At 72.0% G+C, this 56536-nt stretch carries 55 protein-coding genes and 1 pseudogene (1 of these 56 cut by a window edge); 31 read left to right on the top strand and 25 right to left on the bottom strand.

What is annotated here, in order from left to right:
- The 3 genes from ABWI04_RS02290 to ABWI04_RS02300 all read left to right on the top strand — a co-directional run.
- The coding region (locus ABWI04_RS02290; RefSeq protein WP_353831222.1) for a 2-oxo acid dehydrogenase subunit E2 at window positions 1-1055 on the top strand (1055 nt) is incomplete at its 5' end.
- A complete protein-coding gene (locus tag ABWI04_RS02295; RefSeq protein WP_345172126.1) occupies window positions 1052-1294 on the top strand; it encodes an acyl carrier protein in 243 nt (80 codons plus the stop codon). The genes ABWI04_RS02290 and ABWI04_RS02295, both read left to right, overlap by 4 nt.
- Window positions 1295-1409: 115 nt before the next feature.
- Window positions 1410-2051, top strand: a complete 642-nt coding sequence (locus tag ABWI04_RS02300) for a phosphoribosyltransferase (protein ID WP_353831223.1) — start codon at window positions 1410-1412, stop codon at window positions 2049-2051.
- A 63-nt stretch (window positions 2052-2114) separates the two neighbouring features.
- Here the strand turns inward: ABWI04_RS02300 and ABWI04_RS02305 are convergent, their stop codons facing one another.
- Window positions 2115-2489 (bottom strand): CBS domain-containing protein, encoded by a 375-nt coding sequence (locus ABWI04_RS02305; protein ID WP_345172130.1) that lies wholly within the window; start codon window positions 2487-2489, stop codon window positions 2115-2117.
- A gap of 57 nt (window positions 2490-2546) precedes the next feature.
- Window positions 2547-3485, bottom strand: coding sequence for a universal stress protein (locus ABWI04_RS02310; RefSeq protein ID WP_353831224.1), 939 nt, complete (start codon window positions 3483-3485; stop codon window positions 2547-2549).
- 227 nt (window positions 3486-3712) lie between these two features.
- Between ABWI04_RS02310 and ABWI04_RS02315 the strand changes: the two genes are divergently transcribed.
- Together ABWI04_RS02315 and ABWI04_RS02320 are read left to right on the top strand one after the other, a co-directional pair.
- Complete coding sequence (locus ABWI04_RS02315; RefSeq protein WP_345172134.1) at window positions 3713-3979, top strand: histidine kinase; 267 nt, start codon at window positions 3713-3715, stop codon at window positions 3977-3979.
- Window positions 3980-4016: 37 nt separating this feature from the next.
- On the top strand, window positions 4017-4487 hold the full coding sequence (locus tag ABWI04_RS02320) for a CBS domain-containing protein (protein ID WP_345172136.1): 471 nt from the start codon (window positions 4017-4019) through the stop codon (window positions 4485-4487).
- Between the two features lie 30 nt (window positions 4488-4517).
- Here ABWI04_RS02320 and ABWI04_RS02325 read toward each other — a convergent pair whose 3' ends face one another.
- Entirely contained in the window at window positions 4518-5411 is an 894-nt protein-coding gene (locus ABWI04_RS02325) for an RNA polymerase sigma-70 factor (protein ID WP_353831225.1), read from the bottom strand.
- Between the two features lie 95 nt (window positions 5412-5506).
- Entirely contained in the window at window positions 5507-6160 is a 654-nt protein-coding gene (locus tag ABWI04_RS02330; protein ID WP_345172140.1) for a TetR/AcrR family transcriptional regulator, read from the bottom strand.
- Window positions 6161-6281: 121 nt separating this feature from the next.
- On the opposite strand from ABWI04_RS02330, the gene ABWI04_RS02335 reads away from it, so the two are divergent.
- Complete coding sequence (locus tag ABWI04_RS02335) at window positions 6282-7604, top strand: cytochrome P450 (RefSeq protein WP_353831226.1); 1323 nt, start codon at window positions 6282-6284, stop codon at window positions 7602-7604.
- Between the two features lie 16 nt (window positions 7605-7620).
- On the opposite strand, the gene ABWI04_RS02340 is transcribed toward ABWI04_RS02335, so the two are convergent.
- From ABWI04_RS02340 to ABWI04_RS02355, 4 genes are all read right to left on the bottom strand, one after another.
- Window positions 7621-8910: a cation:proton antiporter gene (locus ABWI04_RS02340; RefSeq protein WP_353831227.1), complete on the bottom strand. Its 1290-nt coding sequence runs from the start codon at window positions 8908-8910 to the stop codon at window positions 7621-7623.
- 7 nt (window positions 8911-8917) lie between these two features.
- A complete protein-coding gene (locus tag ABWI04_RS02345) occupies window positions 8918-9400 on the bottom strand; it encodes a cation:proton antiporter regulatory subunit (protein ID WP_345172146.1) in 483 nt (160 codons plus the stop codon).
- Between the two features lie 189 nt (window positions 9401-9589).
- The gene (locus tag ABWI04_RS02350) at window positions 9590-10888 is read right to left on the bottom strand and encodes an MFS transporter (protein ID WP_353831228.1); all 1299 of its coding nucleotides are present in this window, start codon (window positions 10886-10888) and stop codon (window positions 9590-9592) included.
- 2 nt (window positions 10889-10890) lie between these two features.
- Window positions 10891-11406, bottom strand: coding sequence for a MarR family winged helix-turn-helix transcriptional regulator (locus ABWI04_RS02355; RefSeq protein ID WP_353831229.1), 516 nt, complete (start codon window positions 11404-11406; stop codon window positions 10891-10893).
- 112 nt (window positions 11407-11518) lie between these two features.
- Between ABWI04_RS02355 and ABWI04_RS02360 the strand changes: the two genes are divergently transcribed.
- Complete coding sequence (locus tag ABWI04_RS02360; RefSeq protein ID WP_353831230.1) at window positions 11519-12307, top strand: SAM-dependent methyltransferase; 789 nt, start codon at window positions 11519-11521, stop codon at window positions 12305-12307.
- A 305-nt stretch (window positions 12308-12612) separates the two neighbouring features.
- Window positions 12613-13686 (top strand): L-type lectin family protein, encoded by a 1074-nt coding sequence (locus tag ABWI04_RS02365; protein WP_345172155.1) that lies wholly within the window; start codon window positions 12613-12615, stop codon window positions 13684-13686.
- A 78-nt stretch (window positions 13687-13764) separates the two neighbouring features.
- Here ABWI04_RS02365 and ABWI04_RS02370 read toward each other — a convergent pair whose 3' ends face one another.
- The 5 genes and pseudogenes from ABWI04_RS02370 to ABWI04_RS42785 all read right to left on the bottom strand — a co-directional run.
- Window positions 13765-14391 (bottom strand): dihydrofolate reductase family protein, encoded by a 627-nt coding sequence (locus tag ABWI04_RS02370; protein ID WP_353831231.1) that lies wholly within the window; start codon window positions 14389-14391, stop codon window positions 13765-13767.
- The gene (locus ABWI04_RS02375) at window positions 14388-14864 is read right to left on the bottom strand and encodes an SRPBCC domain-containing protein (protein ID WP_345172159.1); all 477 of its coding nucleotides are present in this window, start codon (window positions 14862-14864) and stop codon (window positions 14388-14390) included. The genes ABWI04_RS02370 and ABWI04_RS02375 overlap by 4 nt, the downstream gene beginning before the upstream one ends.
- Window positions 14861-15199, bottom strand: coding sequence for an ArsR/SmtB family transcription factor (locus ABWI04_RS02380; RefSeq protein ID WP_179842476.1), 339 nt, complete (start codon window positions 15197-15199; stop codon window positions 14861-14863). Before ABWI04_RS02380 ends, ABWI04_RS02375 begins: the two co-directional genes overlap by 4 nt.
- A 40-nt stretch (window positions 15200-15239) precedes the next feature.
- Window positions 15240-15590 (bottom strand): helix-turn-helix domain-containing protein, encoded by a 351-nt coding sequence (locus ABWI04_RS02385; RefSeq protein ID WP_353831232.1) that lies wholly within the window; start codon window positions 15588-15590, stop codon window positions 15240-15242.
- A gap of 412 nt (window positions 15591-16002) precedes the next feature.
- Window positions 16003-16440, bottom strand: a pseudogene (locus tag ABWI04_RS42785) (RsbRD N-terminal domain-containing protein); the annotation flags it as partial.
- Here ABWI04_RS42785 and ABWI04_RS02390 point away from each other — a divergent pair.
- Both ABWI04_RS02390 and ABWI04_RS02395 read left to right on the top strand, forming a co-directional pair.
- Window positions 16364-16558 (top strand): hypothetical protein, encoded by a 195-nt coding sequence (locus ABWI04_RS02390; RefSeq protein ID WP_353831233.1) that lies wholly within the window; start codon window positions 16364-16366, stop codon window positions 16556-16558. The pseudogene ABWI04_RS42785 and the gene ABWI04_RS02390 sit on opposite strands and share 77 nt — an antisense overlap.
- Before the next feature lie 199 nt (window positions 16559-16757).
- On the top strand, window positions 16758-17126 hold the full coding sequence (locus ABWI04_RS02395; protein ID WP_353831234.1) for a nuclear transport factor 2 family protein: 369 nt from the start codon (window positions 16758-16760) through the stop codon (window positions 17124-17126).
- Here the strand turns inward: ABWI04_RS02395 and ABWI04_RS02400 are convergent.
- From ABWI04_RS02400 to ABWI04_RS02425, 6 genes are all read right to left on the bottom strand, one after another.
- On the bottom strand, window positions 17104-18138 hold the full coding sequence (locus ABWI04_RS02400; RefSeq protein WP_353831235.1) for a DMT family transporter: 1035 nt from the start codon (window positions 18136-18138) through the stop codon (window positions 17104-17106). The two genes, ABWI04_RS02395 and ABWI04_RS02400, sit on opposite strands and share 23 nt — an antisense overlap.
- 96 nt (window positions 18139-18234) lie before the next feature.
- Entirely contained in the window at window positions 18235-18846 is a 612-nt protein-coding gene (locus tag ABWI04_RS02405; RefSeq protein WP_345172167.1) for a glycerol-3-phosphate responsive antiterminator, read from the bottom strand.
- A gap of 13 nt (window positions 18847-18859) precedes the next feature.
- The gene (locus tag ABWI04_RS02410) at window positions 18860-20413 is read right to left on the bottom strand and encodes an FAD-binding oxidoreductase (protein WP_353831236.1); all 1554 of its coding nucleotides are present in this window, start codon (window positions 20411-20413) and stop codon (window positions 18860-18862) included.
- Window positions 20410-22083, bottom strand: a complete 1674-nt coding sequence (locus ABWI04_RS02415; RefSeq protein WP_353831237.1) for a glycerol-3-phosphate dehydrogenase/oxidase — start codon at window positions 22081-22083, stop codon at window positions 20410-20412. Before ABWI04_RS02415 ends, ABWI04_RS02410 begins: the two co-directional genes overlap by 4 nt.
- Window positions 22080-23609: an FGGY family carbohydrate kinase gene (locus tag ABWI04_RS02420; RefSeq protein WP_353831238.1), complete on the bottom strand. Its 1530-nt coding sequence runs from the start codon at window positions 23607-23609 to the stop codon at window positions 22080-22082. Before ABWI04_RS02420 ends, ABWI04_RS02415 begins: the two co-directional genes overlap by 4 nt.
- A gap of 30 nt (window positions 23610-23639) precedes the next feature.
- On the bottom strand, window positions 23640-25076 hold the full coding sequence (locus ABWI04_RS02425) for an MFS transporter (protein WP_345172174.1): 1437 nt from the start codon (window positions 25074-25076) through the stop codon (window positions 23640-23642).
- A 274-nt stretch (window positions 25077-25350) separates the two neighbouring features.
- On the opposite strand from ABWI04_RS02425, the gene ABWI04_RS02430 reads away from it, so the two are divergent.
- A complete protein-coding gene (locus ABWI04_RS02430; RefSeq protein ID WP_353831239.1) occupies window positions 25351-25974 on the top strand; it encodes a maleylpyruvate isomerase family mycothiol-dependent enzyme in 624 nt (207 codons plus the stop codon).
- Window positions 25975-26057: 83 nt separating this feature from the next.
- Window positions 26058-27134: a DUF4190 domain-containing protein gene (locus ABWI04_RS02435; RefSeq protein ID WP_353831240.1), complete on the top strand. Its 1077-nt coding sequence runs from the start codon at window positions 26058-26060 to the stop codon at window positions 27132-27134.
- Between the two features lie 35 nt (window positions 27135-27169).
- Here the strand turns inward: ABWI04_RS02435 and ABWI04_RS02440 are convergent, their stop codons facing one another.
- Window positions 27170-27640: a ribosomal protein L7/L12 gene (locus ABWI04_RS02440; RefSeq protein ID WP_353831241.1), complete on the bottom strand. Its 471-nt coding sequence runs from the start codon at window positions 27638-27640 to the stop codon at window positions 27170-27172.
- 39 nt (window positions 27641-27679) lie between these two features.
- A complete protein-coding gene (locus ABWI04_RS02445) occupies window positions 27680-28483 on the bottom strand; it encodes an SAM-dependent methyltransferase (RefSeq protein WP_353831242.1) in 804 nt (267 codons plus the stop codon).
- A 1009-nt stretch (window positions 28484-29492) separates the two neighbouring features.
- Here ABWI04_RS02445 and ABWI04_RS02450 point away from each other — a divergent pair.
- Genes ABWI04_RS02450 through ABWI04_RS02480 form a run of 7 tightly spaced genes read left to right on the top strand, consistent with a single transcriptional unit; the run spans window position 29493 to window position 36246 of the window.
- The gene (locus tag ABWI04_RS02450) at window positions 29493-29948 is read left to right on the top strand and encodes a cupin domain-containing protein (RefSeq protein WP_345172183.1); all 456 of its coding nucleotides are present in this window, start codon (window positions 29493-29495) and stop codon (window positions 29946-29948) included.
- Window positions 29945-31228 carry a beta-ketoacyl-[acyl-carrier-protein] synthase family protein gene (locus tag ABWI04_RS02455; protein WP_353831243.1) on the top strand — a complete coding sequence of 428 codons (1284 nt, stop codon included), beginning with the start codon at window positions 29945-29947 and terminating at the stop codon, window positions 31226-31228. The genes ABWI04_RS02450 and ABWI04_RS02455 overlap by 4 nt, the downstream gene beginning before the upstream one ends.
- Entirely contained in the window at window positions 31225-32559 is a 1335-nt protein-coding gene (locus ABWI04_RS02460) for a ketosynthase chain-length factor (protein ID WP_353831244.1), read from the top strand. Before ABWI04_RS02455 ends, ABWI04_RS02460 begins: the two co-directional genes overlap by 4 nt.
- A gap of 1 nt (window position 32560) precedes the next feature.
- Window positions 32561-32839 carry an acyl carrier protein gene (locus tag ABWI04_RS02465; protein ID WP_353831245.1) on the top strand — a complete coding sequence of 93 codons (279 nt, stop codon included), beginning with the start codon at window positions 32561-32563 and terminating at the stop codon, window positions 32837-32839.
- On the top strand, window positions 32836-34326 hold the full coding sequence (locus tag ABWI04_RS02470) for a methyltransferase (protein WP_345172191.1): 1491 nt from the start codon (window positions 32836-32838) through the stop codon (window positions 34324-34326). The genes ABWI04_RS02465 and ABWI04_RS02470 overlap by 4 nt, the downstream gene beginning before the upstream one ends.
- Window positions 34327-34369: 43 nt before the next feature.
- The gene (locus ABWI04_RS02475; RefSeq protein ID WP_353831246.1) at window positions 34370-35074 is read left to right on the top strand and encodes a TcmI family type II polyketide cyclase; all 705 of its coding nucleotides are present in this window, start codon (window positions 34370-34372) and stop codon (window positions 35072-35074) included.
- The gene (locus ABWI04_RS02480) at window positions 35071-36246 is read left to right on the top strand and encodes a cytochrome P450 (protein ID WP_353831247.1); all 1176 of its coding nucleotides are present in this window, start codon (window positions 35071-35073) and stop codon (window positions 36244-36246) included. Before ABWI04_RS02475 ends, ABWI04_RS02480 begins: the two co-directional genes overlap by 4 nt.
- Before the next feature lie 43 nt (window positions 36247-36289).
- Here the strand turns inward: ABWI04_RS02480 and ABWI04_RS02485 are convergent, their stop codons facing one another.
- A complete protein-coding gene (locus ABWI04_RS02485) occupies window positions 36290-37204 on the bottom strand; it encodes an effector-associated domain 2-containing protein (RefSeq protein WP_353831248.1) in 915 nt (304 codons plus the stop codon).
- A 308-nt stretch (window positions 37205-37512) separates the two neighbouring features.
- Between ABWI04_RS02485 and ABWI04_RS02490 the strand changes: the two genes are divergently transcribed.
- The 11 genes from ABWI04_RS02490 to ABWI04_RS02540 all read left to right on the top strand — a co-directional run bounded on the left by ABWI04_RS02490 (window position 37513) and on the right by ABWI04_RS02540 (window position 52857).
- Window positions 37513-39135, top strand: a complete 1623-nt coding sequence (locus tag ABWI04_RS02490; RefSeq protein WP_353831249.1) for a VMAP-C domain-containing protein — start codon at window positions 37513-37515, stop codon at window positions 39133-39135.
- Complete coding sequence (locus ABWI04_RS02495) at window positions 39125-40246, top strand: AAA family ATPase (protein ID WP_353831250.1); 1122 nt, start codon at window positions 39125-39127, stop codon at window positions 40244-40246. The genes ABWI04_RS02490 and ABWI04_RS02495 overlap by 11 nt, the downstream gene beginning before the upstream one ends.
- Window positions 40247-40266: 20 nt before the next feature.
- On the top strand, window positions 40267-44709 hold the full coding sequence (gene fxsT / locus ABWI04_RS02500; protein WP_353831316.1) for an FxSxx-COOH system tetratricopeptide repeat protein: 4443 nt from the start codon (window positions 40267-40269) through the stop codon (window positions 44707-44709).
- Between the two features lie 326 nt (window positions 44710-45035).
- A complete protein-coding gene (locus ABWI04_RS02505) occupies window positions 45036-45248 on the top strand; it encodes a DUF397 domain-containing protein (RefSeq protein ID WP_353831317.1) in 213 nt (70 codons plus the stop codon).
- 1127 nt (window positions 45249-46375) lie between these two features.
- The gene (locus ABWI04_RS02510) at window positions 46376-47227 is read left to right on the top strand and encodes an ABC transporter permease (protein ID WP_353831251.1); all 852 of its coding nucleotides are present in this window, start codon (window positions 46376-46378) and stop codon (window positions 47225-47227) included.
- Entirely contained in the window at window positions 47224-48042 is an 819-nt protein-coding gene (locus ABWI04_RS02515; RefSeq protein WP_353831252.1) for an ABC transporter ATP-binding protein, read from the top strand. Before ABWI04_RS02510 ends, ABWI04_RS02515 begins: the two co-directional genes overlap by 4 nt.
- A 16-nt stretch (window positions 48043-48058) precedes the next feature.
- The gene (locus ABWI04_RS02520) at window positions 48059-49627 is read left to right on the top strand and encodes an FAD-binding protein (RefSeq protein WP_353831253.1); all 1569 of its coding nucleotides are present in this window, start codon (window positions 48059-48061) and stop codon (window positions 49625-49627) included.
- Window positions 49624-49968 carry a 4Fe-4S binding protein gene (locus ABWI04_RS02525; RefSeq protein ID WP_353831254.1) on the top strand — a complete coding sequence of 115 codons (345 nt, stop codon included), beginning with the start codon at window positions 49624-49626 and terminating at the stop codon, window positions 49966-49968. The genes ABWI04_RS02520 and ABWI04_RS02525 overlap by 4 nt, the downstream gene beginning before the upstream one ends.
- Window positions 49969-50003: 35 nt before the next feature.
- Window positions 50004-50975, top strand: coding sequence for an ABC transporter substrate-binding protein (locus ABWI04_RS02530; protein WP_345172205.1), 972 nt, complete (start codon window positions 50004-50006; stop codon window positions 50973-50975).
- Window positions 50972-52522, top strand: coding sequence for an FAD-dependent oxidoreductase (locus ABWI04_RS02535; RefSeq protein ID WP_345172207.1), 1551 nt, complete (start codon window positions 50972-50974; stop codon window positions 52520-52522). The genes ABWI04_RS02530 and ABWI04_RS02535 overlap by 4 nt, the downstream gene beginning before the upstream one ends.
- Window positions 52519-52857, top strand: coding sequence for a 4Fe-4S binding protein (locus ABWI04_RS02540; protein WP_345172210.1), 339 nt, complete (start codon window positions 52519-52521; stop codon window positions 52855-52857). Before ABWI04_RS02535 ends, ABWI04_RS02540 begins: the two co-directional genes overlap by 4 nt.
- 82 nt (window positions 52858-52939) lie before the next feature.
- Here ABWI04_RS02540 and ABWI04_RS02545 read toward each other — a convergent pair whose 3' ends face one another.
- Window positions 52940-54046, bottom strand: a complete 1107-nt coding sequence (locus tag ABWI04_RS02545) for an epoxide hydrolase family protein (protein WP_353831255.1) — start codon at window positions 54044-54046, stop codon at window positions 52940-52942.
- Between the two features lie 160 nt (window positions 54047-54206).
- The gene (locus ABWI04_RS02550; RefSeq protein WP_353831256.1) at window positions 54207-54974 is read right to left on the bottom strand and encodes a phosphotransferase; all 768 of its coding nucleotides are present in this window, start codon (window positions 54972-54974) and stop codon (window positions 54207-54209) included.
- 162 nt (window positions 54975-55136) lie between these two features.
- Here ABWI04_RS02550 and ABWI04_RS02555 point away from each other — a divergent pair, with 162 nt between their 5' ends.
- Window positions 55137-55604, top strand: coding sequence for a hypothetical protein (locus ABWI04_RS02555; RefSeq protein WP_353831257.1), 468 nt, complete (start codon window positions 55137-55139; stop codon window positions 55602-55604).
- Between the two features lie 33 nt (window positions 55605-55637).
- Here the strand turns inward: ABWI04_RS02555 and ABWI04_RS02560 are convergent, their stop codons facing one another.
- A protein-coding gene (locus ABWI04_RS02560) for a HEAT repeat domain-containing protein (RefSeq protein WP_353831258.1) crosses the window boundary here: on the bottom strand, window positions 55638-56536 show its 3' portion. It continues 3862 nt past the right edge of the window; 899 of the gene's 4761 nt are visible here — the last part of the coding sequence; its start codon lies off the right edge, out of view — the gene reads right to left on this strand; the stop codon is at window positions 55638-55640.

Here is a 56536-nt window from a genome sequence, read left to right on the forward strand (position 1 = left end):
CCACGTCCGGCGCGGGCGGCCTGCCCGTGGACGTGTCCGAGACCGACGTCTACTACTTCGCGCCGCGTAGCACTTCTGCGGCGACACCGCTCGTCCGGCGGCTGGCCGAGGAGCGGGGCGTCGACCTGGACTCGGTGCACGGCACGGGCCACGACGGCAGGATCGTCCGCGCGGACGTGGAGAGGGCCACCCGCCCGGCGTCCCGTCCGAGGGTCTCGCCCCTGGCCCGCCGGCTCGCCGGCGAACTCGGGGTCGACCTGGGCCGGGTGCGCGGCTCCGGGGCCCGCGGCGCCGTCCGGGCCGACGACGTCCGCGCCGCCGCCCGGAAACCGCGGGCGCCCGCCGAGCCGCGCCGGAGGGCGGCGGCCCCCCGGCGCGCGGCGGCGGACAAGCAGGCCGCGATGCGGCGGGCGATCGGCGAGCTGATGGCCCGCAGCAAGCGCGAGATCCCGCACTACTACCTCGGCACCACCATCGACATGGACGCCGCGACGGCCTGGCTCCGGGCGCGCAACCGCGAGCTCCCGGTGGCGGGGCGCCTCCTCCCGGCCGCGCTGCTGCTCAGGGCGAGCGCGCTCGCGGCCCGCGAGGTGCCCGAGCTCAACGGGCACTGGCTCGACGGGGCGTTCGTCCAGGGAGACGGCGTCCACGTCGGGATCGTCACGGCGCTGCGCGGCGGCGGACTGGTGACCCCCACCCTGCGCGACGCCGACGAGCTGTCCCTGGACGACCTGATGGCCGCCCTGAAGGAGATGCTCGTCCGCGCCCGGACGGGCCGGCTGCGCGGCTCCGAGCTGGGCGACGCCACGATCACCGTCACCGATCTGGGCGACCGGGGCGTGGAGTCGGTGACCGGCGTCGTCTTCCCGCCGCAGGTGGCCCTGCTCGGCTTCGGCGGGATCGTCCGGCGGCCGTGGGCGGTGGACGGGCTGCTGGGCGTCCGCCCGGTGGTCACCGCGACCCTGGCCGCCGACCACCGGGCCACCGACGGCCACACCGGCGCGCGCCTGCTGGAGGCCGTGGACCGGCTGCTGCAGAGCCCGGAGGAGCTATGACACCCCGAGAGGCACGCGATCTGGCCGCCCGCTCGCTGGAGAAGGCGGCGCCCGACGTCGACGCCGCGACGGTCGGCGGGGACGCCGACCTGCGCGAGGACCTCGGCCTCGACTCGCTCGACTTCCTCGGCTTCGTCGAGGGGCTGAGCGACGGCTCGGGCTTGCGCATCGACGAGGACGACTACGCGGAGCTGGCCACCCTGGACGGCTGCGTCGCCTATCTCGCCCGCCGAACCTGATCACGCGGGGGAGGCGGGGACGAAGGTCGGTCCGCGGGAGGGCCGATGCGCACTGGAACGCCGTACGCCCTCTCCGGATCCTGGTGGAGGGAAGGCCAGTGAGCGAGGTGGGGCGATGTACTCCGATCGGCAGGACGCGGGACGGCAACTCGTCGCCAACCTGAGGCGGTACACGGGTGGGGACGTCCGGATCCTCGGCCTGCACGGGGGCGGCGTCCCGGTGGCGGCCGAGACCGCCGCGCGGCTCGGGTGCGCGCTCGACGTGCTCGTCGTGCGCGAGCTCGTCGTCCCGGGGCCGCCCCGCGTCCTGGTGGGCGCGGTCGCGGAGGGGCCGGCGCGCGTCCTGGACGAGGAGGCCGCCCGGCGGGCGGGGGCCGGGGAGGCGCATCTGGGGGAACTGGAGCGGGACGCCCGCGTCGAGGCGCGGGCCCTCGGGCTCCGGCTGCGCGGGCGGCGCCCGAGCCTCCCGCTGGCCGGGCGGGACGCCATCGTGGTCGACGACGGCGCGGCCTGCCGCCTCGTCGCCGAGGCCGCGTGCCGCGACGCCCGGGCGCGGGGGGCCGGGCGGGTCGTCTTCGCCGTGCCCACGGCGTCGCCCGCCACCGTCGACCATCTGTGGACCGTCGCCGAGGAGGTGGTGTGCCCGCTCTCGCCGACGTTCTTCGTCACCGCGAGCGACTTCTACCTGGACTTCCCGCCGGTCTCCGAGATCGAGGTCGGCCGGCTGCTCGAACGGGCGTCCGAGCGCACCGCGTGAGCCCGCCCCGGTCTCATCGCGCGGCCCGCCCGACGGTCGCCCGCCCGGCGGGCCCCACGGGTCTCAGGCCGCCCAGGTCTCCAGCGCGAGCAGGTCGCGCATCGAGACCATCCCCACCAGCCGACCGTGATCGTCCACCGGCAGGTGGCGGATGCCCGCCTCCAGCATCCGGCGCGCGACGTCCCGCGCGTCCTCGTCCAGGGCGGCGGTCTCGACGTGCGCCGAGGCGTACCCCGCCGCCTCCTCGGACGCCGGGTCGGCCGACGAGGCGAGGGCCCCGGCCAGGTCGCGCTCGGTGATGATCCCGGCGACCCGCTCCCCGTCGAGCACCGCCAGCGCGCCGACCTTCCTCTCGATCATCCGCCGCGCGACGTCGGCGAGCGGCTCGTCGGCCCGGCAGGCGAAGACCGTCGGCCGGTAAACGTTGCTGACCAGCATGTTCCCTCCCCGTTGGATCGGTGGCTCCAGGCGTCCGGGCGGACGCCCGCGCGCTCCTCAGCCTGTCCCGCCGCGCGCCGAGGCCCCCGCGGCCGCCTCGGTTCCGCGCCGCCCGGTTCCCCGGGCGGGCACCACCGCCACCGGGCAGAGCGCCTCCTGCAGCGCGGCCTGGGTCACCGGACCCAGGAGCGTCTGGGGCCCCGAGCCGATCCCGCGCGCGCCCAGGACCAGCAGCGCCGCGCCGCGGGCGGCGCCGATCAGGGCCTGCCGCGGAGTGTCGACCACGAACTCGCTCTCCAGCGGCACCTGCGGGAACCGGCTCCGCCAGAGCGCGAGGTCCTCCTCGAACCGCGCCATCGCCTCGCGCCTGATCAGTTGGGGGTCGCTGAAGGGGACGCGGTCCGGCCCGCGGAACGCGGCCGGGTCCCACCAGCTGCACACCGCCGTCACCGAGGCGTCGCGCAGCGCGGCCTCCTCGAAGGCGAAGCCGATGGCCGACTCGCCGCCCGTCGAGCCGTCCACGCCCACCACCAGCCGCTCACGGCCCCGGGGGGCGGACGGAAGGTCCGGCCCGACGACGACGACCGGGCGGTCGGCATGGGACGCCACCTGGACCGCGGTGGAGCCGACCGACAGGCCCTCGAACCCGCCGTGCCCCCGCGAGCCGAGCACGACGAGGGAGGCGTCGCGCGACGCCTCCAGCAGGACGGCGGAGGCCCATCCCCGCTCCAGGCGCCAGCGGACGTCCAGGCCCTCGGCGAGGGCGTGGGCCTTGCGCACGCCGTCGTCCGCCACGATCGCGCCCGCGCCGCGCAGGACCTCCAGCGTGTCGTTGTCCGGCTGGCGCAGCGGATAGGGCCAGTGCCAGGCATGGCAGACCGTGAGGGGCAGGCGGCGGAACCGCGCCTCCCGCACCCCCCACCGCAGCGCCTGGTCGGCGGCGGGCGACCCGTCGTACCCGACCAGGACGGCGCCCGTCCTCTCGTGATCGTTCATGGCCGATCCCTCCCCCTGTCGGTGTGTCCAGCCTTCCCCCGGGCGGAAAGGCGCAGGCAGGGGCCGCTGTCCCCGGTTCGAGGGACCTTCGGCCCTGGGACCGGGGCAGGAATGCGGACAGAATCGACAAAGCGCCCGCAAATCCCTACCTCGCGGGCGTGGCTCGGCGTGCGCTCCGGGGAATGACCTTGTTTGTACCGTTTGTTCCCCGTGCAGAGGGCGGAGGGATGACCCATCCATCGCCCGCGCTCAGGCGCGACCACGAATCGAGTGACGCGCAGCGCCTCGCCCGCGACCTGGCCGACGAGATCACCCGTCGCCTGTTCGGCATCGGCCTGGAACTGCACGCCGCCCTGGCCCGCATCCAGGACCCCCACGCCACCCGGCGCGTCCGGGCGGCCCTGACCGGACTGGACGACACCATCGACGACCTGCGCCGCGTCGTCTTCGACCTCCACGCCGCCGCCCGGGACCGGGACGCCGCCGACCGCTGAACCCGCGCCCCGCCCGGCGGTCGGTTACGTTGGAGCGGTGCGCGCACGAGACCTCGCCGTCGAATACCCGATCGTCACGCCGGACAGCGGTGCGCTGGACGCGGCGCGGCTGGTGGCCGAGCACCGGCTCGCCGGGCTGATCGTGGTCGACCCCGGCCGCCGGCCCGTCGCGGTGATCCCCGCCTCCCAGCTGCTGCGGTCCATCATCCCCCCGCACGTCCGCGACGACCCCGCCCTGGCCCGGGTCTACGACGAGCGGCACGCCGACATGCTGTGCGCCCGGCTCGGCGAGAAGAGCGTCGCCGATCTGCTCGGCGAGGAGCGCAAGGCGCTGCCCGTCGTCGACGCCGACGCCACCGTCATGGAGATCGCCAGCGTCATGGCGGCCGACCGCAGCCCCGTCGTCGCGGTGAGCGGCGAGGCCGACCGCACCGACGCGCCGATGATCGGCGTCATCACCGTCGCCCACCTCCTCGACCGGCTCCTGCCCGAGCGGCCGCCGAGCTGAGCCGGAGGCCCCGCCGGCGCCTCCCCGGGGTCATCGCGTGAGCGGGGTCTCGGCCTCCACGCGGGTCAGCTTCTCGGGATTGCGGACGTAGTAGAGACCGGTGATGCGGGCACCCTCGACGCGGACCGCCAGGACGCCGTCGAGCTCGCCGTCCAGCCGCATGACGAGCGCGGGGTTGCCGTTGACCACGGTCTGCTCGACGGTGACCGTGCTCTTCACCCTGCCGGTGCCGCCGACGATGTAGCGGGCCACCTTCTCGGCGCCGGTGACCGGCCGGAGCGCCGCCTGCTTGAGCCCGCCGCCGTCGCCCACCATCACGACGTCGGGGGCGAGCACGTCGAGCAGCCCCTGGAGGTCGCCGGTGTCGAGAGCGCGCCGGAACGAGTCCAGCACGGCCCGGGTCTCGGCCTGCGAGACCGCCTCGCGGGGGCGGCGGGCGTCGACGTGCCGGCGGGCGCGGTGGGCGATCTGGCGGACGGCGGCGGTGCTCTTGCCGACCGCGGCCGCGATCTCCTCGTAGCCGACGTCGAAGACCTCCCGCAGAACGAAGACGGCGCGTTCGGTGGGCGCCAGCGTCTCCAGGACGAGCATCAGCGCCATCGACATGCTCTCGGCGAGCTCGACGTCCTCCGCCACGTCCGGCGAGGTGAGCAGCGGCTCGGGCAGCCAGGGCCCGACGTAGGCCTCCCTGCGCCGCGTCAGCGTCCGCAACCGGTTGAGCGCCTGCCGGGTGGTGATCCGGACCAGGTAGGCGCGCCGGTCGCGCACCTGCGCCAGGTCGACCTTGACCCACCGCAGCCAGGTCTCCTGGAGGACGTCCTCGGCGTCGGCGGCGGAACCGAGCATCTCGTAGGCGACGGTGAAGAGGAGGTTGCGGTGGGTGACGAAGTCCTCGGTCGCCGGGTCGGCGGCGCGGTCGCTCACGGAATCATCCTTCCTGCACGGGTCGCCCACAGGACACCGCGGGCGGCCCGTCCGTAACACCGGCGCGCGTGTGCTCCGTCACATCCGCGCGTCGGTCAGTGGAGGCGGTGGTGGAGGGGTGTGGCCAGTTCGGCGGTGCTCAGCGTCAGCGCGACGGTGTAGTCGATCAGGTGGTCGCGGTCGACGTCCAGGTCTCCGCGGAACCAGGTGGTGAACAGCTCCCAGAGCCCCGCGGTGAGGGTCAGGCCGGTCAGTTCCACGTCGACGTCCGGAAGCGGGACCTGGTCGAGGGTCTCGTGGGTCTGCGCGGCGAAGATCACGGCCATGGTCCGGATGATCTCGATGCGCCGGCGCTGGAGCAGGGGGGAGGAGGGGAAGGCGTGGGTGAGGATGTGGGCCCGGCGCGGGTCGGTGGTCAGGAAGTCGAACACGGCGGTGACCACGGCACGGGTGCGGGCCTGCGGATGCCGGGGCGCCCGGCGGGCGGCGGACAGGATCACGTCGGTGCCCCGGGCGACCTGGTCGTCGACGATCGCCAGGAGGAGGGCGTCGCGGTCCGGGAAGCTCTCGTAGAAGTAGCGGTCGTTGAGCCCGGCCTCGGCGCACACCTTCCGCACGGTCGTGGCGGCCCACCCCTGGGTGCCCAGCAGCTCCAGCCCGGCCGCCAGCAGCGCGGCCCGGCGGCGGGCCCGGCGCTCGTCGGCGGGCACGCCGCCGTAGGGGCGCGCGCGGGGCGGCTGGGACGTCACAGCCCGATTGTGCCGCATCCCTTGACTTCCTCCGCAAATCTGGAGACGGTACTCACCAGATATTTCTGGTGTGTCGCATCACCAGAAACTCGGTCGCGACGAGACGGGAGCGTGAGGCCCGGTGGCCACGGAGATCCCCCCGCAGCTGACCCTGGCGGACATCGACCTGAGCGACCTGCGGTTCTGGGCCCGTCCGCTGGAGGAGCGGGCGCGGGCGTTCGCGCTGCTGCGCGCCCAGCCGGGCCCGGTGTTCTTCACCCTGCCCAAGCTCCCCTTCCTCCGGCAGAGCCCGGGATCCTGGGCGCTGGTCCACCACGCCGACGTGACGGAGGCCAGCCGCCACCCGGAGATCTTCAGCAGCGAGCCCAGCGCCACCAGTCCGGCCGACATGCCGCGCTGGATGGACGGCTACTTCAACTCGATGATCGACATGGACGACCCGCGGCACGCCAAGATCCGCCGGATCGTCTCCCGGGCGTTCAGCCCCAGGATGCTGGCCAGGGCCGAGGACGACATCGCCCGGCGCGCCGCCCGGATCGTGGACGAGCTGGTCGAGGCCGGCGGCGGCGACTTCGTGTCCGGGGCGGCGGCGCGGCTGCCGGTCGAGGTCATCTGCGACATGCTCGGCATCCCCGCCCGCCACCACCGGCGGGTGGTGGAACTGACCAACATCATCGTCGGCTACAGCGACCCCGAGTACGTGGGCGCCACCCTCGAGTACCGGGACGGCGCCCCGAAACCGGGCCGGCTCGGCACGCTGCGCATGCTGGGCACGGTGGCGTCCGCGGGGTGGCGGCTGCACCGGCTGGCGGCCCGGCTCGGACGCGAGCGCAGAGCGTCCCCCACCGGCGACCTGACCTCGGCGCTGGTGAACGCCAACGTCGACGGCGAACGGCTGACCCCGCGCGAGTTCGCCACGTTCTTCCTGCTGCTGGTGGTGGCCGGGAACGAGACCACCCGCAACGCGATCGCGCACGGCCTGAAGCTGTTCACCGAGCACCCCGACCAGCGCGAGCTGCTGCTGGCCGACTTCGACGGACGCATCGCCGGGGCCGTCGAGGAGATCGTGCGCTTCAGCAGCCCGGTCATCTTCATGCGGCGCAACCTCACCCGCGACCACGAGATGAACGGCCACACCTTCCGCAAGGGCGACCGCGTGACGCTGTTCTACTGGTCCGCCAACCGCGACGAGGCGGTCTTCGCCGACCCCGACCGGTTCGACATCACGCGCTCGCCGAACCCGCACGTCGGGTTCGGCGGCCCCGGGCCGCACTTCTGCCTGGGCGCCAACCTGGCACGGCGAGAGATCACCGTGATGTTCCGCGAGCTGTTCACCCGCCTGCCCGACATCGCCGCGGGGGAGCCCGACCGGCTCAAGTCCGGCTTCATCAACGGCTACAAGCGCCTTCCCTGCACCTTCACACCTCCGCCGGCCCGGCGCTGAGCGGCAGGGGCGCGGTTCACTGCTGGCCGGACAGCGGCGGCCGGCCCGAAGGCTCCGCCTCGTCCCGCCCCGCCTCCCGGTCGGCGGCGGCCCCGTCGGCGGGCTGGGGGACGTCCTGCCTCCGGCGTGCCCCGTCCGGCCGGGTGCGGGACGGCCGGATGTTGCGCCAGCGGATGAAGGGTTCGACGCCGCGGGCGATCAGCGGCCCGGCGATGGCCAGCATCAGCACGTAGGCGGCGGCCAGCGGCCCCAGCCGGGGGTTGATGCCGGCGGACACCGCCAGCCCGGCGATGACGATGTTGAACTCCCCGCGCGGGACCAGTGCCGCTCCGGCCCGCAGCCGCCCGCGGGCGGCCACCCCCGCGCGGCGGGCGGTCAGCCAGCCCGAGGCGAGCTTGGTGGCGATCCCGGCGACGGCGAGCAGCGCGGCCACGCCCAGCACGGGCGGCAGCTGGCCGGGATCGGTGTGCAGGCCGAAGAACACGAAGAACACCGCGGCGAACAGGTCCCGCAGCGGCGCCAGCAGCTCGCGCGCGGTGTGGGCCAGCGGGCCCGACAGGGCGATGCCGACCAGGAACGCGCCGACCGCCGCCGACACCTGCAACTGCTGGGCCACGCCGGCGACCAGCAGGGTCAGGCCCAGCACCTTCAGCAGCAGCACCTCGTCGGTGGGGCTGGCCACGAACCGCTCCACCAGCCGGCCGTGCCGCAGCGCGACGAACAGGATCAGGGTGATGGTGGCGGCGGCGATGCCGAGCGTGGTCGCCCCGGCGACCAGGGAGGCCCCGGCCAGCAGCGCGGTGAGGATCGGCAGGTAGGCGGCCATCGCCAGGTCCTCGAACACCAGGATCGACAGCACCGCCGGGGTCTCCCGGTTGCCCAGCCAGCCGAGGTCGCCCATGACCTTCGCGGTGATCCCGGACGAGGTGACGTAGGTGATGCCGCCGAGCGCCACCGCGGCCACCGGCCCCCAGCCGAGGATCAGCGCCACCGCCACCCCGGGAGCGGCGTTGAGCACGAGGTCGGCCAGTCCTGCCGGAGCCGAGGTGCGCAGGGTGCCGACGAGCTCGCCCGCGGTGTACTCCAGCCCGAGGGTGAACAGGAGCAGGATGACCCCCACCTCGGCGCCGAGCGAGACGAACTCCTCGCTGGCGCCGAGGGGCAGGATGCCGCCCGAGCCGAAGGCCAGCCCGGCCACCAGGTACAGCGGGATCGGTGAGATGGAGAAGCGGACCGCCATCGCGCCCAGCAGCCCCAGCGCCAGGACGATCGCTCCGAGTTCGATCAGTTGTGTCGCGGCATGCACGGTCCTCTCACCCGCCGTGCAGGATGGCCGCGACGGCGGCCGTCCCCTCGTCGGTGCCGACCACCACCACGACGTCCTCGGCGCGGAACTCGAAGTCCGGGCGCGGGCTGGCGATGACCTCGCCGTCGCGCACCACCGCGACGATCGAGGCGCCGGAGCGGGTGCGGGCCCGGGTGTCGCCCAGCCGGCGCCCCGCGAACGGCGAGGCGGCCGTCAGCAGGATCTGCTCGGTCACCAGCCCCTCGACCTGCCGGTTGAGCTCGGCCAGCCGTTCCACCACCCGGCCGGTGCCCAGCAGCTCGGCGAGGGCGTTGGCCTCCTCGGCCGCCAGCGCCACCGACACGACGCAGGTATCGGGATCGTCCTTGTCGTAGATCACCAGATCGCGGCGGCCCGTGCGGTGCGACACCACCCCGATCTGGCGCCCCCGCCCGGTGGTGAAGACGTGCCGCAACCCGATGCCCGGCAGCGATGTCCGCTCGACGTCCATGACCCTCTCCCGCCTTCTCCGTGATCTCCGTGGCCGCACGGAGGATGCCCCGGCGCGCCCGTGCGCCGGCCCCGGCCGTCCCTGAACGCCGCCCGTGGGGTTTCGGACATGGTTCCAGAACCGACCGGAACACGACCCTAGGCGAAACCCGTCCATGGAAGCGCAGCCCACGGTGCCCGGCGGGCAGGGTCATCCGCTGGTCGCGGGAGACTCCTGCCGCGGAGCACGGTCCGGGTCGGGGTGCCCGGGCGCTGCCCGGTGCCGTCGCAGAGCCGGATTGAGGAGGCCGAGGGAGACGACCGCGGCCGCCGCCGCCAGGCCGCCGACCAGGAGGGCCAGGGGCGCGGAGGTGGCGGACGCGAGCAGCCCACCGCGGAAGTTGCCGAGCTCGGGGCCGGCGACGCCGATGACGTGCTCGACCGAGGAGACCCGGCCCCGGAAGTGGTCGGGGGTCTCGACCTGGACCAGGGCGCCGCGGGTGATCACGGCCACGGTGTCGGCCGCGCCGGCCGCCGCCAGGCAGGACAGCGCGAGCCAGAGAGGCCCCGCCAGACCGAAACCGGCGAGGGCCAGCCCCCAGACCGAGGCCGCGACGAGCTGGGCGAGGGCGCCGCGGCGGAGGCGGGTGACCGTCCCCGAGAACAGGCCGGCGCCGAGCCCGCCGACCGCGATCGCGGACAGGAACAGCCCCAGCGTCCGGGGATCGCCGCCGAACCGGAGCTCGTTGACCATGGGGAAGAGCGCGACGGGCATGGCCAGGACGGTGGCGGCGAGGTCGACGCCGAAGGACCCCCACAGGATCGGGTGCCGCAGGACGAGCCGCCAGCCTCCCGGGAGCGGCCCGCGGCGTTCCCCTCCTGGCGGCCGCTCATCCTCGGCGCGCCGGACGGGCATCGCGGGCAGCCGGATCACGGCGACCAGCGACGCGGCGGTGGCCAGGGCCTGGACCGCGTACGCGGCGGGGTAGCGCCACTGCGCGAGCACGAGCCCGGCGACGGCCGGCCCGACCAGCATGGACGCCTGGAACGCGACGCTCTGCAGGGCGAGCCCGGCGGCGACCTGGTCGGAGGGCAGCAGCCGGACGGGGAACGTACGCCGGGCCGGCGCCCCGAGCGCCGCGCAGCCGGTCTCGACGGCGACCAGGGCCAGCAGCAGCGTCACCGACCGGTTCCCGGCGGCGGCCTGCGCCAGCAGGCCGAGGGACGCCAGCGCCTGGCCGCCGGTGGCCGCGCGGACAAGGCTCCTGCGGTCGACGGCGTCGGCCAGCGATCCGCCGACCAGGCCGAGCACGAGCATGGGCACACCCGTGGCCAGGCCGATGGCCCCGGTCCACAGGGGGCTGCGGGTCAGTTCCCAGACCTGCTGCAGGACGGCGACGACGGCGATCTGACGGCCTATCGAGGCGAGCGACGACCCGACCCACAGGTCGCGGAACGCCCGGCTCCCGCGCAGCGGACGGACGTCGATGAGCCGTTCGCTCAGGGCCATGGCTACGGCTCGGCCGGGGCGGGCGCCGGATCGGGAGGCACGGCGCCGAGGTGGGAGAGGATCCTGTCCTTCATCGGCCGCCGTGCCAGAGCGCGCTCCAGCTCGGTGACGACGGCGCTGAGCCGATGCGGCACCTCGTCGTCGAGTTCGGCGACCGCCGCCTCGGTCGCGCGCCACTCGGCCTCCAGGAACGGGACGAGGGCGCGGCCCCGGTCGGTCAGGGAGACGCGGCGCGTGCGGGCGTCGGCGCCCGGCTCGGAGTCGACCAGCCCCTCGCGGCGCATGGCCGCGATCGTCTGGCTCATCGCCGAGTGGGAGCGGTCGAGCGAGGCGGCCAGTTCGCGGATCGTCAGCGGGCCGGTATGCGCGAGACGGATGAGGGGGTAGGCGAAGCGGGGGCGGACTCCCCGGATGCCTCGGTCGGTGTACAGGGATTCGATCTGGGCGTCCAGGCCGGCCAGCAGGGTGTGCAGCGCATGCCACCGCCCCGGCGTCGCGGTCGGGTCCGAGGATGTCACAGCGCTAATATAACAGCGCTGTTGCATGCCTGTCCCCTCCGGACCACGCTCAGCGGGGCCGTGGTGGGTAGAAGAGCCTGCAAGGGATCCGAAAACGGGGAGGCCGTCAGCGGTGAGCTCACGACCCGAGATCGACACGACCGTGCCGCATTCGGCCCGGATCTGGAACTTCCTGCTGGGCGGTACCGACAACTACCCCGTCGATCGGCAGGCCGGAGAAGGGATCTTCGCGGTCTTCCCCGGGATGGTCGCCATGGCGCGGCAGTCCCGGCGGATGCTGCAGCGGGTGGTGCGCCACCTGGCGGGGGAGGCGGGCGTCCGCCAGTTCCTGGACATCGGGACCGGGCTGCCCACCATGGACAACACCCACGAGATCGCCCAGCGGCTCGCCCCGGCCTCCCGGATCGTCTACGTCGACAACGACCCGCTGGTGCTGACGCACGCCCGGAAGCTGCTGACCAGCACGCCCGAAGGCGCCACCGACTACGTCGAGGCCGACGTCCGCGAGCCCGAGGCGATCCTCGCCGAAGCCGCCCGCACCCTCGACTACGACGAGCCCGTTGCGCTCATGCTCATGGGCATCCTCGGGCTGGTTGGCGACTACGACCAGGCCCGTTCGATCGTCGACCGGCTCATGGCGGCGCTGCCGTCCGGCAGCTACCTGGCCGTCTACGACGGCACCGACAGCGACCCCGCCTACGCCGCGGCCATCCGCACCTACAACTCCGCGAGCGGCGCCGTCCCCTACATTCCACGCACGCAGGAGCAGATCGCCGGCTACTTCGACGGCCTGGAGCTGCTGGAACCCGGTGTCGTGCCGGTGACGCGATGGCGGCCCGACCCCGGCCAGGAAGATGTCCCCGAGGTGTCCTGCTCAGGCGGATTGGCCCGCAAGCCCTGACACCCGTCTCGCCCCTTCAACGCACCCCGGACGGACCCGTCTCCCTCGTACCGGTGGCGGGCACGCCCTCGCTGTGCCGCTCCGCGATGAGGGACGCGGAATGGCCGACTTCCGGTTTCCGTAAAACGTTTGTTTTCTGCTTTTCATGGCGAAGTCTCGGCCGTCTCGTGGGATGCCATGCATTGCGGTAAAGAATGACTTCGTGTCTTGCCGCGAAACCGGCAATGCGGGGGTCTCGACGTGATCGTGTGTTCAGATGAACGCGGAAGAGAGATCGTTTCGGACCTGCGTGAGGAGTCAACGGCATGAGGCATCGGGGAGCTTGCATCACGGCGGCGGTCGGTGTCGTCGCGGCCGTCGCGTCATTCGGGCACGCGTCGGCGGCGGACCACCGTCCGGGATCCGTGCTGGTCCGCGAATCGTTCACCGGAGCCACCGCGGACTCGCGCTTCGTCGGGTACGGGTCGGCCTGCCTGACGGGCGCGCCGCGGGGGAACCCGGCGGCCGAGGCCACGAACCACCCGCTGAGCGGCTGCCGCCGGGACCCGGTCGGTCCGGTGCCGCCGGGCGACGCGGCGACGCGCGGATATCTGCAACTCACCGACGCCCATTTCGAGCAGACCGGCGCCGCGCTGTTCGACTCGCCCGTTCCCACGCGCGGCGGCCTGGAGGTCACCTTCGAACAATGGCAGTACGGCAACACCACACGGGCTCCGGCCGACGGGATCTCGTTCTTCATGACCGACGGCGCCCGGGGCCTCAACACGCCCGGGGCGTTCGGAGGGAGCCTCGGTTACGCCCAGAAACTCCCGGGCGGCAGGGCCGGCGAGCAGTTCGTCCCCGGAGTCGACGGCGGGTACCTCGGCATCGGGCTCGACGTGCTCGGGGACTACTTCGGCGACGGTGAAGGGCGCGGGAACGGCTGCGAGCGGCGTTCCCCGGCCGGGACGGTGTTCCGTCCGCCCGCTCCCGGTCCCAACGTCGTGACCGCGCGGGGCCCCGGGAACGGCTCCACCGGATACTGCCTGCTCGCCGCGACCACCAAGAACAAGACGACCAGGGGCCCGTGGCGATCGTCGCTTCCGGGGCGGCTCCACGGCGACCTGAAGACGATGCCCGCCGGCGTCACGCCGAGCCGAGCCGAAAAGCTGCTCGAACCGGTGAAGCGAGTCGTCCGCGTGTCGGTGTCGCCCGGACCGAATCCGGTGGCGACGGTCGACGTCGACTTCCGGGACGGCGCCGGTTTCAAGCGGGTGCTGAGGTTCGCCGCCCCCAGGCCCGTCCCGAACACCGTCAAGTTCGGCTTCGCCGCGTCCACGGGCCCGCTCACCGACGTGCAGCTCATCCGCCGGGTCACGGTGCGCTCCCAGCGCGACTGAGCCGAACGGCGGACCGCGGCTCGACGGACTCACTCGGAGCCCGTCGAGCCGCGGCCCGCGGATCGTCCTTCTCCCGTACTAGGTGAACGCTGCGACTCCCTCGTACTGGCCTTGAGGTGCTCGGCCGGTCGTCTCGTATTCGAGGAGCAGCACACCCGCCGGGGTGGCCTCGTGGCGGACGAGGCGCAGCCCGTTCGGGGCGCCCTGCGCGTCCAGAAGGCGCCGGCCGCTTCGCAGCACGACGGGCGCGACCACGAGGCGGAGCGCGTCGACCAGGCCCGCCGACAGCAGCGAGTCCCCCAGGTGGGAACTGCCGTGGATCTGGAGTTCCCGCCCGGGCCGCGCCTTGAGGCCGGCGACCGTCTGGACCGGATCGCCCGCGAGCACGGTGGTGGGGTGCCAGGTCCCCTCGGTGAGGGTGTCGGACACCACGTATTTCGGCAGCGCGTTCATCCGTGCGGTGAAGGGGTCGGCCGGATCGGTGATCTTCGGCCAGTCGCGCGCGAACGCCTCGTAGGTGCGCCGGCCGAGGAGCAGGCCGTCGGCGAGGTCGAGCCACTCGGAGGCGCGCCGGACGAACGTGGCGTCCATGTGGGGCACGAGCCAGCCGCCGCGGGTGAAACCGTCCGTGGTGTCCTCGTCCGGCGAGCCGGGGCCCTGGCTGACTCCGTCGAGCGTGACGAACTCGGTGAGGGTGATCTTCATCGTGCGGTGAGCCTCTCCGCGAAGGCGGCCAGCTGGCCGGCGACCGTCGTCCAGCCGTCGGCGAAGCCGAGTTCGCTGTGGCGGGCGCGGGCCTCGGTGTCGCGGTGCTGGACGACCAGCCGGTAGGCCGTGCCGTCCGGATGGTCGTCCATCGTGATCGTGGCGGTCATCGCGACCGGTGCGGGGTGCGCGGGACGCCACGTGCTGTCGATCGCGTTGGTGAACACGATCCGGTGGGGCTCCTCGACGGCGAGAAAGCACGCGTCCATGTGCGGGCCGAAGTGGGTCCCGTCGTCGCTCAGCCGCGTGACGAACGCTCCGCCGGGCCGCGTGTCCAGATGGTCCACCCGGCAGTGGGACGGGGCCGGGACCCACCACTGTTCGAGCTGGGATGGATCGGTCCAGGCGCGCCACACGGTCGCGCGGGGAGCGCGGATGATCCGCTCCAGGCCGAGGTCGAGATCGGGGTTCATCGGCCTTCTTCCTTCGGGTCGGTGACGAACTGTTCGAGGCGGTCGGTGCGCCCCTCCCAGATCCGGCGTTGCTCGGCGAGCCAGTCGTCGACGAGATCGAGCCTTTCGCGGTTGAGCACGCAGGTGCGCACCCGACCGGACTTGAGGGTGCGGATGAGCCCGTTCGACTCCAGGGTCCGCACGTGCTTCATGAACGAGGGGAGGGTCATGGGGAACTCGCGGGCGAGGTCGCCGACGCTCGTCGGCCCGAGCCCGAGGCGCCGGACGACGGCGCGCCGGGTCGGGTCGGCGAGGGCGACGAACACGCCGTCCAGCTCCGGCGAATACTGTGCCATAAAGCTAAGTATTACCCGAGCGTCATGGTTAGCGCAACGGCTAAGTATGCGGCGGTCTCTTCCCGGCGCCGGTTTCCGGCCGGTCGGTGAGGAGTTGCCAGGCGTGCAGGGCCATGAGGTAGCCGAGGGCGCTGGCGGGGGCGTAGAGCTCGGGGCCGAAGAGACGTTCGAGCAGGCGAAGGCGGTTGCGGACCGTCTGGGGATGGGTGTGCAGGCGGGCGGCGGTGGTGCTGGCGTTGAAGCCGCATTCGAAGTAGGCGAGCAGCGTCTTCGCCAGCCGGTCGTGCTGGGCCGGGCGCAGCCGGCGTAACGGCGCCAGCTTGCGGTCGACGAGGCGTTGGGCCAGATCGTGGTTCTGGACGAGCAGGAGCGCGGGGATCTGCTCGCTCACGTGCACGGGAGTGCCGCGGGCGAGCATGGCGGGCGGGAGCAGGTCGAGACCGCGCCGGGCCAGACGCAGGGAGAGGGCGGCGCGGGGTGACGGCGACCGCGGGGCCGACGACGGCCGGATGGTCGCCCAGCATCGCCTCCAGGGCGACACGGCAGCCGGGTCCCTCGGGGTCGGGGAACACGAGGCAGGGCACCTTCAGATGGAGCCCGTTCAGGACGTCCTCCGGCAGGAAGCGCGGCGGTGCGGCGTCCCGGCGGCGACCGTCGACGGCGATGACGGCGACGGTCCGCGGAAGGGGCCGGCTCGCACGGGCGGCGGCCTCGCGCAGGGCCCGGATCTCGCAGTGCGGACTCAGGATCAGGTCGATCAGGCGCCGTTGCTCCGGCCCGCCCTGGGCGGCGCCGCGCGCCGTGGCCGACAGATGGCCGGCCGCCGCGGCCCGCCGGAGCCGGTCGGTGTAGGCCAGGCCCCTCTGTACGGCCGTCCCGCCGTACCGCGGAGTGAGCGCCAGCCCGCGCCGCAGGGCCTGCCGGGTGAGGTGCTCGGCGGCGACGCCGGTCGCGACGGTGAGGGCCGCCTGCAGGTCGTCGGGGGCGCGGCCCTCGGCGGCCTCGGCCTCGCCCAGGTCCCGGAAGGCCTCCAGGACCGCCGGCCGGGGCTCGCCGGACCAGTCCGCGGAGGGGTCGAGGAAACCGCTGAGCGCGAGGGCGATCGCCCCGCGCAGAAGATCGCGGTCGGCCGTCCGGCGGGCCCACCCGTAGCCCGGAATCCGGGTGCGCGCGGCGTCCGCGGCGGTGGCGGCGATGTGCGGGACGCTCTCGCGCAGGCACCTGACCGCGTGCTCGTCCAGGGGCCGTCCGGGTAAGGGCGGCGACTCGGGCGCGGTCATCGGCCACGCCACCTCCCCAGGCCGCCTGCGGCTCCGGCCGGTCGGCGCGCTCGGCCGGGCCGCGGGCGGCGGCTCATAGCGGGACTTCGCGGATCACGGCTTGGCCGGGTCGTAGAGGTCGAAGAAGTTGGCCGCAGTTCCTTCGTCGGATGGTGGACGACCACGATCGTCCCCACCGCGATGTCGAGAATGCGCGAACCGCTCCGACCGGCTCATGAGGGGGCGCGGGCCGGCACGGCCGCGTCCCACGAACGGCGACCGGAACGAAGGAGAAGGCGATGTCGCGCAACATCAAGACGGTCACCACCTACCTGGACGGATTCCGTAAGAACGACCACGAGCAGATCCTGTCGTGCCTGACCGACGACATCGAGTGGACGGTCTTCGGCGCCTTCCACCTGACGGGCAAGGAGGCCTACGACAAGGCCATCGACGGGCCGCCCGAGCTTCTGGACCCGCCGCGTCTGGAGGTCGTGCGCATGGTCGAGCAGGGCGACGTGGTGATGGCGGAGCTCACCGGCACGGTGGAGCGGGCCGCGGGCGGGGAGATGCGCATGTCCATGGCGGAGGTGTTCGTCATGCGCGACGGCAAGATCGCCGAGCGGCGCGCCTGGGTCGTGGAGCTCAAGGAGAACGACTACCGCTGACCCGCGGCCCCGACACGCGGGCGGCCCCGCCGGCGCCGCGGGCCGCCCGGCGCCTCCCGCGCCGGGGCGGTCCCGTCGCGGCGGGGCGTCCGGCGCCGAGCAGGACTCCGGCGCCGCCGAGCACGAGACCGGCGATCACCAGGGGGTGCAGCGCCTGGCCGGCGACCAGCCAGGCCAGCACCGCCGTGACCGACGGGGTCAGGAAGAACACCGTGCTCACCCGGGTCGCCGACGAGCGCGCCAGCATCCGGTTGAGCAGCAGGAACGCCGCGATGGAGTTGACGAGCACCATCCACGCGACCGACCCTCCGAACGCCGTCCAGTCGGACACGCGCGGGGTCTCCACGGCCAGGCTGAGCGGGCCCACGGCCGCCGCGCCGACGAGGACCTGCGTGGCCGTCCCGGTTCTGACGTCCATGTCGCGGACGAAGCGCTTCTGGTAGAGGGTGCCGAGGCTGAGTCCGCCGAGGCCCGCCAGGCACAGCGGGATCCCCCAGGCCGACACGCTGACCCGGTCGGCGACCGCGAGCACCACGCCCGCCGCGCCGAGCGCGAAGCCCAGGGCCTGCCGCCGGTCGACGGTCTCGCCCAGCAGCCGGGCGGCCAGCGCGATCACCACCGGATTGAGGCCCTGGACGAGCGAGATCACCGCCGCCGGATAGTGCAGGGAGAGGGCGGTGTAGAAGCAGCCGAACTGCACGGCCTGAATGAGCAGCCCCGTGACGGCGACGTGCGCCAGCGCCCGCCCGCGCGGCCATCGGGCGCGCGTGACGAGGGCGTACGCCGCGAGGAGCACCCCGGCGACGGCGAACCGCGCGAACATCAGCAGCAGCGGCGGGGCCGCCCTGACGCCGGGGACGCCCGCCACGAACGCGCTGCTCCACAGAACGGTGAACAGGGCGGGCGCCAGCGCCGCGCCCGCCCGCGTCCCGCGGCGGCCGCCCCTCCTTCGGGCGGGGGCGGGCGCGCGAGCGCCGGCTGGCAGGGGAGGAGCGGGCGTCCCCGGCTTCATGAGGGTCCTTCCGTTGCGGGGGCGTGCAGGGGCGACCGGCCCGCCCGGCCGCAGGGGGCACGGGCGGGCCGGCGCGTCAGCCGGATGGTGCGGGGATCAGGACGCGCGCAGGGCGGACCGGCGCAGATCCCACAGGGTGTCGTCGGAGGTGCAGACGCCCGCGGCGCCGTGGCGCAGCGCCTCGGAGACGTCCGCCTCCTCCTGGACGAAGCCGGCGGCCAGGTACGGGACGCCGAGCTCCCGGGCCTCGCGCTCGACGTAGCGCAGCATGACCGCGGGCATGAGCTGGACGAGGTCCGGGTGGGACCGGCCGATGGACTGCACGCTGCGGTGCAGGTTCGACCGGTCCGTGACGAAGACCTTCTGCATGGTCAGCAGGCCCAGCCCGCCGGCCCGCTCGATGATCGCCGCGCGGGTGGAGCAGATCCCGATCGCCCCGATCCCCTTGAGGTAGGTCAGGGCCCCCGGGTCGTGCCCCAGGCCCGGCGTCGAGTCCGTGTTCACGAAGACGATCTTGCGTGCGGCGAGCGTCGCCGCCACCGTGGCCTCCAGCTCGCCGAGCGGGACGGACGCGAGGATGCCGAGCGGCGCCGACCGGGAGGCGAACCGGCCGGCCGCGGCGGCCCCGACGATCGAGGCCATCACCGGGTGCTCGGCCAGCGCGGTCAGCAACCGGGGATCTACGGGACGTTTCGGACGAAGGCCCATCAATACACCCTATTTATCCTCGGAGGTCCTCGGAGAACCCGGGCAGGCCCAGCTTCCCCGGGTTCATGATCCCGTTCGGGTCGAGGGCCCGCTTGACCGCCGCCAGGGTGCCGAAGCCGCTGCCCAGAGAGGGCCGCACGTAGGGGGACCGGAGCAGGCCCACGCCGTGGTGGTGGCTGATCGCGGCGCCGTGCCGGACGAGCACGTCGTTGGCGGCGTCCCAGGCCGCCCGGTACCACTCCCGCCGGCGGGAGCGTTCCACGTCGCCGCGCAGGGAGAAGTACAGGCAGGCGCCGTCGGTGTAGGCGTGGGACTGGTGCGCGGAGGCGCGCAGCGTCCCCGGGACGGCTTCGACGGCCGCGATCACCTCGTCGTAGAGGGCCGTGAGCGACGACCACGGCGCCGCGATCTCGCAGGTGTCGGCCACGAAGCCGGGCCCCTTGGCGAACCCGTCGCCCGACTTGCCCACGATCATCCGCTCGTCGAGCCAGCGCGCCAGGACCGCGTCGCCGTCCAGCGTCACCGGGGCGCGAGCCGCGCAGACCTCCTCGGCGACGGCCATCGTCGCGTCCACCAGCGCCGGGTCGCCCTCATCGGCGATCAGCAGCAGGTTGGTGTCCGGCTCGCCGAAGTGGGTGCCGCTCTCGTGCGCGTCGTACAGGCGCAGCACCGCCGGGGTCGCGCCGCGCTGGAGGATCTCGCGGCAGGCGTCCAGCCCGTCGGAGAACGTGGCGAACCCGTACGCCAGGCCCGACGCGTACTCCGGCAGCCGGTGGGTCCGCAGCCGCAGCCGGGTGATCACGCCGAGCGTGCCCTCGGAGCCGATGAACAGCTGCCGCAGGTCGGGGCCGACGGCCGCCCGGGGGTAGGTGCCGAAGCTCGCGGTCGATCCGTCGGGCAGGACCACGTCCAGCCCCACGACCATGTCCTCGATCTTGCCGTACCGGGTGGAGAGCTGGCCCGCCCCCCGGCAGGCCGCCCAGCCGCCGACCGTGGAGATCGCGAAGGCCGACGGCCAGTGCCCCGCGGTGGCGCCGTGGACCTCCTGGAGCTCCTTCTCGAACAGGTCGCCGAACATCCCCGCCTGCACCTCGACGATCATCGATTCGGCGTCGAAGGACAGGATCCGGTCGAGCCGGCAGACGTCCAGCACGACCCCGCCGAACACCGGCAGCGCCGCGCCGAGCACGTTGCTGCGTCCCGCCGACACCGTCAGCGGGACGCGGTGCGCGGCGCAGATCCGGACCACGGCGGCCACCTGCTCCTCGTCGGCCGCCTCGACGACCACCGCGTCGGGGGTGGCCGGGCGCCCGTCGGTCTCGCCGATGGACGTGCCCGCCCACCAGTCGCGGGTCCGCCGGACCACCTCGTCCCGGCCGGTGTGCACGGCGGCCGCGGCCGCCCGCAGCTCGGCGAGGACCGCCTCCGGCACCGCGACCGCGCCCTGCTGCAGGCTCGCCTCGCCGTCGCCGGGCGGGCAGTCGGCGGCCCAGCGCGGCGGCGTGGGCGCCCCGACGACGTAGTCCCCGCGGTTGAAGGGGTGGGTGATGGTCTGCCTGCTGATCAACGGTTCTCCTCCATCAGTACGGTCCGCTCCCGCTCCACGCCGGAGACGTAGTCCTCGATCTGCCGCCCGGCCTCCTCGTCGGACAGCCCCAGCTCCCGCTGCAGCAGCCGCGCGACCTCCGGGGCCGCCTTGACCGACAGGTCGCGGGCGAACAGCCGCATCCGGGTGCGGCGCGACAGCACGTCGTCGACGGTCCGCGCCAGCTCGCAGCGGGCCGCGTACACCACCTCGGCCCGCAGGTGGCCGCCGCCCTCGACGACCGGCTCGGCCAGGGAGGCGTCCTCGGCGATGAGATCGGCGACGAAGCGGGCCTCGGTGCCGTACCGCTCGCCCAGGTGCGCGCCGAGACCCCCCGTCGCCGAGGTGGCCTCCGCGTCGTAGCCCGCCCCGCCCAGCAGCGGGAGGCGGACGGTGCGGCAGCGCGCCTTGCGGCCGAGCTCCTTCAGCGCCTCGTCCACGACCAGCTCGCCCATGTGGCGGCTGGTGGTGAGCTTGCCTCCGGTGACGGTGACCAGCCCGTGCGCGTCGGTGGCGATCCGGTGGTCGCGGCTCATGTCGAGGGTGGCGCCCTCCTTGCCCCCGACGAGCGGGCGCAGCCCGGCGATCGACCCGACGACGTCCTCCGCGCCCAGTTCGGCGTCGAACGCGGTGTTGGCCCCGTCGAGGAGGTACTGCATCTCCTCCCGCGTGCACAGCACCTCGTCCAGCGGCCCGTCGTAGTCGGTGTCGGTGGTGCCGACCACGACCACGTCGCCCCAGCGGGTGCACGTGGCGCGGCGGGCGCGGCCGGGGACGGGCACGGTCACGGTCCCGTCGATCGGCAGCCGGGTCCACGGCACCACGATGTGCACGCCCTTGGCGGGACGGACGCGCGGCCGGTGGCCGGGATCCGACAGCGCGTCGAGCGTGTCGGACCAGACCCCCGTCGCGTTGACGACCACCCCTGCGCGCACCTCGACGTCGCGGCCGTCGACATGGACGGTGGCGCCGCGCACGCGGCCGTTCTCGCGGATCAGGCCGCGGCAGGCGGCGCCGTTGAGGACGGTCGCGCCGAAGTGCGCGGCGGTCCGCGCGATGGTCAGGGTGAGGCGGGCGTCGTCGGTGCGGCTGTCGTAGTAGAGCAGGCCGCCCCTGAGGCGGTCGGCGCGCAGCCGGGGGGCGCGGACCAGGACCTCCGGCACCGTCAGCCGCTGGTGGAGCCGCCCGATGCGCCAGCCGCCCGCGAGGTCGTAGGTCCACAGCAGGCCCTCGAAGGCCTTGGCGATGCGCGGGTCGAACACGCCGTCCTGGGTGAGCACGGGGAACACGAAGGGGAGCCGCTGCACCAGATGGGGGGCGTTGCGGCGCAGCCTCTGCCGCTCCAGCAGCGAGCGCCGCACCAGCGGCAGGTTGCCCTGCTCGATGTAGCGCAGGCCGCCGTGCACCATCTTCGAGGACTTGGAGGACGTGCCCGAGGCGAAGTCGTCCCGTTCTACGAGCGCGACCTTCAGCCCCCGGCTGACGGCGTCCAGCGCCGTGTAGCAGCCGGTGACGCCGCCGCCGACGACGAGCACGTCGAACCGCTGGGTCGCGAGCCGCTCGATCTGCGTGCCGCGGTCCAGCGTCAGCGGGGTGCGGCGGATCGCGTTCCTCGTCTCTGACCTCGCCTTGCGTTCGGTAAGCCGGATCACGACGTCGATTCCTTCGTTGAGTGGTTGGGGACATGGCGGGCCAGCAGGTCGCGCCATGCGGCGCGGGCCTCCCGGCGGTCGCTGTCGGGGAGCGCGGGCTCGAACACCGGGGCGGTGCCGAGCCCGGCCACCGCCGACGCGAGGTCGGGCCACAGTCCCGCGCGCACGCCGCCGAGGTAGGCGGCGCCGCGCAGGCTGGCGGTCTCGTGGGCGAGGGCGCGGCGCACCGGCCGCCCGATCAGGTCGGCCTGGGCGGACATCAGGACGTCGCTGCCGGCCAGGCCGCCGCCGCAGACGAGGTCGGTGACGGGCCGCCCCATGGCCGCCTCCACGCCTTCCAGCAGGTCGCACACCGAGTGCGCGAATCCGTCGATGACGCCCCGGGCGAGCTCGGCCCGGGTGGTGGACAGGCTCAGCCCGGAGAGGAGCCCGGTGGCCTCCGGCGCCCAGACCGGCGTGCGCAGCCCCGCGAGCGCGGGCACGAACCGCACGCGGGACGGCCCGGAGTGCTCCCCGGCCAGTTCGGTCAGCCGCCGGGGCGACTCGAACAGCCTGATCTCCTCGCAGAGCCAGCGCACCGCCGAGCCGGTCGTCGCGGCGAACCCCTCCAGGCTGAACAGCGGCACGCCGCGCGAGCGCCAGGCGACCAGGGTCAGCACGCCGGGCACCCGGTCGCGGTGGGCGGGCGGCCGGTCGCCCGCGACGGCGTCCAGGAACGTGCCCGTCCCGTGCACGCACATCGCCTGGCCGGGCCGGTGCGCGCCGAGCGCGACCATCGCCGCGTGCTGGTCGCCCATGACCGCCAGGATCGGCAGCCGCACCCCGAGGACGGACGGGTCGGTGGAGCCGAAGTCCCCGTCCTCGTCCACGACGGACGGCAGGATGTCGGGCGGGCAGCCGAGGAAGTCCGCCCAGGGCCCGTACCAGCCGCCGGTCCGCAGGTCGTAGGCGCCGGCCGCGACGGCGTTCGTCGCGGACATGACGTGCCGGGCGCCGCCGGTGAGCTTCCAGACCAGCCAGGTGTCGATCGACCCGAACAGCAGCCGGCCCCGCTCGTGCGCCCGCCGCGCCTCCTCGTTCCGGGCGGCCTCCTCCGCCGCCCACAGCAGCGGGGCGCGGGACCCGACCGGCCGCCCGGTGAACGCGGCGAGCCGCTCGTCCCAGTCCGGCTCCCACTCCCGCAGCCGCTCGGCGTAGCGGCGGTCCTGCCACACCACGGCGGGGCTGAGCGGCTCCCCGGTCACCGCGTCCCACAGCAGGACGGTCGCGCGCTGGGTGGAGATCGACACCCCCGTGATCTCCACCCGGTCCGCGGCCGCCCGCTCCAGGGCCGTCCGGCAGACCCGGACGGTGTTCTCCCAGATCTCCGCCGCGTCCTGCTCCACGCGCAGGTGGTCGGGGGAGCGCACCGAGATCGGCAGGTACGCGGCCGGTGCCGCGCCGCCGTCGTCGAGGACGACGGCGGCGCGGGTCCCGGTGGTGCCCTCGTCGATGCTCAGCACGCCGCGCCGGCGCTCTCTGATCATCTGCGAAACATTCCTCTCGTCAGCGCGCGCTCAGGCCGGCACCGTCTCGCGCCGCTCCAGCCGGATCGGCTCCTCCTCCAGGTTCACCGCGACGCGCGTCGGGTCCCACTTGACGATCACGCAGGTGACCAGGCCGAGCAGCGGGACGGCCGACAGCACCATCAGGCTGGCGCCTACCCCGAAAGCGGCCTGGAGCTGCGGGAACACGTACAGGCCCGCGACGGAGCCGAAGCTGCCGAGCATCCCGGTCACGCCGGTGCCGAGGGTGCGGATGTCGCTGCGGTACGACAGCGCCGCGATCGACTTGCCGTTCGGGCCGGGGCCGGCGGAGTGGAAGAAGATGAACAGCACCGGCAGCGCCGCGGCCAGCGCGATCGGGAGCTGCTTGAACGTCGCGCCCATGACCAGCAGTGCCACGAACACCACCGCGTACCCGGCCGCCGAGCTCACCCGCAGGCCGAGCCGGCGCCCGAAGTAGGCCGACAGGCATCCGCCGACGATGCCGACGGCGTTGAACGCCATGGAGCCCGCGGTCGCCTTCTCGAACTCCTTGCCGAACAGCTCCAGGCTGATCACCGGGAGGTACCAGCCGACGGCGAAGTACTGCATGGACTGGGTCAGGGAGATCACCGTCGACAGCACGGTCCGGGGCAGGTACGCGCCGCGGAACAGCACTCCCGCGTCCCGGATGCCGACCTGGTGGCGCGCCTCCAGGGCCTGCGGGGTCTCCGGCGGGCCCTCCTCCGCCCGCACCCCGTACATGCGGCGCAGGTTCGCCGCGCACTCCCGCAGCCGGCCCTTGGACGCCAGCCAGGTCGGGCTCTCGACCAGGAAGGCCATCTGGAGGACGAGCAGCGCGGTCGCGAAGACGACCGCCGAGCCCACCGACCATCGCCAGATGTCGGAGCCGACGTCGAGCTTGTAGAACAGGAGCGTGAGCGCGAGGTTGGTGGTCGTCGCCACGTACCAGGCGCCCTGCCAGAAGTTGAGCCTGCCCTTGAGCGAGGACGGGGTGTACTCGGCGAGCAGCGCCATCGCCACGGCGAAGTCGATGCCGTAGGCGACGCCCACCAGCGCCCGCCCGGCGAAGACGGTCTGGAAGTCCGAGCCGACCGCGGTCAGGACCGCGCCGACCCCGAAGACGACCTTCGTCATCAGCAGGGGCTTGATCCGGCCGATCCGGGCGGCGAGCCAGCCGCCGAAGGGATTGGAGACGATCGCGATGGCCGGGGCCATCGCGGTGAGCACGCTGACCTGCGTGGGCGAAAGATCGAGCTGCTCGACCATGGGGGACAGCCCCGCGCCGAGCGCCGCGTTGGAGTAGGCGTCCAGGAACAGGCCCGACAGGGCCAGGAACCAGATCCAGTTCGCTCGGCCGCGCAGACTGGTGAGGGTGTCGATGAGCCCGGCCGCGTCCGCCGCGTTGCGGATGACCGCCGTTCTCGTGCTCGCAGGGCCGTCGTTCATGCCCGCCGCCTTTCGGGGGTTGAAACCCTTGCCAGCGGTCCGGGAATGACAAAGGCACAGACGAAGACCACTGACAGGGGTGTCTTCGTCTGTGCCTGTCGGTTGACGGGAGGTTAAGCGGGGCCGATCCGGTGTGTCAAGCGCCACAACGCCGCCGATCCCGCCGCGAACCGGCCGCGAACCCGCAGGCCAGGGGCATCCGCAGGCGCCGCGATGAGTTCTCGCCGGGCCGCGGGTCTTCATTCCCGACCCGTTGGCGACAGGAGGAGAAGGCGTGGGAAACGATGTGTGGCCGATGGTGCACGCGGAGCGGGCGGCACTGATCGACGACCTCTCGCATCTCGAAGGCGAGCAGTGGGAGCGGCCTTCGCTCTGCGACGGCTGGACGGTGCATGACGTGGTGGCCCACCTGATCGACACGGCCCGCACGACCCGCCTCGGGTTCGTCGCCAGGCTCGCTCGGGCCCGGTTCGACTTCGACCGCCAGAACACGCAGGGGGTGGCGCGCGAGCGCGGCGTCTCACCTCAGGAGACCCTGGAGCGGCTCCGCCAGGTGGCCTCCCGGACGTCGACCCCTCCGGCGCCGCTCGACAGCCGGCTCGTCGAAGAGGTCGTCCACGGTGAGGACATCCGCCGGCCTCTGGGAATCGTCCACGCCTACCCGCTGGAGGCCGTCGTCAGATCGCTCCGTTACCAGGCCCGCACACCGGCGTCGTTCGGCGGAGCCAAGGAGCTGACGACCCGCCTCCGCCTGACCGCGACGGACGCCGGCCTCTCGATCGGAGACGGCCCGGAGGCGAGCGGAACCGCGCTCTCCCTGCTCCTGGCGATCTCCGGCCGCCGTGCGGCGTTGGACGATCTCTCCGGACCGGGCCTCCCCGCGCTGGCCGCCACCTGAGGGATGCCCGCTCATGATCACGACTCGGCGACGGCTGTCGGAAATGCCGCTTTCATTGGCATTTCTCGTTCTACCGTGCCGCCGTGACCACGCCACCTCCCTCGGACGACGCCCCGAACGACCCCGTGCCGTTCCCTGCCTGGGTTCCGCCCGACGGCTCCACGCCTCAGGCTCTCCCGCCCGCCCCGCCACCGGCGCCGCTCCCGCCCGTCCCCGCTCGCCGCCGGACGAACCGGTTCGCGGTCACCGCGCTGGTCACGGGGCTGCTCGGCCTGATCCCGGTCGCGGTCGGCTTCGTCATCGCCGCGCTCGTGCAGGCCGGCCGCCGCGGCGAGAAAGGCAAGGGACTCGCCATCGGTGGACTCGTCGCCTCCGTCGCCTGGGCCGCCGCCGTCGCCCTGACGCTGACCCTGCTGTCCGCGGACGTGAACGGACAGTCCGTGCGCAAGGACGGAAAGGTGGCGGTCACCACCATTCGACCGGGGGAGTGCTTCAGCGAGTTCGAGGAGACTCCCGCCGGTATGTACGTGCGGCGATCGTCCTGCACCGCGCCTCATCAGGGAGAGGTCGGTGCCGAGGGGGAGCTCCCGGACATTCCGTATCCAGGAGAAAGGGAGACGGCCGACCGGGCGTGGACCGTTTGCCGTGAGCGGACCGAGTTCCTGGAGAGGAGCCGGTACGGCTCCGATCTGAAGCTCCGCGTCGCGCCACCGGATGAGGACGCGTGGAAGGGCGGAAGGCGGGCCGCGACCTGCGTCATGGTCTACGGGGGATCAGGCCTGCTCCCGGCCCCTCTCGGGCAGACCATGGAAACGAAATCCCGGGACGAATCCGAACTGGCGCCGGGTGACTGCGTCCAAAAATGGAACGACGACGGCGTGCAGCCCATCATCGCCTGTACCGAAGAACATGAATTCGAAGTGCTCGCCGTCTACACGATGCAAGGCGGCAAGTACCCGGGAGACAAGGGGATGGAGAAGAAGGTAACAAAAGGCTGTCTCAAGTTCGCCCGCAAGGCTTGGGGGGAGAACCCGCCCGCCGACATCGACTTCGCCTACGTGGTCCCCAACGAGGACGGCTGGGAAGCCGAGAGGCGCTTGGGCTTCTGCCTGGTCGAGGGCCGTCATGGACCTCTGAAGCGGTCCGTGGTCCCGCACTAGGACGGCGGGCGAAACGAGCGGCCCGGCGCATCCGGTCAGTGGAGGGCTTCGATGAAGCGGAGCGCCTCGTCGCGCCGCATACCTGTTTCGGCGCAGACGAGCGCGATGGCCGATCCGAGGTCGCCGGCGGTCTTGAAGGCCCTGACCCGGTCCGAGAGCATGGGCCGGTCCACGGGCGGCTCCACGGGTATCAATCCCGCCCGCACGGCGTCGACGTAGTCTTTCGCGGCTCTCAGCCCCAGAGAGGTCTCCTGCCGGACGAACTTCGCCGCGTCCTTCCACCTGCCTTCAGCGATCATCGCGCGCGCTTTGGCCTGGACGTCGGCCGGGACGGTCCGGGCGTACGCCTCTCCCTTGAGGCCGTCCACGTAATCCTTGGCCTCCTTGAGGCCCAGCCCGGTGGCCTGGCGGATCAGCCTGACAGCGGGAATCATGTCGCCTTCCGCGACCAGGGCGACGGCCCGCGCCCTGGCCTCGGGCATGACATACGGGACGAACGGCTTCACTGAATCGCTCCTCCTCGCAGCGGGAGCCGAAGACTCCGCCTAGCGTTTGCGGCCTATGCCGCCGTACATGTGGACGTGGGCGTCCGGGACTTCGGACGCCGCCTGGTCGGGGTGCCAGTGGTTGACGAGCACGATGCCCGGGTCGAGGATCTCCAGGCCGTGGAAGAAGCGCTCCACTTCGGGCTTCGTGCGCGCCACCAGCGGGATGCCGTTGGCGTTGTAGGCGGCCACGCCCGCGGCCACCTCGTCTGGAGCGCTGTCGGCCGTGCAGGTCGACAGCGCCAGCATGCTTCCGGGAGCCAGCGGCTCCATGAGGCGGTCGATGATCCGCTGCACCTCGGCGTCGTCCGGGATGAAGTGCACGATCGCGATCAGGCTCAGCGCCACGGGCAGGCCCAGGTCGAGGGTGTCGCCCAGGTGGTCCGAACCCAGGATCGCGTCGGGGTCGAGGAAGTCGGCGTCCAGATAGGTGGTCCTGCCTTCGGCCGTGCTCGTGAGCAGTGCGCGCGCGTGCACCAGGACGATCGGGTCGTTGTCGACGTAGACGATCCGTGACTCCGGCGCCACGGACTGGGCCACCTCGTGCAGGTTGGGCGAGGTGGGGAGCCCCGTGCCGATGTCGAGGAACTGCCGGACGCCGAACTCGGCGGCGAGGTGACGGGCCGTCCGCGCCATGAAATTCCGGTTGGCCCGCATGGACTTCGGCAGGTGGGGCCAGTCGGCGACGATGTTCGCCGCGGCCTCGCGGTCCGCCGGATAGTTGTCCTTGCCGCCGAGAATGTAGTCGTAGACCCGGGCGGAATGGGGGATCTCGATATTCAGGTCCACCTGGTCCTCGGTCATTTCCAGCCCCCCGATCGTCATGACTGCCGCCCAAGATCACTCTAGGTGCCGCGCCGGCGTCCGTCCCGCGGATCTTCCGCATCGATGAACCGCCGCCGCGCCAGGGGCGGGCGACCGCGTCCGGATGCCGACCCGTGAGCCGCCCCAGCCGGACATGGTCGCCGAGATCCGCCCGGGACGGATCCGGCATGGGCCGCGGCGCCCGGTCCCTGTGACCCGGCGGAGGCTGCCACCAGGACGGCGCCTTCACGGCTCGCCGAGGGAGTGGGCTCACGAGGCCCCGCGCACTTCGTCATTGTGCTCGCGGGCGCTTTGAATTATGACACGGAGGCCCTCTCTCCAGAAGTTTCGCGTCCAAGAAATTCGTTCCTTCGAATTTGTCGGGTTAGGGAAAAGTGTTTGAGGGGCTCTTGGCCCGCGCGGCGTCCGGCGCGCCGCCGGGTGACTCTCTCACCAGGTCAGAGGTGGTGATCATTGTCGTGGTGATCGACGACATCGTCATTCGCATAGCGGACAAACCTTGCCGATCTGGTGAGGCCTCGCAGCTGAGGCATGCAGAACAAACGACGCAAAATAAACGTCGCTCCGTGGGGCGGGCGCCGTGATGGCGCACTCGGTCCGGATTTCAGAAGAACTGCGCCCGAGGATCTCGAAAGAATCTACCTGTGGCCTGTCATTGATCGTTTTCTATTGGCTATAAACAAGAGAGTCCGCGCGGTTCGCGGAAAGGAGCGAAGCCGGATCGAGCGCCCGTGGTCTCCCGGACCGGAAGGCGCCGAAGCGACGCTCAACACCGATCTCCAGAGGCGTGACGGCCACTCTCGGCAGCCGAGCGAGGCGAGGGGCGCCGCCGCCGGCCAGGAAGGACAAAACCCCCTATGACCCGTACCCCCATGCTCCCTGGAACGCGTCGCGCCGGGCAGTGCGCCGCCCCGGCCCGCGACCGGCCGCGTTCCGCCCCGCCCGCTCCGGACGGTCCCGCAGGGGCCGGAAAGCGGGGCCAGGGAACGTGACCGCTCTCGAAGCCGTCAAGGTCCGCGCCCGCGAGGTCGAACCGAACCACCGGCTCGGCGGCAGCGTCCGGATGCTCCTGTCGCCGGGCACGGCCCGGACGACGGCCGGCCTCATGGCCCTGCTCGAACTCCGGCCGGGGGAGCGTGTCAGCGAGCACTACCATCCGTACACGGACGAGCACGTCTACGTCTCCGACGGGCGCCTCGTCCTCACCGTCAACGGCACCGAGCACGTCGTGGACGCCCGGGAGGCGGTGCTGATCCGCCGCGGTGCCCGGCACCGCTACGAGAACCGGACCGACCGGCCGGTGACCGCCGTGCTCTTCCTCGGACCGCTGGCCCCGAGCCCCGACATGGGGCATGTGGAGACCGCGGAGCCGGCCGGCGACGGGCCCCCGCCCTCGGTGGACGCGCGGCCGCCCGCCGCCGCGGGCGAGCGGGAGCCGGCATGAGCGGGCGGCGGGCCCGCCCCGTGGCGATCACCGGGATCGGGGTCCTGACGCCGGGCGCCCCGGGAACGAGCGGTTTCTGGGAGACCGTGACCGGCGGCAAGCCCACCTTCCGCACGATCACCGTGTTCGATCCGGGGCCGTACCGGTCCCAGATGGCCGCGGAGATCGACTTCGACGCGGGAAGGCACGGGCTGACGCCCCGGCAGCGGCGCCGGATGGACCGCGCCGCCCAGTTCGCCCTCGTCACCGCGCGGGAGGCCCTGGCCGCCTGCGGGCTGCGGTCCGGCGACCTCGACCCCGCCCGCACCGGCGTGGTCGTCGGCAGCGCGGTCGGCTGCACCGTCTCGCTCGAACGCGAGTACAGCGTGGTCAGCGACAGCGGCCGCCTGGCGGTGGTGGATCCGGCCTACGGCTCCCCGCACCTGCCCGACTACCTCGTCCCGGCGTCCCTGGTCCGCGAGGTCGCCTGGGACGTCGGCGCTGAGGGGCCCGCCTGCGTGGTGTCGACGGGATGCACCTCCGGGCTGGACGCCGTCGCGCACGGTGTGGAGATCATCCGCGACGGCGCCGCGGACGTGGTGCTGGCGGGGGCGTGCGAGGCCCCCATCTCCCCGATCACGGTGGCCTGCTTCGACGCGATCCGGGCGACGTCCCCGGACAACGACGATCCCGAGCGGGCATGCCGCCCCTTCGACGCCACCCGGGCGGGGTTCGTGCTCGGCGAGGGCGCGGCGATGCTGGTCCTGGAGGACGCGGCGGCGGCCCGGGCGCGGGGGGCGCACGTGCACGCGGAGATCCGCGGGTTCGCGTCCCGGAGCAACGCCTACCACATGACCGGGCTGCGGCCCGACGGGGTCGAGATGGCGGCGGCGATCACCACGGCGCTGGACGAGGCCGGCGTCCCCGCGGAGGGCGTCGACTACATCAACGCCCACGGGTCGGGCACCCGGCAGAACGACCGGCACGAGACGGCCGCCTTCAAACTCGCGCTCGGCCCGGAGAACGCCTACCGGCTGCCGGTCAGCTCCATCAAGTCGGTGGTGGGCCATTCGCTCGGCGCGATCGGCGCGATCGAGGTCGCGGCGAGCGCGCTGGCGATCGAGCACGACCTCGTCCCGCCCACCGCGAACCTGCGGCATCGCGATCCCGAATGCGACCTCGACTACGTCCCCGGGACGGCGCGCGAGCAGCGGGTCGAAACGGTGCTCACGGTCGGCAGCGGGTTCGGCGGCTTCCAGAGCGCGATGGTGCTCAGCGCCCCGGGACGGTGGCAGGGATGACCGCGGACGCGGCGGCCGCCGAGGACGACCAGGCCGTCATCACCGGGATCGGCGTGGTCTCGCCGAGCGGGCTGGGCGCCGAGCGGCACTGGGAGGCGACGCTCACCGGCCGCATCGCGATCGGCCCCATCACCCGGTTCGACCCGAGCGGCTACCCGGCCCGGCTCTCCGGGGAGGTCCCCGGATTCGTCCCCCGTGACCACCTGCCCGGACGGCTGCTGCCGCAGACCGACCGCCTCACCCAGCTGGCGCTGACCGCCGCCGACTGGGCGCTCACCGACGCCGGGCTGTCGCCGTCCCCCGAGGAGTCGCTGCGGTACGGCGTGGTCCTGGCCAACTCGGCCGGCGGTTTCGAGTTCGGTGAGAACGAGCTGCGCAAGCTCTGGTCGACCGGGCCGAAGAAGGTCAGCGCGTACCAGTCGTACGCGTGGTTCTACGCGGTCAACACCGGCCAGATCTCCATCCGGCACGGACTGCGCGGCCCCTGCGGCGTCCTCGTCAGCGGCCAGGCCGGGGGGCTGGACGCGATCGGGCAGGCGTGCCGCGTGCTGCGCAAGGGCGCCGACGGCGTGCTGACCGGGGGATTCGAGGCCCCGGTGTGCTCGTGGGGGGTGACCGCGATGTCGGCCGGCCGGGACGCGCCGACCGCTCCGCAGCTGTCCTCCGGCGACGACCCGGCGAGCGCCTACCTCCCCTTCGCCGCCGGCGCGTCCGGCCATGTGATCGCCGAGGGCGGCGCGATCCTCGTCCTGGAACGCGGGCGCCATGCCCGCGCCCGCGGTGCCCGGCACCGGTACGGGCGGGTCGCGGGGTACGCCGCGACCATGGACCCGCCGCCGGGATCCGGCCGCCCGGCGACCCTGCGCAACGCCGCCGCGCTCGCCCTCGCCGACGCCGGCCTCGCCCCGGAGCGGATCGACGTGGTGTTCGCGGACGCCGCGGGCAGCGCGATGCGCGACCGCGCCGAGGCCGAGGCGCTCACCGGCCTGTTCGGCGCCGGCGGCGTCCCGGTGACCGCGCCCAAGGCGATGACCGGGCGGATGTCGGCGGGCGGCGCCGCCGTCGACGTCGCGACCTGCCTGCTGGCCATGCGCGACGGGATGATCCCGCCGACCGCCGACGTCCGGGCCGATCCGTCCTACGGACTCGACCTCGTCACCGGCCGCCCCCGGCCCGCCCGCATCGACCACGCGCTGATCCTGGCGCGCGGCGAGGGCGGGTTCAACAGCGCTCTCGTCCTGGCCGCCTGCCCCCGCGAGGCCCCGTCCGCGGCCGGACACCTCGACGAACGGGCTCCCCGCGCCCTTCCCGGAAACGACCCCAGGAGCTGACATGGCCGAAGACGGCCCGATAACCCTGCCCGACCTGGTCGCCGTCCTGCGCGCCTGCGCCGGCGAGAGCGACGGCGTCGACCTCGGCGGCGACATCGCCGACCATGCCTTCACCGACCTCGGCTACGACTCCGTCGCGATGATGGAGGTCTCCGCGCGGATGGTCGAGCGCTTCGGCCTGCGCCTCGACGAGGACAGGCTGTTCGACCTCCGCACCCCCGCCGAGATGCTCCGCTGCCTCAACCAGGCCGCGGCCGGGGACGGGGAGGTCCGGTCGTGACCGCGAGCACCGACAACCAGATCCTGGTCGACGCGCCCATGGAGCTGGTGTGGGAGCACACCAACGACGTGGCGGGCTGGCCCGACCTGTTCACCGAGTACGCCGCCGTGGAGATCATCGAACGGGACGGCCCCTCGGTGACGTTCCGGCTCACCACCCACCCGGACGAGCAGGGCAACGTCTGGTCGTGGGTGTCGCGGCGCACCCCCGATCCCGAGACTCGCACCGTCCGCGCCCACCGGGTGGAGACCGGGCCGTTCGCGTTCATGAACATCCGCTGGGAGTACCGCCGGCAGGCGGCGGGCGTGCTGATGCGGTGGAGGCAGGAGTTCGCGATGAAGCCGGACTCCCCGATCAGCGAGGACGCGATGCGCGACCGCATCGACCGCGGCACCGTCGAGCAGATGGCGCACATCAAGGCGGTCCTGGAGGAACGCGCCCGCACGGCCCCCGGCGGGTACGGGCCCGGCGACCTCCACGCGCAGCGCCTGCTGTACCTGACGTGCGGGATGCGGCTGGCCGCGGTGGTGAGCGCGCTCGCGGAACTCGGCGTGGCGGATCTGACCGCGTCCGGCCCGCGCTCCGTCACCGAACTGGCCGCGGCCGCCGGCGCCGTGCCGGACGCGCTCTACCGCCTCCTGCGCTGCGCCGCCTCCGTCGGAATCATGGAGGAGCAGCCGGACGGACGGTTCGCGAGCACACCGCTGGGCGACGGCCTGCGCGCCGACGACCCCTACAGCCTGCTGCCCCTGGTCCTGCACAGCACGCGGTCGTACGTGACGAAGCCGTTCGGGGCGCTGGCGCACAGCGTCCGCACCGGCGAGCCCGCGACGGTCCCGACGCTGGGCACCGACATCTGGCGCTACTTCGAGGACAACCCCGAGGACGGCGCCCGCTTCGACCGCACCATGACCACGCTGGGCCGCTGGGAGACCGAACGCCACCTGGACGTCGTCGGGCCCGAGAGGTTCGGCCGGATCGCCGACCTCGGCGGCGGGCAGGGCCATTTCCTCGCGGCGGCGCTGCGGCGCGCACCGGACGCGTCGGGTGTGCTGTTCGAGCGGCCGTGCGCCGTCAAGGCGGCGGCGGAGGTGCTCGAAGCGGAGGGGGTCGGCGACCGCGTCACCCGGATCGCCGGCGACTTCTTCACCGACCCGCTGCCGGACGACTGCGACGCGTACGTGCTCAAGGCCGTCCTGCACAACTGGCCGGACGAGCGCGCCGCCGAGCTGCTGACCGCCGTGCGCGAGGCCATCGGCGACCGCCGCGGCGCGCGGCTCTTCATCGTCGAGCACGTGGTGGCGGAAGGGAACGGATGGGACCACGCCAAGTTCCTCGACCTCGACATGCTGGTGCTGTTCGGCGGCCGGGAACGGAGGCCGCAGGAGTGGCGGCGGCTCCTGGCGCGGTGCGGTTTCGCGCTGGTCGGCCGTCCCCGGGAGGGGCACTGGACGGTTCTGGAATGCCGCCCCGCGGAGGCCGCGTGACCGGGCGCCGGTGACCCGGGCCCCGACGTCAAGGAGGACGAGCATGCTTCCCCAAGCCCCGCCGCCCACCCACCGGGCGGTCATGATCCGGAGGATCGCGCCCGGCGACCGGGACGCCGTCGCCGCGGTGTTCCGCGAGCACGACCGCACCGACCTGCCGCGCCGCATCGGCGTCACGCGCCGCACATTGCTGACCTACCACGACCTGTACATCCACCTGGTCGAGGGAGACGCCTCGTTCGAGCGGGCCCTGTACGCGGCCGGCGACGACCCCGGGTTCCTCGACATCAGCGCCCGGCTCGCGACGCTGCTCGTCCCGTACGACAGGGACCGCCCCGCCATGCGCCAGGCCCAGGCCGAGGAGTTCTACCACTGGTCGGACGACCGGCCGCAGGCGACGTACCGGCTGCTGCTGGAGATCAGCGTGGACGAGGGCCGCGCCGCGGAGTTCGAACGGACCTGGCGCCGGATGGCCGCCGTGGCGGCCCGCCACCCCGGGCACGTCGCCCAGTCGCTGTCGCGCGACATCGCCGACCCCGGCACATTCCACCTGGTCAGCGACTGGACCGACGAGGACGCCCACGAGCGCTTCCTCGCCTCACCCGGGCACCGGGAGCTCGCAGCCGCGCTCCGCGACCTGGACGCCAAGGTCCGCGCGACCCGCACGCGCATCAGCGCCTACCACCCCGGCCCGGCCGGGGACGGCGCGGCCGCCGCGACGTCCGGAACCGGGCGGGCGGAGCGATGAGCGAGCCGACGGGCCCGGCCGAGCCGGGCGGCCACCCGCTGATCAACGACGTCCGCACGCCCGGACCGGTCGTCCGCGCGCGGATGCTGTCGGGCGACGTCGGATACGCCGTGACCCGGGCGGCCGAGGCGCAGCACGTGCTGTGCGACCCGGCCTTCAGCAGCGCCGCGACGTTCCTGCCCCGCGCGCCCGCCGAGCCGCGGGAGCCGGTCGGCTCCAGCAGGGTCCTGTTCGAGATGGACCCGCCCGAGCACACCCGGCTCCGGCGCGCGGTCGCCCAGGCGTTCAACCGCCGCCGCGTCGAGGCCATGCGGGCGGGGATCGAGGAGGTCGTCGACGGGCTGCTGGACGAGACGGACGCGGGCGGGCCGCCGGCCGACCTGGTCCAGTCCCTGTGCGCGCCGCTGCCGCTCACCGACATCTGCGAGCTGCTCGGCGTCCCGCGCGAGGACCGCGACTCCTTCCGCGGCTGGGCCGAGACGATCATGGCGCTGCGCGGCCCCTCCCCGCAGGAGATCGACCGCGCCCGCGCCGCGATCCAGCGCTACTTCGTCGACCTGGTCGCGGCCAGGCGCGCCGAACCGGCCGACGACCTGGTCAGCGAACTGCTGATGGTCCGCGACCGAGAGGAGCGGATCACCGAGGCGGAGCTGGTCAGGCTCGCGATCACCCTGCTGATCGCGGGGCACGGGCCCACGATGAACCAGCTCGCCCGGAGCGTGTACGCCCTTCTGACCCGCCCCGAGATGTACGCGGCGCTGCACCGCGACCCGGAGCTGGTGGCGACGGCGGTGGAGGAACTGCTCCGGACGGTGCCGTCGGTGCCGGTCAGCACGCCCCGCCTGGCCCTCCGCGACGTGGAGATCGGCGGCGTGCCGATACCCGCCGGAAGCACGGTGGCGGTGTCGTCGCTCGCGGCCAACCGCGATCCCGCCCTGTTCACCGATCCGGAGGTGACGGACCTCGGCCGCACCGACAACAGGCACCTGACGTTCGGCTACGGCCCCCACTTCTGCGTCGGCGCCCAGCTCGCCCGCGCCGAGATGCAGACGGCCCTCGCCGCCCTGACGCGGCGCTTCCCCGACCTGCGCCTGGCCGTCCCCCCGGAATCGATCCGCTGGCGGACGGACTCCCTCTTCCACGGCCCCGTAGAACTACCCGTGACCTGGTAACCCGGTGGCCTGCCGGGTGTGCGGAGACGGCTGCGCGGCGGGGTCAGGGGGCGTGCCCGGTCAGCCTCGCGACCGTGTCGTCCAGTGCCCGGACCTGCGACGAATCGCCTGCGTAGGCGTGGACCAGCGCCAGGAACTCCTGGAGGCCGCCGGGGAACTCCGAGCACGTGCGGACGATCGAATGGACGTCCAGATGGGGCTGCGTCCGGCGCGGCACGCGGATCGCGATCTCCTTGCGCAGGGCGTCCACGATCTGCTGCCGGCCCTCGGCCGTCGTCAGCAGCGGAATGTCCATCAGCCGATCGACGATCTCGAAGAGCGCGGGGAGACCAGCGGACTCCGCCTGATCCGGTGGGCGGCGCGCGTCCGAGCCCGGGGCACGCGGTTCGGTACCGTTGGCCGGAAGCGGCCCCACCTGAGCGGGGGCTTTGGCGGCGTCCCCCGCCGGTGCCGTCGGAGGCGCGTCTCGGATGCAGAGCCAGGCGGTGGTCTCGGTCTCCTTGAGGCGCACGTCGATCGGCCGGAACTCAGTGGGGTCGACGGCGCCGCGGCCCTCCTGGATCACCGTGCGGTAGAACTCGTCGGACGCCAGGACCCCCAGGTCGGCCGGTACCGCGGCGAGTGCCTCCTTGAAGGACGGCGCGTCCAGAAGCCGGTTGACGTGGTTGACGGAGGTGCCGACGATCCCTTTGGCGTCCGATTCGAGTGGCCCGCCGTGCAGCGCGATCCGCAGCCGCATCCGGGCGTGTTCGGCGGCCAGCCCGTTGTGCCTGCGCAGAGCGCCGCGCAGGTGGTCGGGCAGCGGATGGGCCAGGCGGGACGGGTCGTAGGACGGCGGCAGCACGACGATGACACCGTCGCCGCGGTCCTCCTGGTAACAGCCTTCGAGGGGGATGCCCGACGCCTCGAAACAGCTCCGGAGAGCCTCGTATAAGACGGTTCGCAGATGGCTTTGCACGTGGTCAGCGCGTTTGCTGAAACTGATGATGTCGCAGACGAAGAGCGTGCAATGACCGCTCGGGGTCCAGCCTGTCCCCGCTTCGCCGGAGCCGTTCCGCATGACTCTGATGCCCCTTGAACGATTAGATTGCCCCCAAGGGTGCACGCATTGCGCTCACTCCGGCAAGTAGATGCCGACCGGCCGAGGCCGTAAGTGAGCGCCCTTGCGATGGCGTGGAACCAGTGTGTCCGGCGACGCAGAACGACTGGGAGGGCGCATACTACATTGACCGGCTGAGCGGTCCGGGGCAGAAGGGGTAACGGCGCATGGCGCGCGAGGAGTCGAAGTCACCGTCCCTGGCGCCGACGGCGACGAAGTCACTGGAGGGCGCGCAAGAGCAGGTCCATGGAGAACGGACCACCGACGAGATTGTCGCCCTGCTTTCGGACATACCGGACATGCGGGACGTGGCTGCTCGCTCCATCGTCGTCCAATACATCAGTGAGCGTGCATGCACACCGTTGCTGCCGCCGGATCTCCCGCAACCGAGGTATTACCTCTTCAACCTCGTACTCGCCTGCCGGGAAATACCAGACGGTCTCCAGTTGCTGGTCCGCGCGGTCGAGTTCGTCGCCGGGCCGACGGTGGCCGTCGCGCGCTTGAAGCGCATGCTGAGCCCGGTCCGGGCCTACTTGGAACCGGTCGTCGAGACTCAGATCGAGGATCTCCTCACCGGACTGTGGGCGCCGTCGCTCACCCGGCTCTACGTGGTCGCCACCGGAAACAGCATCCCCACCGTTCCGTTCCGCCTCAACGACGCTTGGGACGCCTTCTCGGCTCTGCTCGACCACAACACGGCACCTGGGAAACCATCCCCGCACCTGATATTCGTAGCGATGTTGCTACAGACCATGCAGACAAGGCAGGCGGCTGGAGGCACCGAGACCGAGGATGCGTGGCGGCTCAAAAGCCTGCGCGAGTGGCTGGCGATGGAGACGGAGCGGCTACGCCGCGCAGGCGACACCGCTCAGGCGGGTTACCTCGACCGTATGCGGGACCGTTCCGGGCTGCTCGCGGCGCGAGCCGGCAAGCCCATCTATCTCATCATCCAGCTCGATACGCTCCCGGATCTCGCGGAGGGCGAGGTGATGTGCCGGCTGTCGCACTGGCGGCAGATACATCCGCTCGAATGGCGTCCCGAACCCGGAGAGGACCTGGTGGTCCCACTAAGCACCGTGCGCGAGCACGTCGGCGCCTTGATCGACGAGGCGGAGCGCGGGTGGGCCTACGATCTCGACGACTCGCTGGTGCTGGAGTTCGTGTTGCCGCTCAACATGATCAATCTTGATGTGCACAAGTGGACGCGAGACGCGCCGGAAGCACTGGACCCGACACCGCTTGGCGCGGAGTACGAGATCCTCATCCGAAGCCACGAGAGGCTACGCGAGCTGGGGGTCCATCGCGCGTGGCGCCAGCGCTGGCAGGTGCTCGTCGAGGCGGTGGACTGCACCACCTACTGGGCGGACGCGGGGGACCCCGATCATCCGCGTCCGATGGGCGATCGGCTAATCAGCAGCCGTGAGATCGTCGCGTGCGTGCTGAGCGGCCCGCCCGACCGCGAGCCCGGTCGCAGCGAGCTCTGGAAGGCACTGCGTGCGGGGGTGCCAGTGGTGCTCTGGCGCCAGGTTGGGGAGCTCACCACGGATATGCGAGAGGCGATGCGGCAGGTCGTCGATCGCCCTGACCTCCGGGCCCTGCCCACTGACATCAAACGCCTTCGGGGGAATGTGCCGATTGCCGATGACGTTGAGGGGGGCTCCGCTCTCGAGGTGACTCTCCTTTGGGATGACCCGAACCATTTCTTGGACGATCCTCGCGCGCTGCGCGCTCCGGCCTCACGAGTGCGGCGGTCGGTTCACGATAGAAGGGATATCGCCAATGGTCGCTGATGAGCCGTCTGAGACCGCCTACCCCGGCGACGAGGCCGCGTCCAACGCCTGGTGGATCTACCACGGTGATGGACGGCCGCTTCCGGAAGGGCGATTTGCCGCGGCGCTGCCTCCTCCGCCCCCTTGGCGCTCTTTCGACGGTGGACCTCCGATTTCGCCTCCGCCGGCTGATGAGCGCGACCTTGACCGCAGGCTGGGGCCTGTCAGTACCCAGCTCCGTCGCGCGGACCCCGCGGAGATCGACGCGGTCAACGCGGCGCTCCTGCTGCGGCGCCCGCTTCTGGTTACCGGTGAACCGGGCGTCGGAAAGTCAACCCTCGCCTACAGAATCGCCCGCGAGTTAAGGCTCGGCCGGGTGCTGCGCTGGCCCATCGGCAGCCGGAGTACGTTGCGCGACGGACTCTACGAGTATGACGCGATCGGAAGAGCGCAGGACGCCGCAACGGGGCGCACGACGCTTGCGCACGGGTCCTCTGAGATGCGGGAGGCGGGCGCGGAAGATCAGGATTCTCTCGCGCCAACCGACACCGGATTGGGGCATTACCTTCGGCTCGGCCCGTTGGGAACCGCTCTGCTACCTTATGAGGTGCCGCGTGTACTGCTCATCGATGAACTTGACAAAAGTGACATAGACCTGCCCAATGATCTCCTCGATGTATTCGAGGAGGGCGAGTATGGAATCGCCGAACTGTTTCGCGTCAGCGCCCAGAAGCCTGTAGTGAGGGTGCATACGGCCGACCCGAACGGTATGGCCGACATCTCTCGAGGAAGGGTGCGCTGTCGGGCGTTCCCTGTCGTCATCATCACGAGTAACGGTGAGCGAGAATTTCCTCCTGCGTTCTTGCGCCGGTGCCTGCAGTTCTTCATGAGAGCGCCCGACGAGGACCTCCTCGCTGACATGGTGGCGGCGCATTTCGCCGAGCGGGTCGATGAACGTACCCGCCAGCTGATCCGAGATTTCCTCGAGCGCCGCGGCGACCGAGGCGGACTCGCCGCGGATCAATTGCTCAATGCCGTCTACCTCGCGACTTCCGGTGGGCGGGAACCTGAAACCGGATGGGAAAGGCTGATGGAGCTCGTCTGGCAACGTCTGGAAACGGCAGTTGAGTGAACGAGCCGATCGAATCTCCAATGGCGAGGCGCGCGGAACTTTCGAGCGCTCTGGCAGGCCCTCTCGCGTGGCATGAGGTCTCCGACGTCATTTGGCTGGCCGCACAGATGAACGCAGCTGCCCGCGGGGCCGTTCGCGATCGTGCCGTCGCCGTCCGGCCTGGGGGACCTGCCGATGGTGAGTTGACCAGCGGTATCCGAGCCGAGAGTCGGGACGGCGACGACGGAGATGGGGCACGCGACGCCTCCGTCGATGGGCTGCGGCCGACGCCGTCCGACGGGCTCATGGCGCCGTCGGTGCCCCCTGGGGAAAGCTCCTGGAGTTCTGGCGGATCGGACTCGCGCCCGCTGCGGGCGCTGGCACGCAGCGGACTAGAACGTAGCGGCCATACGGTTCCGGCAACCTTTTCGTTCTCCATGCGGAGCGACCCGTTCGCCGGGGTTCGGCCGTTGAACGACCGGCGCCGCCTCGAACAAGCACTTCGTCCCTTCAAGCGGGTGGTCGCGTCCCGCCGTGGCGAGGTGGAACTGGACGATGAGGCGACCGCGAACCGCGCGGCTCAGGACGGGCTCTGGCTGCTCCAGACGAGGCCCGTCTCCGAACGGTGGCTCGATCTCGACGTCGTCGTGGACGACGGGCCGCTGGCCGCACTCAATCGGCCGACGGCCGACCGGTTCATCGACTGTCTCGGCGCGGTCGGAGCCTTCAGGATCATCCGTACACATCTGCTCGATACCGACGTCGGCGGAACAGGTCCACTACTCGTGCGAGAGCCAGGGCCGGTCGGTGGCGCACGATCGGCCACAGGGCTCACCCTCCGGGGGCGGCGTGACAGCCGGCTCATCTTCGTGCTGACCGACGGAATCGGAGACGCTTGGCACTCGGGGGCCGCTCAGCGACTGCTGGCTCGGTGGGGCCAGCAGGCCCCGGTTGTTCTGATCAACCTCCTTTCCAGACGCCAGTGGCGGCGAACAGGCATCCTCACCCGGCCGGCAAGGCTATACACGGAGGGAGCCGCTGTAGCCAACCGTCTGTACCGTGTGCGCTACCCCGCGAATCCGCTCGGTAGCGCCTCCGAAGCCCTACTGTCACCCCCCAGCCGCTCCCACGTCCACGTGCCCGTTATCGAGATGGATCCGCGGCAACTTGCCGACTGGGCGGGATTCGTCGCGACGCACCGTGGCAGTTGGTACGGCGCGGTCACCGTCTGCGGAGCCGATCTGGACCTACCATCTGTAGCGATCCCGGCGGGCGTCGACGACTTGCCTTCGGACACCGCTGCTTCTGAGATCGTCCAGCGGTTCCGCGCGGCTGTCAGCCCGACCGTGTTCGCGCTGGCGGTTCACTTGGCCGCGGCTCCGCTCAACGCTCCCGTGATGCGCCTCGTCCAGCGCACCATGCTCCCCGAATCGCGTCCGTCGGACCTGGTGGAACTGGTTGGCAGCGGCCTGCTGCACCGGGTCGGGCCGGAGCCGGGCCAGGCGGCCGATGGTCGGGACGAAGTCGTCTTCGACTTCGCTCCAGGGGTCCGCGCCGAACTTCTCGCCGGGGGGCTCCGGTCCGAAACGACTCAGGTGCTCACCACAGTGGCACGCCATCTGGGTGATCGCATCGCCGGGCTACGCGATCTCGTCGAATTCGTCACCGCGCCGGAGCGGGATGTAATGCCGGAAGTACCTGACGAGATTCTGCCGTTCGCCATCCCGGTCCTTGACGTCTTCAAGGCGCTCGCGGGGCCCTACTTGAGCCCTGTCAAGGCACTGGAAATCCAATTGTCTGGGAAGTTGAACCATCATTCGCATTCAGCTCGAGAAGAGGGGTCAAGGGATAGGGGAGAGCGGGGCGCGGAGCAGACGCAGGATGTCGTCGCTTCGGCCCTGGGCACCGAGAGTGAGGAAAGAAGAAGTACCCGGGGTGGAGCTGGCGAGGTACTTCGGGACTCACCGAAGACGCTGGGCGGCCAGACGTCCGAGCCGCCGCCCATCTGGGGAAACGTGCCACCGCGGAACATGAATTTCACCGGGCGTGAAGGCTTGCTTGAGCAGCTGCATGAGCGCCTCTTGCCGAGAAGGGCAGACAGCCTCCCTCAGATACTGCAAGGAATGGGCGGAGTCGGCAAATCTCAGATAGCTGCCGAGTATGTTTACCGCCATATGGCTGATTTCGATGTTATCTGGTGGATCAGATCGGAACGCCCCGGTCAGATCCAGCAGGACCTTGCCGAGCTGGCCGCTGAGCTCCATCTGCCGGTCAGCCAGGAAGCCAACGTCGCGGTGCCAGCCGTCCGCGAGGCGCTGCGGCTTGGCCGCCCCTACCGCAACTGGCTGCTTGTTTTCGACAACGCCGAGAACGTACAAGACGTCCAGGCCTTTTTTCCGGCCGGCGGCTCGGGCAAGATTCTCGTCACTTCCCGTAACCGGGAATGGGCGGAGGTCGCCGACCTCCTGGAGGTCGACGTCTTCGCTCGAGAGGAGAGCAAGGCGCTACTCCGGCTCCGTGGGACCGGTCTCGCCGACGCCGAGGCGGACGAACTAGCCGAGGTGCTGGGCGACCTTCCGCTGGCGATCGCGCAGGCCGGGGTCTGGCTCGCCGAGACGGGCATGCCGGTCGACGAGTACCTGCAGCTCTTCCGGGAGAAGCACGAGAAGGCGACCGAGTTGCTGGCGGACGCAGCGCTGATGGCCAACGAGCTGCCGGTCGCCGCGGCCTGGAACGTCTCGCTGGACCGGCTTCGGACCAGCGACCCCGCGGCTCTACAACTGCTCCAGGTCTGCGCGTTCTTCGCGCCGGAGCCCATCTCGCTGCGGATGCTGTCCGGTGCCCGCAATGTCGATGGGCCGCCCGAGCTGCTCGAAGCTCTGGGAGACCCGGTCAAGCGAGGACGTGCGATCCGTGCGATAAACCGTTACGCACTGGCCAAAATCAGTCACAAAGACAACACAATCATGTTGCACCGCCTGGTGCAGCGGGTCCTTGTCGGGCAGATACCTCCTGGGGAGGCCGAGGAGCTGCGCCGGTGTGGCTACCAGCTCATGGCCAACTTCGACCCGCGTGACCCTGCGTTGCCGGCCAGTTGGCGTCGCTACGCGGATCTGCTGCCGCACATTCACTACTCGGGCATCGTCGGCTTCGACGATCCCTGGACGCGTCGGCTCGTCCTCAATGAGATCGACTTTCTCTTCCAGTGGGGTGACCACCACAGTTTCCTCGAATTGGCGCAGACCGTGGTCAAGTCCTGGACGGAGATGCTCGGCGAGGGGAACGAGCAGACTCAGGAGGCGATGCTCCACCTCGGCCGCGCCCTCCGCCTGCAAGGACGATTCGAGGAGGCGTACCGCCACCATGTCCGAGTCCGTGATCTGCGGGCCGAAGAGTATGGCGTGAACGACGAGCGCACCATCGAGGCGCAGCGCCATGTGACGGTAGACCTGCGTTACCTGGGGCAGTTCCGCCAGGCTCTCGAATACGACAAGCGCTCCTTTGAGACACTGCGCCGTATGTGCGGTGAGGACGACCCGATGACCCTGCTACAGGCGCATCTTTACGCCATCAGCCTTCGGCTCAACGGCGATTTCCAGGCGGCTTGCGATCTCGATCGGCAGACCCACCAACACTTGATCAACATTTTCGGTGAAAACTATACCCGGACGCTGTCATCCCTAGCAGCGATCGCCGTGGACGAAATGGAACTGGGCCACTTCGACGTGGCGAGAGAGCTCGCACGTCAGCACACGCAGCGTCTTGAGTCCGCGTTCGGCAGTAGGTTCGCCGGTCTCGCCGAGAGTTTGACGGCGCTCTCCGTCGCAGAGCGCAAAGCGGGTGACCGCGAACGCGCACTCCTCCTCTCCGCCGATGGACTTGAACGCTACATCGAGCAGTATGGGGAATACCATCCCGGCTCGGTCTCCGCCGCCCTTAACCACGCGGTTAACCTGCGCCAGGTCGGCCGGCTCGGCGAATCGATACGCCTCGCGCGCGCGACGGCATACAACTTCTTGCGGATGTTCGGCTCGGATCACCCCAACACGCCGAGCGCGAACATCAATCTTGCCGTGGCCCTCCGGGCTGATGGGCAGCTCGAAGAGGCTAAGAGGCTGAACGAGACCGCGCTGAATATCCTGACCGGGGTTCTCGGCCCTGACCATCCACGCAGCATTGTTTGTGCGATTAATTTGGCCAGTGATAATTATGCTATGGGCAATTTTTTGGAGGCCGCCGAGAGAGACAGGGGGGCGCTGGACGGAGCGCGGCGCGTCCTTGGCGAAATGCATCCCACGACGCTTGCATGCATGTTCAACCTGGGGCTCGATCTGCGCGGTCTCAGAGAGGTGCAGGAGGCTGACGCCCTTACGGAGCGGGCCGTTGGCGGCATGCGCAGGGCGTACGGCCGCTCGCACCCGGCTATCGCAGCCGCCCAAGAAGGGGTCCGTGCAGACTGCGAAATATATTTGATTCCGGTTTGAGTGCGGCGCCGATCTTCCTTCGGTCCTCCTGGATCTCATCCTGACTAGAGGAATGACACAACCTGGATAAGTTCTGAGAGGATTCGATTCTTTATTTGGCGGACTGTGAAGGTTTGCCTTTTGTGATCTTCTGGTTACACTCTCTGTCTGCAAGGAGAGAGAGTATTCATGTCCATGGTGATTGTCGTTCTCGAAAATTTTCGTCAATCTCGTGATTGTGGTAGATGTGTCAGCCGGTCTGGTTGTCGAGGGATCGGGCCTTCTGGCAGCGCCGTCCTGTCTCACTGAGAACCACTGCGATACTCCCTGGAGGGATGGAAGAGGTAATGGACGGTCTAGGGGACTGGGACAAGGCGTCATGGCGCAAGAGCAAGCGGTCTGGCTCGGATGGGACGGGGTGCGTCTCCCTTGCCGCTTCCGCCTCGTACGGTGCCATCCGAGACACCAAGAATCCGCGCCCGACGACCATCCTCGTCTCTAAGTCGGTCTTGCGCGGACTGCTGGACGAGGTCAAGAAGGGAACCTTCGACCTGCGTTAACGCGGTCTCAGGTTCAATCGAGTGCACTGATCGAAGGACACGCCCGTGAGGTTCGGCTGGGAGGTCCGCGCGTGGTGCAGGCTGGTGGCGTCGGCCTTAGCGCCTTCCTGTCTGCGGAGACGTCGGCATGACCGCGCGTGGATCCAGAGTTGTGCCGCGTTTGCAGCGCCTGCCAGCGGGCGTGGCGTGGTGACCGGTCCGGTGGACGACGGTCCGGCTGGCATTGCCGTATCGACGTCAGCCTGCTCGGTGCCCGTCAGGAGCGCATCGGCCCGACGCCTCGGCGCCACCGCGACCGGTTCGCTGGGGCGCTCGGCGCCGCCATCGCGGTCGCTGAGCGAATTGAACACGCGGGCACGGCGCGGACCGTCGCTTCGTCGTCGCAAGTCATCGACCTGACTCGGCCCGCCCGCGGTCGTGGCTGCGGGACGCGCTGACGCGAGTTGCGGGTGCGGACGTGCTGGTGGTCGCGAACCTCCATGGTGTTCATCGACCTGACTCCGCAGCGGCGAGCTCGCGTCAACGGTGGCTCTACCGGAGCCTACGATGGGCGATGTCCCGGGGCCCTCTGGTGGTCGAGCCGCACCTGTGGCCGCTCCCGGTTGATCTGAGCGCGCCAGTCCCGACGTCGGGACTGGCGTTTTGGATTCACGAGTCCCCGCGGCCGGTGTACTCGCCGCGTGACAGACCGTCGTTCTCGCGGACAGGGTGGGGATCTCGGGCCAACTGGCTGATGCGTTGCGATTTGTCGGTCCAGAGGTTTCCGGGCGGTGTGATCTGCGTAACCGCGAAGCCGATCAGCGAAGAGGGTTCCCCGCGGCATATTCCCAGGTAAAACGGTAGGTTTTATCGAGAAAGCGGCCTCGTTCAGACGTCTGTGCAGGTGGGGACGGCTTTTTGGGGGGTTCACAGGGGCGGGCGCCGAGTGCATGCTGTGGGCATGAACGCAGCGGAGGTCTTGGTGGCGAGGCGCCACGTCGACCTCCTTCGCGTGTGCAGCGCGTCCTGTTGAGCCGCTCTTTCGTGCTCCGACGCCACTGATCGGCGAACCCCCTCCATCACCGGCTGCCCCTTGGCGCCGGGCCCCCTGCCGCCTTCCTTCCGCTGCCCCCTCCCGGAGGTGCCTCGTGTCCACCCATCTGCTCGATCCACCGCGCTCGGCGATTCCCGAAACGGCGGCGCGCCCCGCGGTCGCCGCCCGTTCCGGGGCCGTGCTGCTGTCCCTGCTGCGCCGGGCCCGCAAGGTCAGCGGGCTCGTCGTCGTCCTCGCGCTGTGGGAGGCCGGCGCCCGCGCGGGCTGGCTCGGCAGCACGACCCCGCCGCTCAGCGACGTCGCCGTCCGCGGCTGGGAGATGGCGTCGTCGGGCGCGCTGTTCCAGAACCTCGGAGTGTCGCTGGGGCGGGTGCTGAAGGGCCTGGCCGTCGGGCTGCCGGCGGGGCTCGTCCTCGGGCTGCTCTCCGGGCTGTTCAGGATCAGCGAGGACGTCATCGACGCCCCGGTCCAGGCGGTCCGGATGCTTCCGCACCTCGCGCTGGTCCCGCTGTTCATCATCTGGTTCGGGATCGGCGAGACGTCCAAGGTCGGCCTGATCGCGGTCGGCGTCGTGTTCCCGCTCTACATCAACGTGTTCCACGGCATCCGGGGCGTGGACGAGCGGCTGGTCGAGTCGGCCCGCACCTGCGGGCTCGGCCGTCTCGGCCTCATCCGGAAGGTCATCCTCCCGGGGGCGCTCCCGCAGATCCTCGTCGGCCTGCGCCTGTCGCTCGGCGTCGCCTGGCTGACGCTCGTCGTCGTGGAGCAGTCCGCGACGGCCAGCGGCATCGGCTTCCTCATCAACCAGGCCACCCAGTTCCTGCAGATGGAGACCGTCTTCCTGGTGCTCGTGGTGTACGCGCTGCTCGGCGTGTCGACGGACCTGCTGGTGCGGCTCGTCGAGCGGCGCGCCCTGGCGTGGCGGCGGGGGCTGGTGGCGCGATGACGACGACGGTTGCGCAAGGGGTCCGCGTCCGCGGGCTCCGGCGGGTGTTCGGCGAGCGCGCCGTCCTGGACGGCGTGGACCTCGACATCGCGCCCGGCGAGTTCGTCGCGCTGCTCGGCGCGAGCGGCTCCGGGAAGAGCACGCTGCTGCGGGCGCTGGCCGGGCTGGACGGCGAGGGGGGCGGCGAGATCGACGTCCCCGGCAGGCGGGCCGTCGTCTACCAGGAGCACCGCCTGCTGCCCTGGAGCCGGGTGTGGGGCAACGTGGTCCTGGGCCTGCGAGGACGAAACCTGCGCGAGCGGGCCGAGGCGGCCTTGGCCGAGGTGGGGCTGACGGCGCGTGCCGACGCGTGGCCGCTCACCCTGTCCGGCGGCGAGTCCCAGCGCGTCGCGCTGGCACGGGCGCTGGTGCGGACGCCCGACCTTCTCCTGCTCGACGAACCGTTCGGGGCCCTGGACGCGCTCACCAGGCTCAACGCCCAGGCGCTCGTAGCCGACCTGTGGGCCGAGCACCGGCCGGCGGTCCTGCTGGTCACCCACGACGTCGAGGAGGCGCTCCTGCTCGCCGACCGCGCGCTGCTGCTCGCGGACGGCCGGATCGAACGGGAGTACACCGTGGACCTTCCCCGGCCGCGGTCGCTGGACGATCCGGGGTTCATCGCGCTGCGGCGCGACCTGCTCGACGGCCTCGGCGTGCGCACCGTCCTCCAGCCCCCGCCCACCGCCATTCAATCGACGAGCTCCGCTCGACGGACCGTCCTCCAGCCCCCACCCACCGCCATTCAATCGACGAGCTCCGCTCGACCGACCGTCTGACCGCCAAGGAGGCATCATGACCGACCTGACCGCCGACGTGCTCGTCGCGGGCGGCGGCCCCGCCGGCGCGTGGGCCGCGATCAAGGCCGCGGAGGCCGGCGCCGACGTCGTCCTCGCCGACAAGGGGTACCTCGGGACGAGCGGCGCGACGGCGTCGGCGGGCACCGGCGTCTGGTACGTCGAGCCGGAGCCGGAGGCCCGGGAGGCGGCCATGGCCGGCCGCGAGGCGCTCGGCGGGTACCTCGCCGACCGCGGGTGGATGGCCCGCGTCCTCGACCAGACGTACGCGAACATGAACGAGCTGGCCGAGATCTCCCGGTACCCGTTCCCGGTGGACGGGAACGGCCGCCAGATCCGGCGCGGGCTGCAGGGCCCCGAGTACATGCGGCGGATGCGCGTGCGGGTCCGCCGGTCGGGGGTGCGGGTCCTCGACCACAGCCCGGTCACCGAGCTGCTCGCGGACGGCGCCGGGGCCGTCGCCGGCGCCGCCGGGTACCGCCTGCGCGACGACCGGCCGTTCCGGGTCCGGGCGGGCGCGGTCGTGCTCGCCACCGGCGGGTGCGCCTTCCTCAGCAGGGCGCTGGGCTGCGACGTCAACACCGGGGACGGCGCCCTGTTCGCGGCGGAGGCGGGCGCGGAGCTGTCCGGCATGGAGTTCTCCAACGCCTACGCGATCGCCCCGGCCTTCACGTCCGTGACCAAGACGGCGTTCTACTCGTTCGCCACCTTCTACCACGCGGACGGGACGGTCCTGGAAGGCGCGGGCAGCCGGCGGGGACGATCGGTGATCGCCCGGACGCTGCTCAGCGAACCCGTCCTGTGCCGCATCGACCGGGCCACGCCCGAGGACCGGCGGGCGATGCGGCTGGCGCAGCCGAACTTCTTCCTCCCGTTCGACCGGCAGGGCATCGACCCGTTCACCGACCTGTTCCCCGTCACGCTGCTCGCCGAGGGGACCGTCCGCGGCACCGGCGGCATCCGGATCGCCGGCGCCGACTGCTCGACCTCGGTGCCCGGCCTGTACGCGGCGGGGGACGCCGCCACCCGCGAGCTGATCTGCGGCGGCTTCACCGGCGGCGGAAGCCACAACGCCGCGTGGGCGATGTCGTCCGGCACCTGGGCCGGGCAGGGCGCCGCCCGGTACGCCGCCGCGCTGGGCGGACGGGCCGGCGCGCGGACCGTGCACGCCCTCGGCGAGGCGGGCGTCCGCCCGGAGGGCCCGGCGGCGGGCGGCCACGCCGACTACGTCGCCGCCGTCCAGGCCGAGGTGCTGCCCTACGACAAGAACCTGCTGCGGCATGGCGGGCGCCTCGCCCCGGCCCTGGACACCCTGGACCGGACGTGGCGGCAGCTGCGCGGCACCCTGCGCGAGGAGGGCGCCGGGGTCGTGCGCGCGCGGTCGGCCGCCGCCATGACCGCGCACGCCCGCTGGATGTACCGCGCCGCGCTCACCCGCACCGAGACGCGGGGCATGCACAAGCGCCAGGACCTGCCCGACCAGGACCCGGCCCAGCACCGCCGGCTCCTCACCGGGGGCCTGGACGAGATCTGGACGCGTCCGGAGACCGGGGCGGTGGCGTCGTGATCGAGATCATCTCGCGGGAGCGGTGCATCGCCTGCGACAAGTGCGTGGACGTGTGCCCGACGAACGTCTTCGACCGCGGCGCGGACGGCGTCCCCGTCGTCGCCCGGCAGAGCGACTGCCAGACCTGCTTCATGTGCGAGGCGTACTGCCCGGTCGACGCCCTGTTCGTCGACCCGCGCTCGCACGCGCTGCCCGAGCCCCCGGACGAGGCGGCGCTCGCCGCGGACGGGACGCTCGGCGCCTACCGAGCGCAGATCGGCTGGGGCCGCGGGCGCACGCCCGGCGCCCGGCTCGCCATCGGCCCGTCGCTGGATTCCGCGGGCGCCCCCCTCACCTCCTGACCCCGACCCGAACGACCCCCATGAAAGGCGACACCGTGAGATTCCCCCGAGTTCTGGCCGCCGGCCTCCTCGTCCTCGCCGCGACGGCGTGCGGCTCCTCCGAGGCCGACAGCGGCTCCGGGACGCTCCGCATCGGAGTGATCGGGTCGGGGGTCGGCAACAAGCTGACCCGCGCCGTCGGCTTCCTCGACCAGCGCGGCGAGCTGCTGCCGGAGCTGAAGGCCGCCGGCATCACCAAGATCAAGGTCGCGACGTTCCCGAACGGCCCCGACCTGAACCAGGCCCTCGCCGGCGGCTCCCTCGACATCGGCCAGTACGGCGACACCCCTGCCCTCATCGGCCGGGGGCAGGGCCTGCCGACCCGGCTGCTGTCGCTCAACTCGATCCGCCTGGACGCCGCGATCGTCGCCCGGAAGGAGGGCGGACCGGCGTCCCTCAAGGACCTGGAGGGCAAGCGGATCGGCGTCCAGACGGGCTCCTACATCCACCGCTACCTGCTCGGCGCCCTGAAGCAGGCCGGGGTGAAGCCGAAGGAGATCATCCACATGTACACGCCCGCGATCGTCGCGGCGCTGGAGAAGAACTCGATCGACGCGGGAGGCCTGGTCTCCGCCGACCAGGTCGCGCAGGAGCAGAAGGGCTACAAGTCGATCGACATCGCGTCCCGGGACCATCCGGACCTGCTCGGGACGTCCGTCACCGTCGTGACGGAGAAGTACCTGGCGGGACACAAGGACATCGTCCAGGTGTGGCAGAAGGCCGAGACCAAGGCCGCGCGGGTCGCCAAGGCGGACTGGCCCGGCTACACCGCCTACGTGGCGCGGACCGGCGGCTACGCCGCCGACGTCTCGGTCAAGACGACGCTGAAGGACCAGCTGCCCGACGAGCCCTTCCCGGCGGAGGGGCTGAAGCTGCTCGAAGGGACCAAGACGTTCCTCGTCCAGCAGGCGCTGATCAAGAAGGACTACGCCCTCGAATCCTGGCTGGCGCCCGGGGCCAGGCCGTGACCCCGCAGGACACCGACGTCCTCGTCCTCGGCGGCGGGCCCGCCGGGGCGTGGGCGGCGCTCGCCGCGGCCGGCGCCGGGGCCAGGGTCGTCCTCGCGGACAAGGGCTACTGCGGCACCAGCGGGCCGACCGCGTCGGGCGGCAACAACCTCTGGCACGTCCCGCCGGACGGGGAGGCGCGGGCACGGGCGGTCGACGGGCGCTTCGAGCAGAGCGGCCGGCTCGCCGACCGCCGCACCATGGCGCGCGTCCTGGACGAGACCTACCGCCGGGTCGACGACCTCGCCTCCTTCGGATACCCGTTCCCCGTCGACGAGGACGGGGTCGAGCGGCGGGGCAGCCTCCAGGGGCCCGAGTACATGAAGCGGATGCGGCGCCGGGTGCACAGATCGGGCGTGACGATCCTCGATCACCACCCCGCCCTGCGCCTGCTCGTGGACGACTGGGGCGTCGCGGCCGGCGCGTCCGGCATCGCCCGCCAGAAGGGCGGCGAGACCTGGACCGTCCGCGCGGGCGCGGTCGTCCTCGCCACCGGAGGCTGCGCGTTCCTGTCCGGCGCGTTCGGCACCAACGTCGACACCGGGGACGGGCACCTGATGGCCGCCGAACTGGGCGCCGAGCTGTCGGGCATGGAGTTCTCCAGCGCCTACGCGTTCTCGCCGGCGCACGGTTCGCACACCAAGGGCCTGATGATGCAGTTCGCGACGTACTACACCGAACGCGGCGTCCCGATCGACGTGCCGGATCCGCTCGGTGCCAGGATCCGCGTCGCGGAGCGGCTCGCGGCGGGGGAGAAGGTGTACGCGCGGCTGGACAGGGCGCCCCCGCAGCTCCACGAGGCGATGCGCCAGGCCCAGCCGAACTACTTCCTGCCACTGGACAAGGCGGGGATCGACCCCTTCCGCGACCGGTACGAGCTGCGCATGGTGCTGGAGGGCACGGTTCGCGGGACGGGCGGCCTGCGGATCGTCGGCGACGACTGCGCGACGACCGTCCCCGGCCTGTACGCCGCCGGCGACGTCGCGACGCGGGAACTGGTGTCCGGCGCCGTCAGCGGGGGCGGCGCCTACAACGGGGCATGGGCGATCTCGTCGGGCACCTGGGCCGGCCGCGGAGCCGCCGAGTTCGCGGTGGGACGGGCGCGTCCCCACGCCGTCCCGGCCGGGCGCGCCGGCCTGCGCCCCGGACGGCTCGACGCGGCGACCGTCATCAGGGCCGTGCAGGACGAGATGCTGCCGCTCGACCGCAACCTCTTCCGGACGCGGGACGGGCTTCGCGCCTCGTTGGCCGTCCTCGACGCGCTGTGGGAGCGGATCACGTCCCAGGGCATCGCCGGAACCGGTCGCGAACGCCTCCGCGCGAGGTCGGCGGCGGCGATGACGGCGCACGCCCGGTGGAGCTACCGCGCCGCTCTGGCCCGTCCCGAGTCCCGGGGCATGCACCGGCTGGAGGGCCTCCCGCAACTGCCGCGGTACGAGCACCGGCGCCTCGTCGGCGGCCTGGACGAACCGTGGACGGCCCCCGAGCCCCAGGAGGCGCCGGCATGATCGAGGTGGTGAGCGCGGGGCGCTGCGTGCGGTGCGACGTGTGCGTCAAGGTGTGCCCGACGGACGTGTTCGACCGCGGTCCGGACGGCGTTCCGGTGATCGCCCGGCAGAGCGACTGCCAGACGTGCTTCATGTGCGAGGCGCACTGCCCGACGGACGCCCTCTACGTCGCGCCGTTCACGGGTCCGGCCCCGGAGGGCTCGCCCCACACCGACGAGGACGCGCTGGCCGACGCGTTCGGCGACTACCGGCGCATCGTCGGCTGGGGCCGCGGCCGCACCCCCGGCAGCCGCGCGGACCGCAACCACGTCTTCACCGAACGCCTCGGCCCCTGACCTCCGCATGAGGCCGACCGGCCCCAGGCCGGGCGATCGGCCGCGAACTCCCGGGCCGAGGGGTTCGCGGCTGTCGGCGTCCCTAGCGGGTGGCGACCGGATCGTCGTCCTTGGCGAGGGCGAGGAAGAAGTCGCGGACGTCCTCGGCGAACGGCTCCGGCACCTCCATCGCGGCGAAGTGGCCGCCGCGTTCGAACTCCGACCAGTGCCTGATGTCGTACAGCCGCTCGGCCAGCGGCCGCACCGACTGCGTGATGTCGCGCGGGAGGACCGCCACGCCGACCGGCGCCCGGCACGGCTCGGTCCGCCGCGGGGCGTCGTGGTGCAGCCGCGCCGAGGAGGCCGCGGTGGCGGTGAGCCAGTACAGCGAGACGTCGGTGAGCATCCGGTCGTCGTCGATCTGCGAGCGAGGGTCCGTCCACTCCGCGAAGCGCTCGGCGATCCAGGCCAGCTGGCCGACCGGCGAGTCGGTCAGCGCGTAGCCGATGGTCTGCGGGATGAGGGCCTGCAGCGCCTGGAAGGGCGGACGGTTCGCCATCAGCTGCCTGACCTTGGCCAGCCGGGCCTCGTCGGCCTCGGACAGTTCGATGCCGGCGTCCGGGGCCGGCCGGGTCGGCAGGTAGTTGACGTGGACGCCGACGACCCGCTCGGGGGCGACGGCGCCGAGCGCCAAGGAGACGCCCGATCCGAAGTCGCCGCCCTGCGCGCCGTAGCGCTCGTATCCGAGACGGCGCATCAGCTCGGCCCAGGCCCGCGCGATCCTGACGACGTCCCAGCCGCGCTCGTGGGTCGGGCCGGAGAAGCCGAACCCGGGAAGGGACGGGATCACCAGGTGGAAGTCGCGGGACAGCGGCTCGATCACGTCGAGGAACTCCAGGAACGAGCCGGGCCAGCCGTGGGTGAGGACCAGCGCGAGCGCGTCCGGCCTCGGCGACCGGACGTGCACGAAGTGGATGTTCTGTCCCTCGATCTCGGTGGTGAAGTGCGGAAGCTCGTTGAGCCGCGCCTCGTGCTCGCGCCAGTCGTAGCCGGTGCGCCAGTGCTCGGCCAGTTCCCTGAGCCGCGCCAGCGGGAAGCCGTAGTCCCACCCGGCGTCGGCGACCTCGTTGGGCCAGCGGGTGCGGGAGAGCCGGTCGGTCAGGTCGTCGAGGTCGGCCTGGGGGATGTCGATGCGGAACGGCTTGATCATGCTCTGACTCCAGAGATCGCCACTTCGTTGGCATTGCCAACGTTGGTGCTGCCAACTCTATCCGAAACTGTTGGTCGTGCCAACAATGAGGGATGGCGAGCGACATGGGCGGGGGGACAGCGCACGATCGACCGCGGCCCGAGGTGACGGAGATGGTCTCCTAGGCACGCCAGAAGGAGGCGGGGAGTGCCTCGACCTCGGTCGCGGCCTGCTCCAGCTGCTCGGCGAACGGCCGCAGCGCGGTCTGGCCGGCGTCGACCAGGCGGCGGATGACGCCTGCCTGGCGGCGGGCCCGGCCGGTGACGACGCCCGCGAAGGCCGCGCGGTCGCCCTCGTAGCCGTAGCCGTCCAGCAGGAGGTGCAGACGCCGGGATCTGTCCTCGAACGCCGTGAACCCCTGGAACTCGGCGACGTGCCGGGCCTGGAGCGGCACCCAGGTCAGGGCCAGGTGCGCCAGGTCGAACTCGCGCGAGGAGGGGCCTGCCGTGTCCCAGTCGACGAACCCGACGAGGCCGCCGGCCTCGGTCCACACCACGTTGTACGGCGAGGCGTCGTGATGGCCGATGACCAGTCCGGGCCGCCAGTTCTGCCCCGCGAACCAGGTCGCGTCCTCCGGGGGGACGAAGGACGCCGTCGCGTCGTGCAGCCGCCGCATCCACGCGGCCGCCTGCAGCAGGGCTCCGTCCGAATGGGGCCACGCCGGCCAGGGGTGGCGTTCACCGATGGTGTCGCCGTGCAGGAACGTCAGGACCTCGCGCCCCTGCCCGTCGTACCCCAGCACCCGGGGCGCGCCTTCGAACCCCACCGTCTCCAGGTGGCGCAGCACGGCGTGCACGGTGGACGTCCAGGGATTCGCGGGACGGTGCACGGTGTCACCGATGCGGACCCCGCCCACGTGCCTGCCGCCCGGCAGCGGCTGCTCTTCCATTCCGGCCATGTAACCTGCGGCCCCGCGCCCGCGCATCTGGTTTTCCAGGTGCGCCCTGCTCGGATCCCGATAATGGCGCGAACCTTTCCCCTGCGGGCGACCGTCAGACAGACGCGTGTTCCTCCAGTGTCCTTCCGTTGTCTTCTCTTCTCGGAGCTCCCCGTGACCAAAACGATCGCGATCCGACTGGCCGTGAGCGGCCTGCTCCTCATCGGCGCCGCCGCCTGCGACGGCGACGGCGGGAACGCGGCGGCCGGCTCCTCCTCCGCGCCCGCCCCGAGCACGCCCTCCGGGGGCACGACCGATGCGCCGCCGCCCTCCGCGGCGCCGCCCACGAGCGCCCGGCCGTCGCCGCCGCGGGCCACGCCGTCCGACCCCAAGATCACCAACAGCAGGCAGATCGTGATGATCGATCCGGACGGCAAGCGCTACACGTTCACGAGGATGGCGCAGATGGCCGCGGGCATGCGCGTCACCATGGGCGAGAACGCTCCGTCGGACTTCTGCGAGAAGTCCTACCGGCAGGGAGTTGAGGGAGGCGGGTCGTTTCCGGCGGGACGTGATGCCTTCCTGGCCGCCTGCCGAGAGGGATGGCGCAAGTCCGAACGCTGGATGCGGCAGCAGCAGTAGCGACCGGGCGGGACGCGGCGGTGATCGACGAGTTCAGAACCTGCGGGCCGAAGGTCCGGCAGGGGTCCGCGGACCGGCCGCCGCCCCGTCCTGAGCTTCGGTGATTCTGTCGAGCACTGTGGTGTAGATGTGCCGCTTGTCCGGGCGCGCCTTGCCGGCGGCGTGCCTGAGGGCGGGGACCGCCGGCGCCCCGAGAAGGACGAGCCCGTCGGAGACGGCCCTCCGGACGGCCGGGTGGGAGTGCGTGAGCAGGCCGACCAGCGCCGGGACGGCCGGCTTCCACGCCGCGTGGCACAAGGTCTTGACCGCCGAGCGCACGATGTCGGGTTGCCGGTCGTCCAGCAGCAGCACGGTGTGTTCGAGGTAGTCCTCGCGGTCCATCGCCTTCCGGGAGATCCGGTGGGCGTGGAGGCGCACCCTGGCCTCGGGATGGCCGAGCGACTCGGCCAGCAGCTCCCTGAACTCCGGATCGGGGTCCGCGGTCCGGTCCGCGCCGTGCCGGCGCGTGCGTGCGGGGTCGTCGTCGTGACTCTCGGCGAGCAGGGTCAGCGCCCGGCGGATCTGCTCGGGGCCGCCCGTACGGGCCAGCCGGAACAGGTCCGCGCGGGCCGGCCGTCGCGCGGCCTCCGGGACGGCCGGCCGGCTCCGGAGCGCCGAGAGAGCGGCGGAGTCCCGCTCGGCCGCGCCGGGACGGCGCAGCGGCCCGTCCACCAGCACGAGCTTGTCCGCGAGGTCGTGGCGTCCCTCCTCGCGTAGGCGCCGGTGCGCCCGCGCCAGCGTGGGGGTGCGCAGCAGCGCGACGCCGGAGACGAGATCGACCAGGCCCCAGTCTCCGTTGTCGAGCCGGCCGGACAGGGCCTCGGCCAGGACGTCGGGGTCCGCCTTGCGCAACGCTCGGCCGGCGGACGTGTGGAGGGAGCGTCCGCCGTGCT

It is taken from the genome of Actinomadura sp. NPDC000929 (genome assembly GCF_040492065.1).
GTDB classification, from domain to species: Bacteria; Actinomycetota; Actinomycetes; order Streptosporangiales; family Streptosporangiaceae; genus Spirillospora; species Spirillospora verrucosospora.

Excerpts from the sequence above, each read along its gene's own strand:
- ABWI04_RS02295 (WP_345172126.1), top strand. The coding sequence starts at position 1,052 with ATGACACCCCGAGAGGCACGCGATCTGGCCGCCCGCTCGCTGGAGAAG.
- ABWI04_RS02300 (WP_353831223.1), top strand. The coding sequence starts at position 1,410 with ATGTACTCCGATCGGCAGGACGCGGGACGGCAACTCGTCGCCAACCTG.
- ABWI04_RS02305 (WP_345172130.1), bottom strand. The coding sequence starts at position 2,489 with ATGCTGGTCAGCAACGTTTACCGGCCGACGGTCTTCGCCTGCCGGGCC.
- ABWI04_RS02310 (WP_353831224.1), bottom strand. The coding sequence starts at position 3,485 with ATGAACGATCACGAGAGGACGGGCGCCGTCCTGGTCGGGTACGACGGG.
- ABWI04_RS02315 (WP_345172134.1), top strand. The coding sequence starts at position 3,713 with ATGACCCATCCATCGCCCGCGCTCAGGCGCGACCACGAATCGAGTGAC.
- ABWI04_RS02345 (WP_345172146.1), bottom strand. The coding sequence starts at position 9,400 with ATGGACGTCGAGCGGACATCGCTGCCGGGCATCGGGTTGCGGCACGTC.
- ABWI04_RS02350 (WP_353831228.1), bottom strand. The coding sequence starts at position 10,888 with ATGGCCCTGAGCGAACGGCTCATCGACGTCCGTCCGCTGCGCGGGAGC.
- ABWI04_RS02365 (WP_345172155.1), top strand. The coding sequence starts at position 12,613 with ATGAGGCATCGGGGAGCTTGCATCACGGCGGCGGTCGGTGTCGTCGCG.
- ABWI04_RS02370 (WP_353831231.1), bottom strand. The coding sequence starts at position 14,391 with ATGAAGATCACCCTCACCGAGTTCGTCACGCTCGACGGAGTCAGCCAG.
- ABWI04_RS02375 (WP_345172159.1), bottom strand. The coding sequence starts at position 14,864 with ATGAACCCCGATCTCGACCTCGGCCTGGAGCGGATCATCCGCGCTCCC.
- ABWI04_RS02380 (WP_179842476.1), bottom strand. The coding sequence starts at position 15,199 with ATGGCACAGTATTCGCCGGAGCTGGACGGCGTGTTCGTCGCCCTCGCC.
- ABWI04_RS02395 (WP_353831234.1), top strand. The coding sequence starts at position 16,758 with ATGTCGCGCAACATCAAGACGGTCACCACCTACCTGGACGGATTCCGT.
- ABWI04_RS02400 (WP_353831235.1), bottom strand. The coding sequence starts at position 18,138 with ATGAAGCCGGGGACGCCCGCTCCTCCCCTGCCAGCCGGCGCTCGCGCG.
- ABWI04_RS02405 (WP_345172167.1), bottom strand. The coding sequence starts at position 18,846 with ATGGGCCTTCGTCCGAAACGTCCCGTAGATCCCCGGTTGCTGACCGCG.
- ABWI04_RS02420 (WP_353831238.1), bottom strand. The coding sequence starts at position 23,609 with ATGATCAGAGAGCGCCGGCGCGGCGTGCTGAGCATCGACGAGGGCACC.
- ABWI04_RS02425 (WP_345172174.1), bottom strand. The coding sequence starts at position 25,076 with ATGAACGACGGCCCTGCGAGCACGAGAACGGCGGTCATCCGCAACGCG.
- ABWI04_RS02445 (WP_353831242.1), bottom strand. The coding sequence starts at position 28,483 with ATGACCGAGGACCAGGTGGACCTGAATATCGAGATCCCCCATTCCGCC.
- ABWI04_RS02455 (WP_353831243.1), top strand. The coding sequence starts at position 29,945 with ATGAGCGGGCGGCGGGCCCGCCCCGTGGCGATCACCGGGATCGGGGTC.
- ABWI04_RS02460 (WP_353831244.1), top strand. The coding sequence starts at position 31,225 with ATGACCGCGGACGCGGCGGCCGCCGAGGACGACCAGGCCGTCATCACC.
- ABWI04_RS02465 (WP_353831245.1), top strand. The coding sequence starts at position 32,561 with ATGGCCGAAGACGGCCCGATAACCCTGCCCGACCTGGTCGCCGTCCTG.
- ABWI04_RS02475 (WP_353831246.1), top strand. The coding sequence starts at position 34,370 with ATGCTTCCCCAAGCCCCGCCGCCCACCCACCGGGCGGTCATGATCCGG.
- ABWI04_RS02480 (WP_353831247.1), top strand. The coding sequence starts at position 35,071 with ATGAGCGAGCCGACGGGCCCGGCCGAGCCGGGCGGCCACCCGCTGATC.
- ABWI04_RS02490 (WP_353831249.1), top strand. The coding sequence starts at position 37,513 with ATGGCGCGCGAGGAGTCGAAGTCACCGTCCCTGGCGCCGACGGCGACG.
- ABWI04_RS02495 (WP_353831250.1), top strand. The coding sequence starts at position 39,125 with ATGGTCGCTGATGAGCCGTCTGAGACCGCCTACCCCGGCGACGAGGCC.
- fxsT (WP_353831316.1), top strand. The coding sequence starts at position 40,267 with ATGGCGAGGCGCGCGGAACTTTCGAGCGCTCTGGCAGGCCCTCTCGCG.
- ABWI04_RS02505 (WP_353831317.1), top strand. The coding sequence starts at position 45,036 with ATGGACGGTCTAGGGGACTGGGACAAGGCGTCATGGCGCAAGAGCAAG.
- ABWI04_RS02515 (WP_353831252.1), top strand. The coding sequence starts at position 47,224 with ATGACGACGACGGTTGCGCAAGGGGTCCGCGTCCGCGGGCTCCGGCGG.
- ABWI04_RS02520 (WP_353831253.1), top strand. The coding sequence starts at position 48,059 with ATGACCGACCTGACCGCCGACGTGCTCGTCGCGGGCGGCGGCCCCGCC.
- ABWI04_RS02540 (WP_345172210.1), top strand. The coding sequence starts at position 52,519 with ATGATCGAGGTGGTGAGCGCGGGGCGCTGCGTGCGGTGCGACGTGTGC.
- ABWI04_RS02545 (WP_353831255.1), bottom strand. The coding sequence starts at position 54,046 with ATGATCAAGCCGTTCCGCATCGACATCCCCCAGGCCGACCTCGACGAC.
- ABWI04_RS02550 (WP_353831256.1), bottom strand. The coding sequence starts at position 54,974 with ATGGAAGAGCAGCCGCTGCCGGGCGGCAGGCACGTGGGCGGGGTCCGC.